Consider the following 57,671-nt stretch of genomic DNA (forward strand, 5'->3'; position numbering starts at 1 on the left):
CTGACAAATTGCGGTTTAGCAGGAACTCTAATTTCAATATAGTCAAATTCCTTCATTATCTTAATTCCACCTTTTTATCAGTTTCGATATCCATCAAATCACTAAGACCAGTAATTTCAAATAATCTTTGTAACCTATTCGATAAACCAACGAGCTTTACTTTTCCATTTTCACGTAATGCTCTTTTATAGAAGGCAACAAAAATCCCAAGCCCTGTACTATCCATGTAATTTACCTTTGATAAATCAAGTTCAATTTCTAAACCCTCTGTAATCTTTACAGCTTCTAATTCGTCTCGTAATCCTGAAGCAGTAAATGTATCAATTTCACCCTCAACAAAGCCAAATAATTTATGATCAATTTCTTTAAAATGTATCGTTACGTCCATATAGCACACCTCCACCATATTTGTTAGACTATTTTCTCTTCCCTGTTCAATTAAAACTTAAACCTATTTTTTTAAAATAACTACAGTAAAATCATCAAATAGTTTAAAATTTTGCACTCTCTCTATTTCCTTATAAAGGAGCTGACACAATTGCTGGGCAGATAAATGTCTATTTTCTTTAATTAAAGTTGTGATTATCTCTCGCGCATTTAAGTCTTCTTTCACTCTAAATTCTGTCACACCGTCGGTCATCATAATAATTAAATCATTCTCTTCTAAAACAATTTCATGAAACGTATATTTTGTTTCAGACAATACACCCAGTAGTAGACCTTTAGCCTCTAAGGTAAAGAACTGATCGTCCTTTGCACTATAATGTAAAGCTGGTTCATGGCCCGCCGAAGCATACGAAAAGATGTTTTGCTCTACATCTAAGCAGCCATAAAACATCGAAACAAACATACTGTCATCCACACCTTTTTCTATTACCCTATTTATAACTTCTAAAACATATGAGGGATCTTTATATGCATATACCAATGTTTCAAGTCCATATTTCACCATCGACATACATAAAGCAGCAGGAACTCCTTTTCCGACCACATCTGTCACAGCCACACTCAAATATTCTTCTCCATCATGAAAAAAATGTACATAATCGCCGTTCATTTTTCGAATAGGTACTGAAATCATACCTATATCAATATTTTGCATATTCGGCACATAAGTTTTCAATAATGTTTTTTGAATGTTTGTCGCTATTTTCATTTCCATTTCATATTCAGCTTGCTTTTGAAGTAAACTTTGATGCTCCCTATGGGCCATCCCATAATGCACCATTACTTCAATAAGAAAATCATAAGCAGGCTGTGATTCGTTCATTTGATTCGGAAATATTTGTTCTACAGCATTTTTATGGATGCTAATAACATCCTCAGGAGAGATATTTTTTTGAATTAACTGACGTGTGAAGTTCTGAGCGATATATAAATTTCTTTCTGTTTGGTTGACCATATAATCTGCTAATATTTTTTTATACTGAGCTTCTAATTGTTTCAGTTTTCTTCACGTCCTAACGCAACCATTTTTCCGCTCTTATTGTTGTTCCTACTCCAATGACAGATTGAATATCTAAACTGTCCATCAATCGTTTAACACCTGGCAGACCTGCACCTAGCCCCCCAGAGGTGGAATAACCATCCTCCATTACTTTACGAACATCTTTAATACCAGGCCCTTGATCTGTTGCAATAACAACTATTTTCTTTTCAGTATCTGCCTCAACCCTTTCAATTTCTATGACACCTATACTTGCATATAAATATATATTACGTGCTAATTCACTAATTGCCGTGGTGATGCGGGCTTGATCAACAGTGCCAAATCCAAGTGCTTTTGCTTCATTGCGCCCCAGTTGTCTAGCTGCAACAATATCCCACTCTGTAATAATTTCAACCGAAGACCTATATGTCACTGCTGTCCCTCCATTTCCTTTGGAGCTATACTCTTACACTTTTGTTCGACCTGCTTGCCATAATTTAAAATAAATTAATCGCCTCTATAATTGGAATATTCTATGTAAATTTTCATATACCTTTTAAGAATTTTTTCAAAAATCTATTTTTATTAAAAATCTTGAGTATATCTTAAAGCTTTTTGTAACATTTATCAATTATACGTTGGCTTAATCGCCGACACTTCTCCTTTCGTAGCAAAATCATTTGCTGCACAAAATCTATAGTAAATTCAAATTATGGTAAAGACGTTTCAAGAAAATAAGACAAAAAAAGCATCGAGATATCATAATCTCGATGCTTCTATACACATATGTATATCAAAATTTAACTAGACCTAAACTAATCATCAACGCTCCATCAACTTTTTCCATCACAGCATGGTCAAGTTGCGTAATACGATCCGTCAATCTTGACTTATCAATTGTCCGCACTTGTTCTAGCAAAATAACCGAATCACGTTCAAAACCATACTTTTCAGCATTGATTTCAACGTGTGTCGGTAACTTTGCCTTTTGAATCTGTGCAGTGATAGCTGCGATGATGACAGTCGGGCTAAATCGATTGCCAATATCATTTTGAATAATCAGCACCGGCCTAGTGCCTCCTTGTTCAGAACCTATTACCGGTGATAAGTCTGCAAAAAAAACGTCACCACGTTTTACATTCAAAGTGTCATCCCCCGCTAACGAGACGCTCCACCATATGTTGTGCTTCATACTCTGCATGCAAGCATTCGCTCGCAATCATTAAATTAATATGAGACATTTCAACATATCCTTTAATCATAGCTTCCCGTATTTGATTTGGTTGCTCCTGCATTAAATTTTTGCGCGCCAAAATACGCACAAAAGATTCACCTTCAATTACTTCCTTTGTTTGTAGAAATAGTCTGTCTTGAACAGCAATTGTAGCTTCTCTTAACTTTTTCTCGTACACAGCAAGCACCTCCAACGGAACCATACACTTTTCATTACTTCCCATTCTATCATTGAAAGATATTGTTGAAAAGACATGAAATGACAAAATATCTGACAATTTGAAGTACAAATTGTAAAAATATGTTGGTTGTCGAAGGTATATGCTGAATAATTATTATTGCAATGTGTTTCCAAATATGAGCCATTACTATGTTTTGGAAAAGAAATAAGTTCTCCAGTGCTAATTTATTTACCAATTTTAACTTGGAACATTGCTCATGGCATTACATTGAAATTTGACTAATTCTAATGAAAGACAACTAAAAGTATATTCTAGGAACTCTTGTTGTTATAATGCATGGTATTTCATAATTAATTGTTTCAAGCTTTGTTGCCCATTCATCGATCGTTATTCCATTACTTCCCTGTTGACCAATGAGTGTTACCTTCTCACCTATATCATATGCTTTTGGTAGGGCAACCATACATTGGTCCATACAAATTCGTCCGACAATCGGCATTCTTTGTCCATCAATTAAAACCTCTTGTCCACCTAACTTGCGAATCATGCCATCTGCATAGCCAATTGGAATCGTTCCAACCCACATATCTGATGGAGCAACATACGTGGCTCCATAGCCAACTGAATCACCTGCTTTTATTTGCTTCACATGCACAAGTTCACTTTCAAGTGAGAAGGCTGGTAATAAAGGAAAAGGTAAGATACTTTTCACGTATGGAGAAGGTGATAATCCATACATAGAAATTCCATATCTAACAGCATCATATTGTAAATGTGAATCTTTTACTAATGAGGCTGCTGTATTAGATGCATGAACAAGTCGCGGCTTATTAGGTATTACAGCTAAACATTTCTCAAAAAATTGTACCTGTTGATCAAAATGTAGTGTATCCTCTTCATCAGCTGTCGCGAAATGTGTAAATATTCCATCCAGCTCAACGTTTTCTGTAGACTGTATTGTTTGGTACAGCTCTAATAATTCCTGCACTGAGCGAATACCTATTCTACCCATTCCGCTATCTATTTTTATATGAAGTCGTAAAGGAAGTGCTTCATCCACTAAAAGAGAAGCAGCTTGCTGAACCCAATCATCGGCAAACGCCGTAAGTATAATACGTTGCTGCGCTGCATAGGGAGCAAATGAAACTGGAGATGCACCTAATATTAATATGTCTGGTTCTTTAAAATGTGCTCGAATATGTAATGCCTCATCGGGCGTTGCCACTGCAAGTACTGTGGCACCAGCTTCAAGAGCTGCCCGTGCAACGGCTACATCTCCATGACCATACGCATTTGCTTTTACTACAGCGATAATTTGAACATTAGGTCGTAAAAATTCTTTTAAATTTTTTACATTTTGTTGAATTGCTTGTAAGTCTATTATTGCTTTGGTTGGACGAAAAAACTGCTGTGTCTTCATAAGGATACCCTCTTTATTTTTAATTAAAACATTATGTAGGACATACATGTATGCTTAGTATATCGATGTAGCTTGTACACACAAAGTTTTAGCTTTCATATGAGCTTATACTTTATCGGTTCATTTCAATTATCAATAAGCTACAGCCTCCGTATTCCAGAAGGCTGTAGCCAGAAAAGTTACTTCATACTACTTATCGTCATAGATGTAGCAACTTCAATCATTTCTTCTCGCGTTAATTTACTTGATGCTACAAAGAATTCAACACCATCTTTTTCCCAACTAATTGATGTATCTGTAATAGCACCAATCGTAAAGCCTAAATCAACTGGATCACCAGGTGAAGATACCGGTAACATTGAATTTTCTTTCATTACTGGTTGCTGCATAACAGTAAATGCCTTTTCACCTTCGAATGTTAAGATAACTCGTTCCATTCCACTTTCCTGCACAACTTTTTCATTTGCTAATTGTGCCCAATTTACGACAGGATAATGTGTTTGGAATTCTTGATATTCTACCTCTGCACCAACTGCTTCCTTATCCTCATTATCTTCTTGCCCATCTTTGTCGGCAGGTGTAGCTTGTTCACCTTTCGTGTTATCTTTATCAGTGAATTGCTCAACGGCATACTCTTTTGCAGCATGTTGTACACCTAGTTTAATTTTCTTAAATGTGATTTTGATTTGCTCTTCTTTCACATCATTCATAATAACTACTGAGGTTGGCAATAAAGTTTTCTTATCTACTGTTATAACCTGATGTGGCATACTGTTCTTATAGCTATTTCTAGTAGCCGCTTCAAATATATATGCTTTTTCTTCTTCTTTCATGACAAGATTTTTATCTTCCGCTAAATCTTCTGCTAGCGCTCCAATTAAGTAGGCTTGACTATTTTTCTTTGGCCAATCACTTTGGAATTTATACATTTTGTTTAATGTCGGTGTTACAACAAAAACACCATCAGCATTACGTACAATCATTTGAGAAACATCTTTCCCACTTTCAACTACTTCTACTCGATAGAAATCAGGTTTTGTGTGCCATACTGTTACATCATAATTTCTTGGTTCCCCACCCGATTTTATTTCCATCGATGCATTTAATTCATAACCATTCGTCTCTGCCCATTTACCATTCACTTTCTTCAACACTTTTTCCTGTGAGGCTGCACCACATGCCGACAGAAGTAATATCGTACAAAGTAAGACGAGCCATTTAACTATACGGTTGCCCACGCTTTCACCCTTTCTTCTTTCAAATCCACTACGACAATATATGAACCGTATTTGTCAGTTATGTCATTTGAAGAAAGGGCAATATATTTAAATTTACGTGCAACCCTTTTAGACAAGTTAAGTACTATTCTAATAAGATTACTTGTGCAGCTGCATAGTGCTTAGAATGCGTAATACTAACAAATCCATTGACAAGTTCATCCTTAAAATATAAAACAGGCTTGCCGGCCTCTCCTTTTAATACTTCCATATCATGAAGCTTACATTGTTCTCCAAGCCCTGTTCCCAAAGCTTTCGAAAATGCTTCTTTAGCAGCAAATCGCCCAGCTAAAAATTCTATCTTACGAGTTTCAGAATAACCATCAAATATTTTTTTTTCATTTATCGTTAAAATGCGATCTTTAAATTTATCTGTTCGTTTCATAGCCTTTGCAATACGATCAATCTCTACAATATCGAGGCCAATTCCCTTAATCATGTGAACCTTCTCCTTTACCTATTTCCAACAAGGCATGTATAATAATTGTAAATTGAGGTGGAGCCATGTTTAGTAGAACGGAAAATTTTAAGCAATATACAAAGTATTACCCTATTGTTTCAACTTTAATAGCAATAAATCTTACTCTTTATGTATTATCTCTCATACCCGGCATAGGAACACTTTTGTGGAATTACGGAATCCAAGCAAATTTCCTGATTCAAAGTGGTGAATGGTGGCGTGTTTTCTCTGCTATGTTTTTACATGCAGGGTTTATGCATGTGTTTTTTAATATGTTTTCCTTGTATCTCTTTGGACCAGAGCTAGAAAAAATCGCAGGGAAAGCACGTTTCATTACAATTTATTTAGTATCAGGTATTGTAGGCAACATGGCAACCTATATATTCTATGATAGTAGTTATGCGAGTCTTGGTGCAAGTGGGGCTATTTTTGGAATTTTTGGTGCATTTGGGGCATTAGTTTACTATACTCGTCGTACAATGCCAATGCTTCGTAAGCTCATTTTACCAATCATCGTCATCAGTGTCATTATGACCTTTCTCCAACCAAACGTGAATGTCTTTGCTCATTTAGGCGGTTTGGTAACCGGATTTATCCTTGGACTTGTTTATTTACATCCAAAAAGAATTTTAAGTTGGCGCAAACAAAAGATGGCTGGTAGACCATAAAATTAAAAGAGGAGCTGCTCACCTATAGAGCAGCTCCTTTTTCCTTACAATGACATCCGTTATAAAACTACTGTAGCTTCATTTGACATCTTTATTTTTTTCCATTCAGCTGCTGTTAAACCATATACAACCTGATCTACGTGGTGATCATATAGCCACTCAGCATCCCTTAAACGCCCTTCTTCATGGAAGCCCAATACTTTTGGAATTGTACGACTACGAATATTACCTACTGCTACACGCACTTCGATGCGATTCAACTTTAAATAATTAAAGGCATAATCAATCAATGCTTTCATTGAATTCGTGACGAGCCCCTTGCCTACAAATTCATTCCCTAGCCAGTAGCCAATACTTGTCCATTTATGCTGCCAGTTGATTTGATGATAACCAATAACACCAGCAAGCTTTCCATCATAGTAAATCCCTGCTTGTATGCCATTGTGATCAGCATATTGTTGCATAGCATTTTTTATGAATTGCTCCGTATCCTTTACTGTTTTAACATCATCTACAAAGGGCAACCATTCACGTAATGTATCCCTTGAACGGTCAGTTAAAGCAAATAACTCATCTACATCACTTAAATCCAAAAGCTTTAAATAAGCGCTTTCATTAATGTCATATTTAAACAATGTCTCCACCCCTTTTGTTCTTTTTACTTTATTATAAACAGCATCCCTATTTATTTATAGTTAAAAAAGCTAATCCTTCCATAAAATTGAAAGGATTAGCTTTTAGTTCATTAATGTTCATACCATGTTAAGATCTTCTCGGCATCCTGTTGCTCTAAGCTAGATACACTTCCCGTTGTACCAGTTGCTCCTGACATGACGGTTGCTTTTACAGACATAACATTCTTTCTTTTTTGAAAGTACGATTGTGTACTTTCAATAGATTGAATTCGCTTTTTCTCCATAATCAATGTAATTCGACTAAATACTCGATACTGCATAGCCAGTTGCTTGCCATCTATTTGATAACCTGCTGTTTTATGCTGCCAGATACCAAGCAAAATTGTTAATGGGATTAACAGCAACGACAATAGCCCGTATGGATAAAAGAAATAACAAAAGGCACCGATAATCGGAACTAGCCAGAAAAAATCAATGCGATAAAAAAATGGCCTTGCCCTTTTTGGTGAACGAATTAATGTAGGATGCCAATTCATATCTGGGAAAAGCTGTTCTAATGTTTGCATACAATCCAGCTTCTTAATAAGTGGAAATAGCGTAATTTTTTTATCATTTCCATTTTCACCATTACCTCCAGCACTTTCAACAACCACTGTAGCAAAGCCCGTTAACTGACGTAAGGGATTTTCCACAATACGAATTGCCTGAATTCGATTCAACGGCAAAGTAATACGCTTCTTTTCTAACAGTCCCTTTGTGATAATCAATTTTTCTTCTTCAATCCGGACCGTATAATCATAATAATTAATTAGCGTGATGACCACCGATACAATCCAAGCTACAATTAAAACCACCATCACCGTTAGTGCCACTAAAAATGCGCCGATTTTCACAAAATCAGCTAACTCATGAAATACTGTTTCATAAGGAATAATATCGGAAAATTGTGAGGCAACAGCTGCAAGACCTGATAGCACGACACCAATCCCACCAGATGTAGTTGCTAATACCAGCAAATCTCGCATAGACATATGATAAATCATCGGAGTTGCTACAGCTTCCTCTTCTACCTGCGCTTGTTCTTGCTGTTGAACCGCTTCGTTTTTAGCATGACGCATTTCTAATTCAATAACATCTGCTGCTGCTTTGCGAATGGCTGTCAGCTCAACCTCAGGTTTTCCTCCCTTACTACCAGCAGTCTCTACCTGAACTTTCACTAAACCAAAAATACGATGAAAAACACCTTCATTGTAATTTAAACTTTGAATACGTTCAAAAGGAATATAACGCTTCTTTTTAACAAATAATCCATATGTTACACGCAATTCCCCATCTTCAAACCAGTAAACAAATGTCCGCCATTTTATGATTCCTCCCACGAGTGCAAGTAGTGAGGCAACTCCCCATACACCAAAAAGTAAAATGGTTTCAAAAAAATGCTCACTACGAAAATTCAAAGAAAAATTAAAGCCGTTACTTATGATAATAATGACAATTGGTAATATCATACTTTTCAATGCTTTTACACTTGTTATAATTGCAGACACTGGGTGTAAACGATTAATTTCCTTAGACATCATCTTCAGCCACCCTTGCTAAATCAGAAATACGCGCACGCAGTACGTCTGCTTCGTCCATAACAAGTGCAGGAATCGTATGTACAGTTGCAGCTGTTGAAATAGAAATATTACCTAAGTCATATTTTTTTAATATCGGCCCTTGTGTCGTATCAACATGTTGCACACGTACCATTGGAATTAATGTGCGTTTCACCACAAATAAACCATGTTGTACTTCGATTTCATGCTCACGCACCTCATAACGCCATCTTTCCCATCTTATCTTCGGGAAGATAAAAACAGATAATATCGCACTTAAAAATACAATTGCACCCGCTATGAAGTAAATAAATGTCGGCCATTCAAAATAATAAGTACCGTAACTTACCAGTCCTGCTACAACTAACAGCACCAAAGTTTGTATAACTCCATATAAACGCCACACAGTTAACCCTTTTCGGGAAATTTGATGAATAGGTTGTGCTCTCATTGTCGTTCCCCCCTCTTTCTTCATTACATGTATACGGATTCATTCACCTTTTTGTTTCAACTATAACCGAAAAAAAACCTTACAGCCACCATGGCTGTAAGGTTTACAATAAAAATTAAGTGTATTTCGGTTAAAATTACCCTTCGTGTCGTCTTGGAGAGCGTGAACGACCTTGTCCACCTTCACGACGTCCGCCTTCACGGCGTCCACCCTCGCGACGGCTACTGCTATTGCGGCGTTCTCCACTGCGAGCATTGTCACGGCGTCCGCCGCCAAAGCTACGGTTACCACGGCCTCGATCACCGCCACCACGGTTATTGCTTGAACGTTCACGACGCATTGGTAATGGACGTTCTTCCGTGATTGTTACTGGTGTATCGTCTGGCTCTCTCGTTAATGAACGTAGAGCAGCTGCTACAACATCGACTGCATCATGATTCTCTAGTAATTCTGCTGCAAGTGTGCGGTAATCACCTAAATTATTATTAGCAATAAGACCTTCAAGTGTTTCTACAGCTAAACGTTGTTGACCTTCTAATGCTTCATCCGTTGTTGGTGGACGAAGAGGTGTCATACGTTTTTTCGTAGTTTCTTCTACAATTCGTAAGTAACCCATTTCACGTGGTGTTACAAATGTTACGGCAAGACCTGATTTACCCGCACGACCTGTACGTCCAATACGGTGAACATATGATTCAGGATCTTGAGGAATATCAAAGTTATAAACGTGTGTCACACCAGAAATATCAAGTCCACGAGCGGCTACATCTGTCGCAACAAGGATATCGATTTTATTTTCTTTAAACTGACGTAACACTGAGATACGCTTCGCTTGGCTTAAATCACCATGAATACCTTCAGCTAAATAGCCACGAATAGATAGGGCCTGTGCAAGTTCATCCACACGACGTTTTGTACGACCAAAAATAATAGCTAGCTCTGGTTGGTGAACGTTTAATAAACGAGATAAAACATCGAATTTTTCACGTTCAGCAGACTTAACAAAATATTGATCAATATTATCAACTGTTAGCTCTTTTGCTTTAATTTTCACGATTTCTGGATCACGCATAAATGTTTCAGCAATTTTACGGATTGCTGGTGGCATTGTTGCTGAGAACAGTAATGTTTGGCGCTCAGAAGGTACGTTTTCTAAGATTGAATTAATATCATCGATAAAGCCCATGTTTAACATTTCATCTGCTTCATCCAATACTAATGTTTGAACATCTTCTAATTTTAACGTACGACGATTAATATGATCAATAATACGACCTGGCGTACCAACGATAATTTGAGGTCTATTTTTCAGTGCACGAATTTGACGGCCAATTTCTTGACCACCGTATACTGATAATAATTTTACGCGTTTGTCATAGCCAATTTTATATAGCTCTTCTGAAACTTGAATTGCTAACTCACGAGTTGGAGCAATGACTAATGCTTGAATATTAGGGTTTTTTGGATCGATTTTTTCAATTAGTGGAATCCCGAAAGCGGCAGTTTTACCAGTACCTGTTTGTGCTTGACCTAAAACATCGCGGCCTTCAATCGCAAAACGAATAGTACCTTCTTGGATTGGTGTTGCTTCTTCAAATCCCATACGCTTTACTGAACGTAGTGTAGATTCGCTAATATTTAATTCTGAAAAATTTGTCAAACTTCTCAATCTCCTTTTTTTCCTTTTAAGTTGACAAATGGTTACATTTTCAGATGAAGTTGTCGGCAAATTCGAGCCTGTGTAGTGGAACGTTTCCGTTACTTAAAAATTTTCTCTACATGATAGTCCATATAGAGCTCTCTTATATGAAAAGGAAAGCCCGGTCTTTACCGAGCGGTTCGATTCTGTCGTAATTTTTCACTTTAGAATAAAACCGTTGTGTTCAAAAAAAAGTACTCTTCAACCAAATATGAAGAGTCTTCGCACAAAATGTATCCATTGCTTACACTAGTCTAACATGGCTTTAAATCCTATGCAACGATAACGCATGAGTCGTAATAATCTGACTACTTTATTTGTCCTTCAAAAACATTAAAACTTGTGGAAACCATTCAGAGCAATCTTCCTCAAAACATATATGATGCTTGCCGTTATCAGAAAAATACAAATTTTTATCTTCAGAGGCTAACTCATCAAAAAGAAATTGAGCCGTATGATAAGGCACTATCCCATCTAACTTACCCTGTACAATAAATACAGGAATTTGAATATGTCGATAATATGGCGCCACCATTCTTACCAGCTTCATAAATTCTACTGTTGAGGCTAGTGGCACATTGTTAAACTTATGATGGTATCGTAGAAAGAGTTCATTATTAGTCAAATTATGGTGATAGGCTTCAGTAGCTAACATTTTAAAATCTTTGACTAGTTGCTTAGGGCTCACATATTTTGCAGCAGCACTCAGTAATACAAGCTTTTTCACTTTATAACGTTTAGCTAAATAGAGCGCTATAATTCCGCCCATTGAAAAGCCAACAACGATTACCTCGTCAACTTTTTTTGCCAATGTTCGGAAGGCTAATTCGGCATCCATCAACCAGTGCTTCGCCTTAAAACCACTCATATGTAATTCTTCCCCATGCCCAGATAATGTTGGCTCTTCAATTATCCAATTTGTATGTGAACGTAAGTAAGTTGTGAATGGCTCCACCTCGTATGGTCCACCTGAAAATCCATGAATACATAGTACACCTACTGACAACGTTCTCACCTCATTCAACAAAGATAAACTTACATGAATAAATCGGTGGGCGTTTATCCCACCGATTCAATGCCACTATGACGTAAATGCCTTTAATATCGTCTCTAATTTCATACCACGTGAGCCTTTAAGTAAAACAATAGATGATTCATTCGCTTGTTTTAGCTTTTCAATAATAGCCATATAATCATCTTCTACATACAATAAACGTTCCGCCTCAAAACGCTCTTTTAATACTTTGTAAAGATATAACATTCGAGGGCCAAACAAACAGACATAATCAATTTCATCCTCATTAATATGCTCAGCTAGACCCTCATGGAAACTTTGCTCATCTGGGCCAAGCTCCAGCATATCTCCTAACACTAGCCATTTTTCAGGTCGAATAGTTGATGTAGCCATGAATTGAATGGCAGCTTTTACGGAGGTTGGTGCTGCATTATAGGCATCATTGATAAATAGAGCGCCATTCGTTCCTAGCACCTGTTGCATTCTCATATCTGTTAATACTACATGCTCTAAGGATGTACGTATTTGTTCATTGCTTAAACCTAGCTTATGAGAAATTAACATTGCCACAAGTGTATTTTTTACTTGATGCTTGCCAAGCACTGAAATAAAGAAATCTCCCTCTATCATACCGTGTGTAGTGAAGTGGCTGCCATCAGCGTTAGCATGAATATTGTCTGCGTATAAAAGATTGTCGGATTCTAATCCAAACGGCACTGACTGTAAGTGCTGTTCTTTTGCCACTAATTCCTGGAGCAAGGGTTCATCACCGTCATAGAATAATAGACCATCTGCTTGCATTCCTTGAATAATTTCAAACTTCGCTTTTGCAATACCAGCACGCGACCCCAAATCCTGCATATGGGCCTCACCAATATTGGTGATAACCGTCATATGAGGACGAGCAAGCTTAGTTAGAAACTCAATTTCACCGAATCCACTCATGCCCATCTCAAGGACGGCTACATCTGTATCTTCATCAAGCTGTAAGATAGTAATTGGCAAACCTAATTGATTATTAAAATTCCCGATTGTTTTTTGTACTTTAAAGAATGGAGCAAGTGTCCCCGCTAAAATATCCTTTGTTGATGTCTTACCATTTGAACCTGTAATGCCAATAAATTTTGCCTTATGTTCATTACGATATGCTCTAGCCATTTCTTGCAAAGCTAATTCTGGATCATCAACAAACAACAAAGGATAACCTTCTGGTGGATTCGGCTCATCCTTTTGCCAAAGAGAAGCTCCGGCACCTTTCTCAAATGCCTGCATTACAAACTTGTGCCCATTTGCATGCTCACCACGAAATGGAACAAATAGGTCTCCTTGTTGAATTGTTCTTGTATCAATAGAAATTCCTGACACAACCGTGTCATCAAAAGCCGCCATATCCTCATTTAACCATGCAGCCAATTGTTTTAAAGTTTTTTTCACGATAATCCCACTCAGTCTTTTTTATAGTGAAGCTGTTGTTTTTCTTCATAGCGCTCTATTGCTAGGGTAATTAAACGGTCGATCAGCTCTGGATAACTCACATCTGTATGCTGCCATAATAATGGATACATACTTACAGGCGTGAAGCCTGGCATTGTGTTTACTTCATTAATGTACACGTTATTTTCAGCTGTTACAAAAAAGTCCGCACGAACTAATCCGCTACCATCAATAGCCTTAAATGCACGCTTTGCCAGTTCTTTTAAGCTTGCCACTGTTTCTACTGGAAGCTCAGCTGGAATAATAAGTGCTGTAGAACCGTCCTTATATTTAGAATCATAATCATAGAAATCAGTAACTGGTTTAATTTCTCCTGGTACTGAAACTTCTGGATAGTCATTACCTAACACTGCTAATTCAACTTCACGAGCTACAATTCCTTGCTCAACAACGATTTTACGATCATATTGCAAAGCAACCTCAATTGCTTTTTCTAATTCCTCGCGATTTGTTGCCTTGCTAATTCCAACACTTGATCCTAAGTTTGCAGGCTTTACAAACATTGGCCAATTTAAGTTATTTTCACAGCGCTCAATGATTGCCTGTTGCTCATTCTTCCACTCACTACGAATAAAATACGTATAGGGCACTTGAGGTAATCCTGCAATTTCAAATAATTGCTTCATTACCACTTTATCCATTCCAGCAGAGGATGCTAATACACCATTTCCTACATACGGTAAATTCAGAACCTCAAGTAAACCTTGCACTGTTCCATCCTCACCATTCGTCCCATGTAACAATGGGAAAATGACATCAAACTTTACCTCATTGCCATTTTTATCAAGCAAAAAATCAGTGATATTATTTTCTAAAATTGTAGTATTATCACCAAATTGTAGTTCTTCTATTGCACTTACGGGTTTTTCTAAACGCTCTCCACGACGCCATTCCCCGTCAGTTGTAATGAAAATCGGATATACTTCATACTCCTCGAAATTCAAAGCTCCTGTGACTGCACGTGCTGTCGATAACGACACTTCGTGCTCCGCTGACTTTCCGCCGTATAATAAACCGATTCTTTTTTTCATTTTTGTGCCCTCCACATACTTCTTGAGTACTATTAGTTTATCATGAAACGTCTTGACAAATGACATAAAAATCTCACCGTATTTTTAACGGTGAGATTTTGCGTGTATATTTCTTCGATTATGCCCCAGCATCAATACTTCCTGCTATTAAATTGTACAGGAATAATGCAACATAAATATTGTCTACCAACATCTTAGTTCTTTGATTGCGTCACCATGAAGTTTAAATAATATAGATTAATTCATCATGCTCTGTTTTTAAAATCGTATTTAAGTCATCCCAAACTTCGTCAGGAAAAGAATATTCAGACAGATTGCGAACTTCTATTCCATACGCTACTTTTGGTTTTTCAATCCGATACAAGGAAAGTAATGCCCCATCTTTTGCAAAGGATCGGTAAGAACGTAAAAAATCTGGTGATACAGCGGGAATACTTGCTTTTACTTTTCGACGCCAAAAACCAGTGCTACGTTCCTTTTCACGAATTAAACTATTAAAAACATTGGCAACCAATAAATCCGAATCACTTAAATGACGAAAATAAATTTTTGTCATTTTCTCTAAATCTGAAGAATAATAGACGAATCTATTTTGTAATTTATTAAAAAATGCTGACGTAATCGGTTCTTTCTTATGACTTATGTAAAGCAATTCTCCTTGTTCCATCGGTGTTAAATGATCTAGCCTCTTCTCGTCCATAAAATCAACCCAACATAATTCTTTTGATTCAGCAGATTTTTTCACAAAACGAGGAACATCTTCTTCCAATACATATTCAAATTGTGTATGCATATTAAAAGAACCGTCTTCATAGGAATGTTTTAATAACAGTAAGTGATGCAGTGGTTCAAGTGCAGCCACAAATTGCGAGAATTTTAACCCGCTAAATATGACAAATTTATCGACATCATTCATATGAACATAAATATGATACATAAAATCATCAGCTGACTTTAATTTTTTAGCCACAACCATCACCCCATTCTTCACTACATTATAAGACTAAACATGATTTTTTTGAAACATTTTATGTTAATTGTCGTCACTACTATATACGCAGGCATAAAAGTATTTTTTGCGTTATAATTAGGAATGTTAAACATGCATTTGCATATATAGTTTAGATTACTCAATAAGTTCAAGTATTTGCTTAAAATTCCATTGACAATATTCAAAGCAAATTGCAAGCTTATCAATAGATATGAGCTATTCTTACAGCACTGCTGGCTATTATTTTGCTTTCTTCTTTGACCAATTATAAACGAAATAGGGAGAATCGCATCACATTTACTCATATTGAGATACTATTTTAATTTAGGTGGCTTTTATGGAAAATAAACGAAATTTCGCAAATCGTTTTGACTGGACACTTGCTTTTATTCTCTTCACTTTTCTAGTCATTAGTTTGTTAGCTATTGCATCTGCCCAAACATCAGGTCAATATGGCATTAACTATGTACCAAAACAAATGCAATGGTATGTCATTGGTGCAGTAATTATTGGTATAGTCATGTTTTTTGAGCCAGATCAATATAAAAAAATGTCATGGTATATGTATGGAGCAGGGATTGCCTTACTGGTACTGCTTATTTTTATGCCTGAAGGAGAAGGTCAAATCGGTGCACCCGTTAATGGTGCTAAAAGCTGGTATCATACGCCGATAGGAAATATTCAGCCTTCTGAGTTTATGAAAACTTTTTACATTTTAGCACTAGCTCGATTAATTAGTAAGCACCATGAAATTTATTCATTACGATCAATTAAAACAGACTTTTTGCTATTAGGTAAAATCGCTATTACCTTAATCGTACCATTGGCTATTATTTTAAAGCAGCCTGACCTAGGCTCAGCGCTTGTATTCTTTGCCATTACTGCAGCTCTTATCATTGTAGCAGGTATTTCTTGGAAAATCATTTTACCAACATTTTTAGGTGGCATGGTAGCAGGTGGTACACTACTGTGGATGGCACTTTATATGCAGGACTTTCTAGAAAAAACATTTGGTTTTAAGGCATATCAGTTTGCTCGTATTTATTCTTGGCTAGATCCCTATTCCTATTCATCAAGTGATGGCTATCACTTGATTACCTCTTTAAATGCTATTGGATCAGGTGAAATTTTTGGTAAGGGATTTAGAAATCGAGAGGTATATGTAGCTGAAAACCATACCGATTTCATTTTTACAGTTATCGGTGAAGAATGGGGCTTTATTGGTGCTAGTATTGTTATTTGTATTTTCTTCTTATTAATTTATCATTTAACAAAGACAACCCTTTTATTGAAAGATCCCTTCTCGACATATGTATGTGCTGGGATTATTGCTATGATTACTTTCCACGTTTTCGAAAATATTGGTATGACTATTCAATTATTACCTATCACAGGTATTCCGCTTCCGTTCATAAGCTACGGAGGAAGTTCGCTTATGGGGAATGCTTTAGCGATTGGGCTAGTCTTTAGTATGCGATTCCATTATCGAACATATATGTTTACCACACATGATGAAGATGAATAAATATAGAAAAAGGGAAGTCTCGCGTATTGAGACCTCCCTTTTTCTATTGGAAACGAGTTAAGCTTGAACTTGCGGAGTTTGCGTTGGTGGTGTTAGCACTTTTAAAAGTTCTAGTCGAGACTTTGTTACAGTGGCTGTTACACCCAACTTAGATAAATTCGAAACAATCTTTTTCAAATCTACTTCTTTTGTCATACATTCCACCTCAATCTTTCCTCGATTTTATATAACGTTTTATTTACGAAAAAGTTTCATTTTTTTACGAGTATGATGTCTGACAAATTTATCATACCATTTAACTTAGCTATAAAATTTTTCAATTTTGTTACATTGTAAATTTTTCACACTCATCAAACTTTTCCATGAAACATATTTAAATTACCCAAAACCGCTACATTCTATTCAAAAATCAGAACATAGATTTAAAAAATATCAAAGAGCTTCATTTCTTCCTTTACTGAATAGTTCCACTTCATCCAAGCTTCCCCTCCCCTATTGTTGTAATCGCAAGAACAAGAGGGGTAGAATATACATATTGAAATATCGTATGAAAGCAGGGAACTGTATGAAAAAGGCTATTTTATTATTGATGTCTGTTCAATTCCTCGTTTACCTAGGGTTCGGCATTATTATTCCCGTCTTACCAGAGGTAATTGTGCAGCAAAATTGGCATGAACTCCACGTAGGTGGTTTATTGACTGTCTATTCACTTGCAAGTTTTTTCACAGCACCATTTTGGGGTATGCTATCAGATAAGGTAGGGCGAAAACAACTGATCCTTACAGGTCTAATTGGCTTTAGCCTTAGTTTTGTTATTTTTTCACTATTTATAGATAACCTAGTTATATTGTATGCTTCACGTATTATTGGTGGTTTATTTTCAGGTGCATTATATACAGCAGTAACAGGATTTATCGCCGATATGTCCAGTGAAGAGGATCGCAATAAATATATGGGATTTATGGGCATGTCCATTGGTCTTGGGTTTATTTTTGGTCCAGCAATCGGGGGAATGCTAGGTAATTATAGCTTACAGTTGCCGTTTACTGCATCAGCATTATTAATTGCACTATTATTTATTTATGCAAGTTTCGTCCTAAAAGAACCTAAAAAACGAAAAGATTCAAATAAACGTGCTATAGTGCCAAAAGGTGCTGCAACAATGCTACAATACCGTGTGCGCTATCTATTTATGTTTTCATTTTTAGTAACTTTTATGCTAGCGGGCGTTGAGGCAACATTCCAGCTATTTCAAATCGAAAAAATTCACATTACTCCATTACAAATTGGTTACTTGTTCATGTTTAGTGGCTTTGTCGATGCAGCTATTCAAGGCGGGGTCGTTCGACGTATAAAAAACGGCAGTGAAACGACATGGTTAATCGGTGCACAAATTGTAACAGCTATCGGCATGCTTTTATTTACATTGACAGCTAATCTTTTTATCGCTGGGCTTGCCCTTTGTGTCTTTACAGCAGGTAATGCACTTGCAAGAACTTGTGTTGTATCACTCTCCTCTAAAGAATCTGGAGGACAATACGGAACTGCTGCTGGGCTTTCCTATTCAATGGATAACTTAGGACGTATTCTTGGTCCATTATTTTTCACATGGTTATTTACCGTACAAGCAAGTCTTGGTTATTATATTTCGGCAGCAATAGCCATACTTTCTATAAGCCTGATTTATATATATAAGGCATCCAGTAAATCATTGCGTCATCCATAACATATAGTAAAGTGCCCATTATGGATGCCAAAAGTCAGGTTAAGTCAGAAATCAAAGAAACGCCCCAGTTATTAGAAAGTAAAATTCCTAGTGAACGCGATCTCCTCTTATCAGATGTCTTTACTAGCTCAATTTTTTAAGGAATTTTTCCTTAACCTAAAAAACTTTCTATTAGAGAATTACTAAATAAACCATGCGGATTATCTCTGATATGTCTAAGGGATAATCCTTTTCCATGCTATCTAGCCAATTCATATCTTCTTTCCGCATTTGAAGTAGGCTATACTAAGTATGTTATTAACAAAAGTAAAGGCAGGTGTAGGAATGAGCATTTTTACAGATATAGAATATTTAGTTCCTTTAACTTTGTTTTTTAATATTTTATTAGCCATGACCATCATTTTCTTAGAACGTAAAGATGCCACCTCTACATGGGCATGGATTCTCGTATTATTTTTCCTGCCATTAGCTGGATTTATATTGTACTTATTATTAGGAAGACAATTACGAAGAAAGCATCTATTCCGTTGGGAAGGACGCAAGGATATTGGGATTGATAATTTGATTAGCTATCAGATGGAAGCGATTCGTGATGAAACGTTTGAGTTTCGTATTGCTAATGCAGAAAATTATCAAGAGATGATTTATATGCACCTCAGAACAAACAATGCGGTATTAACACAGGACAACCATCTGGATATTTTTGACGATGGCGCCGATAAGTTTGAACAGCTTCTTAAAGACATTGAAGCAGCTAAAGATCACATCCATATCCAGTATTATATTTTTAGACTTGATGACTTAGGTACTCGTATCGTCAATGCACTGATAAAAAAAGCAAAGCAAGGCGTTAAGGTACGTCTTCTCTATGATGAAATGGGATCACGTAATGTTAAAAGACGCCATTTTAAAGAATTGCTGCATGCTGGTGGTGAAGTAGAAGTTTTCTTCCCATCCATTTTGCCACTTCTTAATCCTCGTTTAAATTTTAGAAATCACCGAAAGATCGTTGTCATTGATGGTCGAATTGGCTATATTGGCGGTTTTAACGTCGGTGATGAATATTTAGGCTTACAAAAAAAGTTCGGTTATTGGCGAGATACACACTTACGTATAGAAGGTAGTGCCGTACATCCCTTACAAACACGATTTTTACTCGACTGGAACCAAGCTAGTGCTCAACAAAAAATGGGGTACTCTGATCGCTATTTCCCTGCTATCCCCAAAAAGGGTGATGTGGGTTTACAGATTGTTTCAAGTGGACCAGACTCAGACTGGGAGCAAATAAAGATTGGTTACTTAAAGCTTATTAATATGGCTCAAAAATATATTTACATTCAAACACCCTATTTCATCCCAGATGTTAGTTTCTTAGACGCCATTAAAATTGCAACCTTGTCAGGCATTGATGTACGTATAATGATTCCTAATAAGCCTGATCACATGTTTGTTTATTGGGCTACCTATTCTTATGTGGGTCAATTATTACGTGCCGGAGCCAAAGTCTACATTTATGAAAAGGGCTTTATCCATGCTAAGGCTATTATTATTGATGATGAGGCATCCTCTGTCGGAACAGCAAATATTGATGTACGAAGTTTTAGTCTGAATTTTGAAGTCAATGCCTTCATATATGATGCCAATATATCGCACCAATTAGCCGAGCTGTTTGAGAAGGATATTTTTGATTGTACGTAAGCCCGTAATCAAATAACGCATATAAACACATTGGCATCTCCGATACCATAGACATATCAATTCAAGGAGGTGCCAATTTTATGCCAACCACAAAATTAACGATTGTCCCTGTGACATTAGATCCTATTATTAACAACCTCTCATCTGTAACATCACAACCACAAGCCCATGTTCCAAGCTGCATAATTAAATCAACTGATGTTGAAATTTCCTTCTTCAATGGTGTAGATGAGCACATTATCCAAGTCATCATGAGGGAGTTGAGCAGTCGATGAAACATAATTTTACAAGTGTAAAAAACATATATATCATCTGTGGCAAAACGGATATGCGGAAAGGAATTGATGGTCTAGCAACCCTCATTCAAGATTCATTTGAATTGGATCCGTATAGTGATTCCATCTTTCTGTTTTCAGGATGGAGCAAGGATCGTTATAAATGCCTGTACTTTGATGGCGATGGCTTCGCCATGCTTTATAAACGATTAGATAACGGCAAGCTGCAATGGCCGAAAAATGAAAATGAGGTACGTAACCTTTCGCAACAGGAGCTTCGTTGGCTATTAGAAGGGTTATCAATTCAACAGCCAAAGGCGATTTCAAAATCTGCAAAAGGTGTCTTTTAAATTAATTCATCTAAATGATATAATCATCCATAACTTATATTGAACGAAATGTGGTGAATGATTTGGATAACGCTTCAACAACAGAAAAAGTGATTCGATTACTTGAAGAACAATTAGCCTATATGAAAAAACAAAATGAAGAGCTTTCGATTAAGCTGGATCAATCGTTATCCCAAAATCAGGTGCTAGCTGAACAAATTCGCCAATTAACAAAGGCTTTATACGGTTCTAAATCAGAAAAATCTAAGTATCAAGCGCCCGATGGACAAGGTTCATTATTTGAAGATGATCCGTCTTTTAGCGATTCTGAGCACACAGAAGAACAAAGCACGCCAACTGTTACTTATACAGTTGTTCGGAAACTACATAAGAAAAAACGGAATGATGCTTTTTTAGATGGGATTGAAGTGGAAGAAGTCCACCATCATCCTGACAATACGCAGTGTGACTGTTGCCATGGTGAGATGATTGAAATTGGTACAACAATTGCACGTGAAGAAGCGAAATTCGTTCCAGCTACAATGAAGCGTGTTCAGCATATCGAACATGCTTATGAGTGTAGGCATTGTAAAAAGGATACCTCACAAAAAGCACAAATCAAAAGAGGGAAAGCACCGCAAGCTGTCATTCAGCGAAGCATTGCAGGACCGACTGTTTTAGCAAAGCTTATCTACGATAAGTTTATTCAATATTTACCCCTTTACCGTCAGGTAAAAGAATGGGAAAGATATGGTTTACTTACTAATGATAAGAATTTATCGAATTGGGTCATTCGTGTAGCTAAAGATTGGCTTCTACCGGTTTATGAACAGATGAAAAAGATATTAATAGCAAAATCTGTTCTCCATGTGGACGAAACCTATGCACAAATTATTAAACGATCAGACGGGAAATGCGGTCAATCAAACGCCTATAATTGGGTATTCCGAAGTGTTCCAAGCCAAGGGCCAATCATTATTCTTTTCCAGAGCGCTTTATCTAGAAGTCGTACCGTACTGGAAGAGTTTACGGCTGGCTTTAAAGGAACTCTCATTTGTGATGGTTATTCTGCATACGGTAATCTACCTAATGTCATCTTCGCTAACTGTTGGGCGCACGTTCGACGTTATTGGCTGAAAGCCGATAGTAAAAACGGGCAAATTGGCGTTAATTATTGTGATCAACTCTATCACTTAGAACGCCAATTTAAGCAGCTTTCACCAAGTGAACGCCGAAAAGCAAGGCAAAAATATTCCAAGCCAATTGTAGAGAAATTCTTGAAATGGGTAGATGAATCACCTTTCTTCGGGAAAAGCGCACTCGCAAAAGCAGCGGAATACACTTTAAATCGTGTACATGGGTTAAAGGCGTTTCTGTTTGATGGTCGGATTGAAATTGATAATAATCCAGCTGAAAATGCGATTCGTCCAAATGTAATTGGTCGCAAAAACTGGCTCTTCTCTGTTAGTGAAGCTGGTGCTAAAGCAAATGCCATCTGTTTAAGTTTGGCAGAAACGGCAAAAGTGAACGGTATCGATTTCTATCAGTACCTCGTGAAGCTGATGACCGAGTTGCCGAATTTGCCAATTAATCAACAGCCAGAACTTTTAAATGATTACATGCCTTGGTCGAAAAATATCCAAGCCAATTGTGCAAAATAGCCAGCTATCCGAAAAAAATTTCAGATAGCTGGCCATTCGTCGTGCGTACCGAAAAGGTGCGCTATTTTTTATATTTCGGGCTTACGATTGTACGGAATTAACATGGGAAATGTATAAAAATCGTTCAACACTAATTAAATTTAAAGAATCTATTTCCCGTTTATTAACACCCATTTTATAAACTAAAAAGGAAGAGAGCCTGTTCAACAGAACCGCTTCTCTTCCTTTTATTATTTCACGCCTAAATATTCTTCCAACGTAATATTTTTCTTTGTTATCTCTTTTGCAACCTCTTTGCCCACATAACGATAATGCCAAGACTCATACATATAACCTGTTATCTCTTCTTTGTTTTGAGGGAAACGCAAAATAAAGCCATACTCTTGTGCGTGTGCAAATAGCCATTGCCCTGCTGGAGTTTCCCCAAACTCTTCTGTCAGCCACACATCTTCTTTTCCTCGCTCACCTATATCAAACGCTAAGCCTGTTTGATGTTCTGAGTAGCCTGGACGAGCACTATATCGATCTGCTGCCGCCTGTCCATCACGTTTAACATAATTATCATAAAGTGTTGTTTGATATTCAAAAGAACGGTAGCCACTAAAAGCAACTAAATCAAATCCTTGCTGCTTAGCAGCGGCTAACATTTGATTTAACGCTTCTCGTGCTTCTGGATTTTCTTCAGGTGCAAAGGTAGACGGAAGCGGATAAATTTTATTGGCTAGCAGAATACCATCGATATAAGTTGGTTCGGTAGGTAATGTTTGATTTGGAAGATAGCCATTTTCGTCTGGTTGTTGCTCAGGCTTTGCGGGTGTTTCAGTATTGTCTGGCTTCTCTGTTGCAGTAGAATCTTGTTCAGTTGTTTTGTTTGTTTCTGTTGTTTTTGGCTGCTCATCAGTTGCACTATTTACTTGATTATTTTTATAGTTATAGACTACAAAAATTGCTACGATTAACGCGATAGATATGAAAGCACCAACGATAAGCGGAAGACGATTGTTTTTCACTCTTTATACCCCTCTTAAAATATCAGGTATCTATAAGGATGATGTTTTTATAGCTTTTCACCTTGAAAATACCTATTTTATTGTATTACTAGTTATATTCTTATTTTAGCACTGTTCACATTTTCGGGTGTAAATTTCCTACATAAATATTCAATTAATCTGTTAGGACAATGACAAATACTACTATAGATGCAATTGCGAAAAAAATTGCCATATACTGCATCCACTTCGCTTCTTTTACATAACCTTGCTCTTTAAAGCTTTTCGCTCTAAACCCATTTGATAAGGCGAACATAATCGTCATTGCAAGTACGGCAAAATTAAATTTCCCTATAATAATAAATACAAGTGCTGCAATACTAAAAATTGCAACGAGAATAGATGATAGCCATTTTTTGTTCATCCTGCTGTCCTCCTAAAAAAATCGAGGCAACAGAGGCGCCTCGACATCAATCAATTTATTTTTTTGCTTTCTCGGGATGTTCCGAATAATATTTACGTCCAATATATGTTTGAATAATCAACAATGCACCACTGACAGACCAATACAAAGGTAGTGCTGCCATAGAAGACATGGAGATAAAGACAATCATAATTGGTGAAATATAAATAAACATTTTCATCTGAGCTTTTTGTTGCTCAGGTACAGTCCATAAAGATACACGAGCCTGGATTAGGTAAACAACCCCTGCAACAATGGTCATCACGATATCTGGTGAACCCAAGCTAAACCATAAAAACTCATGGGATTTCACATCGGCAGAATACAAGATTGAGAAATACAGACCCATAATAATTGGCATTTGAATTAACATCGGTAAACAACCCATATTAAGTGGATTAATGCCATGCTTTTGATATAGAGCCATCATTTCTTGTTGATATTGCGTTTGCTCTTCTTTTGTCTTAGCTTCCTTCATTTTTTTCTGAACGGCTTCCATTTCAGGTTTAAAAGCATCCATCTTCGTTTTCATTAATTGTTGCTGACGATAGTTTTTTAACATAATCGGCATTAAGATTAAACGAATTAGAACCGTAATCGCGATGATTGCTAAACCATAGCTCCCTGAAAAGATATCATTCCCGAAAAACTCCAATAAAAATTCCATAGGTTTTACAAAGATACTATAGAAAAAACCTTCTTTGTTTTGCACAGCTTGACAGCCACTAAGAACAAAAACGGCAAGACCAAGCATTGAAAATAGCTTCAAATTTTTCATTTTTCCACCTACTATTATTTATCAACTACAGTGAAGTATACCTTATAGGGTCTCTCTTTATCAAATAGCAAGTGCTACTCATTCCTTAAGCTGGTTCTCCAGATGATTCATTAAAAAAGATGCGAGCTTTAGCAACGCTAATATGTTCGCACCTTCTCATTCTCTATGCTCAAAATCTAGACATTTTGTAATTCAGTCTCTGCCATTTCAAAACGATAAAATTCATGATGAAGCTCGTCTCTAAAATGTTTTGGCGTAACTCCCGTATATTTTTTGAAAATACGAGTAAAATAACTTTGATTACAGAAATGGAATTGATCTGAGATAGAAGTAATACTTTTGTTTGTATGTCGTAAGTAGTATTGTGATTCTTCTACACGTCTAACATTTAAATACTCAACCAATGTAATGCCCACATGTTCTCTAAAAATACGTGATAAGTGACTAGTACTTATATGAAAGTTATTAGCAATACTTTCGACAGTTAAATCATTTTCAAGCTCGTCATTTATATACATTATCACTTTGTTAACTGTTTGATGTCGGAAAGTCGGTTGTTTGCGATCTGCAATAAAGTAAACAAAGAAATCAATTAAATCATCAGCAAATTGTAAAAATTCTGCGTCTTTCATCTGATTTTCTATCATATCGTTACACGCAATATTGAAAGCAAATGCTTTTTTCGAAGGTACTTGATTGTCCAGCAATTTACGAGCCACAATTGATGACAAAACAGAAAAATAGCTTCGAACGATTTTAATGACCTGTTTGCCAAAACGAATTGAGAGAATATCAATTAACTCATGCAAAGATTTTTTCGCTTTTGCAGATTCTAAATGGTAAATTTCAAAAATTAGTTTCGACTCAATATTAAAAAATTCTTCGACACCGATATATTGATTAATATTATCGATTTCTTGGAAGTATCTTTTGGATATCGTTTCTGACATAGAATGTTGATGTAGTTGCATAATCTTCCCCATCTTTCCTCAGAGTGCACGAATTGCATGACAATATTTGACACCAATCCCGACGAATTAAAAATAAGAAAATAGTATTTACTTATTCAATATAAGAACTGAGTCCTATTTCACAAATTTTATTAACAAATAAATCAAAAATAACCCTACTAATACACCAGATATAAAAAAAATAGACTATACAGTGAATTTTACCATATTCTGCGATTTCCTTTCAACCACATTTTAATTGCTACTCTAGTTCTAATTTATCACATACGCATAGTAGAAACCTCGTAAACTTAATCTTAACAATTAAATTTTACCATATACATATCAAAATAAATTAGTCATTTTATAAATTTATTTACAAATTATACAAAACTACTTACATTATTCTAATGGAACATTCGACATTTTTCTATTTTATTCCTAAATCTTCTCTATATAATTTATATGAATATGTAGTAAAATAGATGATAATACTATTTTTAAAAGTTTAGACGAGGTGTTTAAAGTGGATCCAAAACAAATAGAAGAGATCATGGAGATAATTAAGGAGTTCTTCCCTGAAAATACGTCCATCGCTATCTCAGATACAAATGAATATTTGTATTACCAACCAAGCAAGAAAGTTGATTTAAAAATTAAACCAGGTGACCCTATCAAAGAAGGTTCAGCCGCACACAAAGCATTAAGCTATGGTCAAAAAATCAGCTCCTATATTGAACCTGATGTCTTCGGTGTCGCATATTATGGCATGAGTATTCCTTTAATGGAGGAAGGCGAAACAAAAGGAGCTATTACTGCTATCTTCCCGCAAAAACCATCAGCATTCTTAACAAACTACATTACAATCAAAATTGATGATTGCTGGTACCCAATCAAACATGATCAAGTGATTTATTTAGAAACACAACTCCGTAAAACATTTGTTAAAACAATGACTCGTGAAGGTTATCACCGTTTAAACTTAAGTGATCTAGAGCTATTTTTAGCACCTGACTCATTTATTCGTTGTCACCGCTCTTATATCGTTAACATTGACTACATCGATGAAATTCAACCAGATTCACACTCAACGTTTTTATTAATTATGAAAGATGGTACGCGCATTCCTGTTAGCCAACGTTATGCAAGCTATTTCCGTCGTTCTTTAGGTTTCTAATTATGTAAGAACAGCAAGCAATTAATAATTGCTCGCTGTTCTTTTTTGTGCTCAAATCAGCCTCATTTTCTTCCCTATTTAACTATTTTTGCACTATTTTTAATGTAGAAAACAACTAAATTTATACAGCTCTACAATAAAACGTTTTCTCTGTCGAAAAAGCATCTTAATGCTCGATTTTCCTTTTTTTACTCAATTTAATGCTAATTCTAAAGTTTTTGTGACAATTTGGTGATAGTATTATTCAAATGGTTGGAGTCATACTACAACTGAATAAACAGAAAATTCTTAAATGTTTTTTCTAGTTTTGTAATCGGTTTCCATCAAAATTATTTAGGGGAGGATTTTTTTATGGATGCAAATGTTCAAAAACGCCTTGGTTTAAAAGAACTTGAGAGTAAAATTGTAACTGCTGAAGAAGCAGCAGCACTTATTTCTAATGGTGATGTAGTTGGGATGAGTGGTTTTACTCGTGCTGGGGATGCAAAAGTTGTTCCAATGGCATTAGTTGAGCGCGCAAAAATTGAAGAATTCAAAATTGATGTATATACAGGTGCATCATTAGGACCAGAAGTAGATAAGTACTTAGCAGAAGCTGGTGCAATTCGTAAACGCGGACCATTCCAAAGTGATGCGGGTATTCGTAATTTAATTAATTCTGGGGATATCTTATATGTAGATGCTCATCTTTCTCATAATGCTGAGCTAGTGCGCCAAGGAATTATCGGACCAATCAAGTATTTAATTCTTGAAGCGGTTGCTATTACTGAAGATGGCTTAATCATTCCAACAAACTCTGTAGGTAACTCACCTATCTTTGCAGAATATGCAGAAAATATTATTATCGAGTTAAATATTTCTCATCCAGAAGCTTTAATTGGTATTCATGATATTTATGTACCTGGAGAGCAAGGTAAACGTGAAGCTATTCCAATGACAGATGCTATGCAACGCCTTGGTGATATTGGTATCAAAGTGGATCCAGCTAAAATTAAAGCAATTGTTATTTCTGAAGAGCCAGATGCTCCTTCATTAATCGTACCTCCAGATGAAGAAACACAAACAATGGCAAACATTTTATTAGACTTCTTCCGTGATGAAATTAAAGCGGGTCGTTTAACAAAACAATTAATGCCATTGCAATCTGGTGTAGGTTCTGTAGCAAACGCTGTACTTGATGGCTTTGCAGATTCAGAATTTGAAGATTTAATTGTTGCATCTGAAGTACTTCAAGATGCTGTATTTAACTTAATCGATGCTGGGAAAGTTAAATTCGCAGCTGCAACTTCAATCACACTTACTGAAGAATTACAGCAAAAAGTTTATGGTAATTTAGAAAAGTATGCTGATAAAATTTGCTTACGTCCACAAGAAATTTCTAACCACCCTGAGCTTATCCGTCGTTTGGGTCTAATCTCAATCAACACAGCTCTTGAGTTAGATATCTATGGTAACGTAAACTCAACGCATGTTTCTGGTACTCGTATGATGAACGGTATCGGTGGTTCAGGTGATTTCGCACGAAACGCACGCCTTGGTATTTTCGTTACAAAATCATACGCAAAGGGTGGAGCAATTTCTTCTATCGTGCCAATGGTATCTCACGTTGACCATACTGAGCATGACGTTGATGTTATCGTAACGGAACAAGGTATTGCTGACTTACGTGGTCTTGCACCAAAAGAACGTGTACCTTTAATTATTGAAAACTGTGCACACCCAGATTACAAAGAGCAATTATGGGATTACTACAACCGTGCAGTGGAAGCAACTGGCAACCACCAAACTCCTCATCTTTTAGAGGAAGCACTTTCTTGGCATGTAAATCTTGCTAAAAACAAAACAATGAAAAAAGAAGTTGCAAAAGCTTAATTACTAAATGCTCGAACGTCTAATAAGTTGATACTTATTAGACGTTTTTTCTGCGTGAAAGCAAAAAATAAGTGAGAAGTATTATCGATTGGAAAATGCTATAATAGGACTATATCAATCTTATTGACTATAATTGTTCTATTTCATCGGAGGAACTATGAAGAAATTTATCTATGCTATTATTTTCTTTTCGTTTTTCGACCTTTTTACCCAGCTCCCTGTTATGAGTACATATGCTGAGTCTTTAGGTGCATCGGCATTCCTCACTGGTCTTGCAGTGGGTATGTATTCGCTTTCCAATACATTCGGTAATATCATTTCTGGCTTCTTAACGGATCGCAAAGGCCCTTTCATCATACTCATAATAGGTCTTCTAACAACAGGTCTATCATTAACATTTTATAATTTAGTAGAAGAGCCCATTGCTCTATTAATTGTACGTTTTATCCATGGCCTTGTTGCAGGCTTCATTGTTCCTGCTGCCTTTACATTTCTAGCGAACGCTACAGAGCAGGAAAAAAGAGGTAAAGGCAGTGCTATTTCTGGCGCCTTTGTTGGTATTGCAGCCATTATAGGCCCTGCATTTAGTGGCATTTTAGCTAGCCGGACAAGTGTACCATTTGTTTTCAATATCACAGCAAGCTTTATGCTTCTGCTAGGTATCCTTGCGTTCTTTATATTGAAAGCAAATCAAGTAAAAAAAGAGAAGGCTAAACCAAGTAATTATATTCCGATCAGTGTCTTTTTTAATAACACAGGAACATTAAAAGCCTTTTTAGGAGCCTTTTTCTTAATGTTTTCTCAAGGGGTTATTGCGTATCTACTCCCTCTTAAAGTACATTCCTTAGGCTTCGACTCTCGTTTAAGCGGCACTTTAATGAGTACATTTGGTATTATTGCAGTTCTTGTTTTCCTATTACCAACTAATCGTATTTTTGATAAGGTTAATCCACTCAAAACATTGTCTTTTGGTATAGGTTTAATGGGAATAAGCCAGCTATTAATTAGCCAAGCAAATTCTAGCTCTTTACTCTATACAGCAATGGCTTGCTATGGGATCGGATTCGGTTTCCTATTCCCTTCGGTAAATTCGCTGCTAATTGACTCTACAACTGCTGAAGTACGAGGAAAAGCATATGGCTATTTCTATGCGTTTTTCTCTCTAGGTGTAGTAATAGGCTCATCTTTACTAGGTTGGCTATCACTTGGTACTGTCAGTGGCTTTGTATTTACTGGCTTCGTTTTATTACTCTTTGCAGGCGCTATCCTTATCCCACACAAAAGACCTTCTCATGCTTAAATGAGAAGGTTTTTTGTTTACTTTTCCTTTTCTTGAATTTCTTCATTATAGAAATGGACACCAGTATGTCCTCCACCCTCAGCTACCATTTCATTCGAGGCAATTTTAGTTGGTGAGGTACCTGCCTCTGTTGCTACCTCTGTAGCTACACGTTCTGCAATATTGTCGTGCATATCAGGACCTGTTGTAAGATACGACTCTAATTTTGCTTTCATACTATTAAACATTGTTAGTGCTTTATCACGATTCTCTTTTTTACTGAAATAAGATGCTGCTAGTCCTGCTAATCCTGCAACAACAACACCTGTACCTTTACGTTTTGCCATAGTTTATTACCTCCTAAAAATATAGAAACTAGCTCTGTAGTATAGTTTTTCCCTATTCTTAAAAGAATAAACATTATTTTTTTATACCTTCTAGCATATATATTAATGTAAGGCTAAAACTTGCTCTTTTATCTAGTAATAATTCTGCCAATTCAATGCAGTTCGTCTCGTTTTAATGCAGACAAAATCTCCTATTAACATCCAGCTATCACACCTTTATTTTTAGCATTCGTCAAAATTTTGTAACTATTTATGATTATAAAGGGCAAGTAAAGGGAATTAATGAAATAACACTAAAATAGGAGAGTGGTTAGGATGAAAGATTTTGATTTAGCATATGATTGGATAGATATGGCTTCATTAATTGGTGGGGCTGGCTTCTTAACAGTACTAATTTATAGTGTCATTCTATTATAAGGAGCTACTTACATGATTTGCTCTAGCAATTAAAAGGCAATCCGCTTAATTAAATGAACTGCTCCCTGTCAAGTAGACAGTGGAAATAATAAAAAATGTATTAAGCGGCTTGAGCCCTGAATTCTAAAGGACTCAAGCCGTTTAATCGTTTCTGATAACGATAGTAATTATAAAAATGAATATAATCATCAATCGCTAGTTTTAACTCTTCATATGAATCGAACTTATGCAAATAATACTTCTCACACTTCAATGTGCCCCAAAATGATTCAATTGGTCCGTTATCAATACATCGACCAACACGGGACATACTTTGTGTCATATTGGCTGTTTCCACAATTCGTTTAAATCCCTTCGATGTATATTGAAAACCTCGATCACTATGTATTAATGGCTGCTCGCCTGATTGTAATGATTGAATAGCTGATTTTATTGTTTTGAAAACAAGGGAATTATTATTCGAATGACCGAACACATAACTTACAATTGAACCATCATATAAATCGATAATTGCACTTAAATAAGCTTTTTTCCCGTTTCCATACTTAAACTCTGTGACATCTGTACACCATTTTTCATTTGGCTTTTCCGAGGTAAATGCCCGATTTAATACGTTCTCCGCCACATGATGTGCTGGGGATTTACGATAAGGCTTTCTCTTTCGCCTAATAACGGACTTCAATCCACTCACCTGCATTAAACGATAAATACGCTTTTCGTTAACCGTCGCTTGATTATTTTCTTTTCGTTGACGATTGATTGTCAACGTCATACGACGATAGCCGTAAATGCCATCTACTTGGTGGTAAAGGAGATCAATATCCTTTGAAATGGCTTCATTTTCAACTTCTCTGTTAGATGGCTTGCGACTTAGCCACTTATAGTAAGCAGCGCGCGAAACACCCGCGATTTCACATAATAAAAGAATCGCAAGTTTCTCCTCTTGGTGTAATTCTTGAATTGCTAAATAGCGTTGTTGTAAGCGAATTTGGCTTAGTGACTCCTCCTTTCGATTTCCTCTAACTTTTTTAAAAATAGATTTTCAGCACGTAAATGTTCATTTTCACGCTCGATTCGTTTGATTTCTAACCTTAATTTTTCTTCGGCTGTTAATTCAACTTCATTTTTTGTTCGACCGCGATGATCACGTAATCCCTCTTCACCAGTCGCTTCAAATTTCTTCACCCAATGGTATACCTGTTGATACGAAACATCATAGGCTTGTGCTGCTAATTGATAATTTTTCTGGCTCTTTAAACAGTAGTTGACAATTTGAATACGTTCCTCAAACGTTGTCTTTCTTCCTTTAGTCATAGTTTGGCTCATTCCTTTACCCGAATCTTTTATTTCACTATGACTAGTATACTTTTTCACCCAGCTTTTTAAAACAGAGATACTGCTAATCTTATATTGAGCGAGAATCTCCAGTAAAGTTAACCTTTCTTTAAGATAATCTTCTACCGCTTCTAGTTTTAATTCTTTGGAATACTTCGTCCAAGAGGTTGCTTCGATAAGTCCCTCTACTCCGTGTACTTCATATTTAATCTTCCAAATTTGAATAGTTTGCTTAGTTACTAAGAATTTTTCACATAATTCGTTGATAGAATAATAGCCTTCATTTAATAAATGAAGAACGTTTAATTTCACTTCAATTGTATGCTTACTTCGAGCCATGAAAAAACTCCCCTTAGATAAACAGATTTTATTTTTTAATCTGTCTACCTAATGGGGAGCATATCAAAAAGCAGATTGCCTTATTTTTATTGTTTTACATCATTGTATGCATCTGACTTTTCAAATGCTGCCACAACATAGGAACAAACGGCCTCCATTTTATAGCCATTTTCGCGTGCATACGCTGCCGCTTGATCGAGTAATTGTTTGGCCACACCTTGACCACGGAGCTTATCTGATACATATGTGTGATCCATTACCATTACTGAGCCATTTTGCTGCCAAGTAATTTCCGCTAGTTTTTCTCCTGCTTGCTCATTTAAAAATGCAAACTTATTTTCTGCTAATTGTTGTAATTGGAATTCCATTTCTCACCACTCCTTTTATTCATAGTACCATAGCTTTTTGTATTTTCACAAAATTTGTGTACCCTCCTTTTATCTAATTAGCGTAGCTATGTCCAGATAATCGGTTAGCCTTCTGTGTTGGAAGCAGCTCACTTCAATTATTTACTTGCTGAATCAAAAAAAGAATCTGTACACCTTCTCTAGCAAAGCGAGAGGGTATAACAGATTCCTTTCTATCAACTTTAAATTTAGTTAAACCATGAAGAAATAGTATCTTTTAAATTAGCAAAAAAGCTTTTCACACTTTCCCAGAAACCTTTATCTTCCATAAGTGAGCCAAATTTTTCTTGGATCGTGTTACTAATATCATTTAATTGATCTGACCATTTACTAAAATCAATGTCCAGCTTGCTTATTTTATCCATTAAATCTACTAGCAATTGACGGTCCTTTTCACTTAAATTAATTTCAAGCTTAGTTAATTGCTCTTGTACAATTTTTTCTACATCTTCACGTGTTGCTGGCTTTAATTCTGCAATTTGCTTTTTAATTTCAGTCAGTAATTCTGCTACTTTTGCATCGTCTACTCCTGCAGATTCTGCAATGGATGTTGCTACTGATAATTCTTCATTTGCTACATCAGTACGATCAATATCCAGTGTTTCACCTGTAGTGACCTCATATGCCTTGTAAATACCTACTAACGCTGAATGCCCTGTAACAGCTTTCGGAGCAGCTACCTGTACGGATGCATCCTGAATTCCTGCTGTTAACATCGCATTTGCGTACATTTCTGAAGTTACCTGCGTTATATTCGATGGTGTGACAATTTGTATTACCAGACCCTCTCCTGCATCTCTGCGTGTAATCTTTGCAGAAGAATACATACGGGAGCTTGAATTACTATCTTTAATGTATTTTACTAGATCCTCACCAGACACAGTAATTTCTTCGATTTCAGGTTCTTCACTTACTTTTAATGATTTTTTTACAGACTCTTTTTCAGCCTCAGATAAATTTGCTCCATACACGACGATCGGTACGCCAAGTTTTTCATCTATTGCTTTCGGAGGCGTATTGTCAGATGCAAATCCTGTTGCTGGTGCCATCACTCCAAATACCAACATTGTAGCAGTTAGTATTTTTATCCATGTTTTTTTCAAATCGTGTGACCCCTTTCGCTAAAACTTCATAATTAGCAAGTATAATGCATGCCATTATACAATAATTAGTACGAAAAAAAGACGAGAAGGTTTCAAGGATGTCTCTCGTCATTTTTCCTGTTGTAAATGTCTTGCTGGCAATTCAAACTATATCCCTAAACTTCTTCAGTCCAACCATCCTGTTGTTTTACTTTACCAGCTTTCATTAATGTTCCTAAGGCACGTTTAAATGCCCCTTTACTCATATTAAACATTTCTTGAATCTCCTCAGGAGACGATTTATCACCAAATGGCATTTTACCGCCCACATCCTGTATATAATTCAATATTTGTTGCGCATCATTTGAAAGACGCTCATGTTTTCTCGGTAAAAGAGAGCCATTCATGGAACCATCGTCTTTCACATCGATAATACGTACAACTACATCTTGTCCTAATCGAGGCTCTGTACTTCGCTCAGATTCATGCACGAAAATACGGTAAGGAACTTCTACACCTAGTAAGAATGTCCCGATCGGTAACAAACGATATGGGCGTGCTTGGATATTTTTATTGTGCATATCTTCAAATGCACCTTCATATAGCTCTGAGATTTTTTCCTCTGTGGCTAATCGACCAAATAAATCACCATTACGATCTGTGCGTAGTGTCATAAATAAATGATCGCCTGGTTCTGGCCATACCTCTTTTAATGCAGGTAAATCCTCTGCTTTTACTAATACTTCGCGAGATGTACCAATATCCACAAAAGCACCTTCATGTTCCACTACTTTCAAGACGCGTGCCCAGCCGTACTCACCTTGTGTAAAAGCTGGAATTGCAGTTGTAGCAGCCAAATCTCCACGACGGTCTGCAAATAAAAATACTTCAAGGCGATCACCTACTGTTAGTGGCTCTGTTACCTCTGAAGCATTTAAAGGTAGTTCTTCAACTCCATTTGTTAAAATCCATTTCGATGCTTGTTGCTCTAATACCGTTAATGTAACGACTTCACCTGATTTTAATGCGTTCATATTGTCTCCCTTTCCTTCACACCATCATTTTAAAGATTGTGCTGTGTCTTAGATGCCTCTAATTTTTTCACGATGTCTGGATTTTCTTCCATTACTTGCACAAGATCTGCAATACGATCGATTGAATTCCAACTTAAATGATGTTCAATTCCCTCCACATCATCATAAATACGTTCTTCATCCACACCAATCATTCGTAAAAACTGCTCGAGCAATTCATGACGCTGCACAAGACGCTTTCCGAGCTTATCCCCTTTAGGCGTCAATGTCAGTCCACGGTACTTTTCATAAACTAAATAACCATCTTTATCTAATTTTTGAACCATTTTTGTAACAGAAGAAGGAAGAACAGATAATGCTTCAGCAATGTCAGACACTCGCGCATATCCCTTGTTGGCAATTAATAAATATATTTGTTCGATATGGTCCTCCATACTAGGTGTTGGCATATCCTTTTCCCTCTCTTTCCTTTTCTTACTCTCTAGTTTACTACAAGCTTGGCTTAAAAGTTAACTGAAAATACATAGCCTAGAGAAACACTTCCTTTACAACTTAAATAGAGCCTCTTCTATTAAGAAGTAGGCTCTACTTTGTGTCGAGGATACTTATTTACCACATGTAACGCATGAATAATCTCTTTATTAATGCGCTCAATGTTTCCAGGAGTATTCATTTCTTTAAATGCCTCATCTCTAGCTTCCATAGATGTAACATACTTACTTGGCAATGCATTTAGTGTAAGTGCCACCGTGTCGAATTCACAGATTTCGCATTTACAAAATGTTTGATATTCTGGTCCTCGTAGTAAAAAGCTTACTAAACCACGCACAATTTCTTCTGTAACATTTACTAAAATAGGATCTGACATATTCAAACTTTCGCCTCATTTATATTTAATTGTTACATTACTCCTGAAACTATAATAGCCTTAAAAAAAGTCTTTTTCAAGAATCGCAAGTAGCATCTATCCGTATAAAATCCCTCATGTCAAAGCAAGATTAATTTCCTACCTTTTCAGATCGTTCTACACCTTACTTACTACTTTTTTGCTCTAATTAGTCTTAATGAATTAAACACAACTAATAGTGTTGCACCCATATCCGCAAAAATTGCTATCCATAATGTTAACCACCCTGGTATGACAAGCAGCAATGCAATTAATTTTAAAACTAGGGCAAATATAATATTCTCTTTAATGATACGTAATGTTTTTCTGCTCAAGCCAATAGTGTAAGGAAGCTTTGTTAGATCATCACCCATTAATGCAATATCTGCTGTCTCAAGAGCTGCATCCGTTCCTGCTCCACCCATGGCGATTCCTACGTTTGCAGTGGCCAATGCTGGTGCATCGTTTACACCATCTCCAACCATTGCTACAGCACCAAATTGTGTACGTAAATCCTTAATCGCCATTAATTTTTCTTCTGGTAATAACCCAGCACGCACATCTGTCATCTTTAATGAAGTAGCGATGGCTTGCGCAGTAGGCTCTGCATCCCCTGTTAACATCACCATATGCTTTACTTTTAAGGCATTTAATTTGTTCAATACGTCCTTGCTTTCACGACGTAATTGGTCAGCAATTGCAATCAGTCCAATAAGTTGATTATTCGAAACAGCTGCTACTACTGTTTTACCCTGTTCTTGCAGATTCTTAACCTGACTTTCTATATTTTGATCTACAGAAGTTAATGAAGTAGCCCATTTCATGCTACCTACATAAATAATCTGATTATCAACGGTAGCATAGGCACCTTTTCCTGTTACTGATTGGAAATCTGTTGGGATGAGCTCAGATAATTTTTTATCGTGTAGTCTATTTAAAATTGCTTTAGCTAAAGGGTGCTGTGACTGTTTTTCTACCGCTGCTACTAGTTGTAGCACATAGTCTTCTGACCAATTTTCAGTCGTTACAATATCTGTTACTGCAGGCTGCCCTTTCGTTAATGTACCTGTTTTATCAAAGGCAACAGCTTCAATATGTCCTAGTTGCTCTAAATGAACACCACCTTTAATCAGTACACCTTGCCTTGCTGCATTACCAATGGCTGTAACAATGGCAACGGGAGTAGAGACGACCAGCGCACAAGGACATCCTACCACTAAAACAGCTAGACCTTGGTAAATCCAATGCTGCCAATCACCTACTAATAAAGGTGGAATCACAGCTACTAAAAAAGCAATAATCATAATCGCTGGTGTATAATACTTTGCAAAGCGATCTACAAATTGCTGAGAAGGTGCCTTTTCTGCTTGTGCTTCTTCCACAAGATGAATTATTTTAGCGATAGTAGTATCTTCTACTCGCTTAGTCACACGTACTTCAAGGGCACCCTCTTCATTTAACGTCCCAGCAAATACTTCATCATTTATTGTTTTATTTACGGGAATCGATTCACCTGTAATAGCCGCCTGGTTGACTGCAGACAATCCACTAATGACAATGCCATCCATCGCAATCTTTTGGCCAGGCTTTACAATCAATATATCTCCTATTTCTATGTCTTCAGTAGGTAACTCAAGCTCATGGAAGTGTTCACCGTGGGCTCTTTTAATAATCGCTGTGGGCGGAGCAATATCCATTAATTGACGAATAGATTGACGTGCTTTATCCATTGAATACGCTTCAAGTGCCTCACTTACAGCAAATAAGAATACGACAACTGCTGCTTCTTCCCACTCACCGATAATAGCAGCTCCGATGATGGCGATTGTCATAAGCGTCTTCATATCAAATTCAAAGCGAACTAAATTGCGGAAGCCTATTTTAAAAATACCCACTCCACCCACAAGGATAGCTATAATGAACATGGCAATCGGGAGTGGGTTTGATTCCCCATTTATACCCACAAACAGATAACCTAGAATGACAAAAAGCAATGATATTCCTGCTAAAACGTTTTCCTTTTTACGATAAAAGGGTGTAGTATTTTCAAGTGCTTTTGCTGCCGATTGTGTAACCTTAATGCCATCAAAAGCACCAGCTTCTTCAATTTGGTCTACACTAATAGCGCCGATTACTGTAATTTTAGAAGCACCAAAATTTACTTGTGCATCCTGTACTTCTGGAATAGCCTTTACGTTTTTTTCAAACTTTGCTGCACAACTAGCGCAGGATAAATTTTGTAGCCTGTATTCTTGTTTAATTGGCGTTGCTGCCATTCGCAATCCCCTCTTTCGCATGTTCGTAGGCAATTGTTACAATTTGGTATACATGCTCATCCGCTAAAGAGTAATACATTTGCTTACCTTTACGGTGTGATCTCGCTAAATTATTATCTTTCAAATATCGTAAATGATGTGATGCTGTGGCAACTGAAGAACCAATAATAGTTGCTACATCACAAACACATAGTTCATCTTCCACCGTTAAAGCATAGGCAATTTTAAGTCTAGTTTCATCAGATAACGCTTTTAAAAATTTGGCTACACCTGATAAATCGGGCATTTGTTGTTGCACCTTTGTGACCGCTTCTTCATGTACATGCGTCACCTCACATATTTCCTTTGGCATTTTCTCACCTCATTCAAATATTCATTTGATTGTATTCAATGTAGCATATTATTCCATCTTATTCAAATGAATGTTTGAATGTTAGGATGTATATCCTTAAATAAAAGAGGGTGGGACAAAACCCACCTTTGAGCTGAAAAAGCCGTTGAAATTTTACGATGAGTAAAATTTCAACGGCTTTCAATAATTATTGAATAAAAATAAGGACCACTTCTGATAAAATAAAGTTACCACACAAAATTTTACAGGAAAGAAGGATCCTTATGTTCAAAAATTATAACATGAATCAATTAGTTTTGCCTCTAGATTTAGAAGTTCCATTACAAGAAAATGATATTGCTTTTGCCATCCATCATTTAGTCGAAAGTATTCCTGAGAGAACCTTCGACTCCTTTCAACGCCAAACAGGTTGCCCATCTTATCACCCACGCATGATGCTTAAAATTATTTTATGTGGCTACACGCAATCGGTTTTCTCTGGCCGTAAAATAGAAGACCTAACCAAAGACAGTATACGGATGATGTGGCTGGCCCAAGGGTATGAACCAAGCTACCGTACGATCAATCGTTTCCGTGTTCATCCCGATATGAAAGAGCTCATTCGCCAGTGTTTTGTGCAGTTCCGTGTCCAGCTTGTCCAAGAAAAAATCATCGATCAAGAGGCCATTTTTATTGATGGTACGAAGATTGAAGCAAATGCCAATAAATTCACGTTCGTTTGGAAGAAAGCAGTGGAAAAACATCATCACAATCTCGTTGAAAAATCGAATCAATTGTATAATGAGCTACTTGAAAAACAAATTATACCAGCATTGCAACGTGAAGATGAGGAGCAGCTTTCTATGGAAGAACTCACGCAAATCGCTGAAAAGTTAGAGGAAGTGGTCGAGGACTATACACAAAAAATCGATAGTACGGATGATGTCGGGATGCGGAAACAGCTGCGTAGTGAACGAAAAACGCCAAAGCAACTGTTAAAACAAGTACATGACTGGCTGATTCGTAAGCAGAGGTACGAAAAAGATTTTGAGATTTTTGACACACGCAACAGCTATTCAAAAACGGACAAAGATGCGACGTTTATGCGAATGAAAGACGATTACATGCAGAATGGACAACTAAAACCAGGCTATAACGTACAAATCGCAACAGAAGGTCAGTATGCGCTTGCCTACAGCATTTTTCCGAACCCAACGGATACACGTACGTTCATTCCATTTCTAAATGAAATCGAGCAGCATTATTTCGAGTTACCGCAATACATTGTCGCAGATGCAGGTTATGGTAGTGAACAAAACTATGAGGAGATCCTTTCGAACAGAAAACGAGAAGCACTGATTCCCTATACCATGTATGAGAAGGAGCAAAAGAAAAAGTACAAACAAAACCAATTTAACACCGATAACTGGCCATATGATAAAGAAACAGACACCTATACATGCCCGAATCAGAAACGTCTCGAATGGAAAAATCAAACTGTACGGAATGATCGGACAGGCTTCCAACATACGTTCAACATCTACGAATGCGAGGACTGTTCAGGATGTCCATTCCGTTCATCATGTACAAAAGCAAAAGAAGGCACCAATCGAAAAATGATGGTGAATGAAAAATGGGAACAACAAAAAGAATATATAAGAACAAAGCTTTCAGAAGAAAAAACGCGTACCATTTATCGTCAACGCAAAATTGACGTGGAGCCAGTTTTTGGATTCTTGAAGGCTAATTTGCGTTTCACTCGATTTTCTGTACGAGGAAAATCGAAGGTAGAAAACGAAATGGGGCTCGCATTACTGGCCGTGAATTTACGAAAATACACGGCCAACAAACAAGAACATATAAAATTAAATAGTAAAAAATGGAGAAAGGAGAATTTGAGCGAACTCAAATTCTCCTTTCTCCTTATTCGAAGCTAGTTCTGTCCCAGCCTCTTTCTTACGATTAGTCAACCTTATCTAGAGAATAATTTCTATTTTTATGAGTGTGAAGTAGTGAAGGATATCTCTCACCACTTCACACTCATTTTTTAGATACGCCAAAAAGACCTGACGATTTTTATTTTTTTCGAAAGGTCATTATGATATAGTTCTATATAGGTGATTACGATTTCTGAGCTGGTAGTGCGGACTCATAATCGTAAAGAATGCCACGCGTCAGTAACTGAAATGTCACTTTCAGAAACTTGTTGATGCAGGCGATGATCGCAACCTTATGAGGCTTCCTCTGAGGTTGCTTTTTTAATTTATAGTAATAGTCCACAAAATGATTTGGTTTTCCTTTTGCCATAAGCATGGCGCATACCATAAAAAATAAAATCTTCCGTAAATGTTTGTTTCCTCGTTTATTAATCCTGTCTCGATATTGCGTATTCCCAGACTGGTACCGCATAATATCAATGCCTGCGTAAGCGTTCAGTTGTTTCGCGTTTTGAAAGCGGCGGATGTCACCAATCTCTCCAATTAATCGGCACGCCGTTGAATCGCCAATCCCAGGAATCGAACGCAATACTAGATATTCTTTTCGTCCTTCTGACAATTCCACCATCTGTTTCACAAGCGTTGCTTTCTTCTCTAGTAAATCCGCAATGCGAGCTGCGTAATCTCGTGCTTGATCACAACGAATATCTGTGGATTTAATCGCTGGGTAACTATTTTCAGCTGCTTCTAATAATGTAATAGCTTTAGCCTCCGCACGCATTAGCGATAGGTTTTTTCGCGTATTGACCTTTAAACGATTTTTAATAATCGTTTTTGAATGGGCCTGTAAAAGTGCGGGGTGCGGATATAGTTGTACAATATTTAAAAATAGTGCTGAATTCGGTGTAATCAACTTTTCTAATTCTGGAAAACTCAGCTGTAAAATGGCATGCATTCTACTTTTGAGTAAAATGATTTCTTCGTCAATTTCATCGTAATAACGAGTCAATGCACGCATCTGTTCATAATAATCGTCTTGTATGTACGTTATTTCGCGTTCCATTTTGAAATGTGTTCTTGCGAGTTCATGGGCATCACTGATATCGGTTTTATTGCGACGCATCGTTGCCATCTGTAAATTCGCTTCAAGTGGATTCATGCGACAGTATGCATAGCCGTAATCTTTGAAAAAAGCTTCGACAGGTTTTGAATAGATGCCTGTTGCTTCAAATACGATATCTGGCGCTTGTCCATCTTGCTTTGTCATCTCTTCCATTCGTTCGTGTAACCTCTCAAAATCATCCCGTGTATGATGTAGCACACCTTCAAACTCGCATTGGCGATGACTATTATAAATCGTAACGGTACTTTTTCCTTTACTGACATCTAACGCAATGACATGTTTCATCTCATTCTTCTCCTTTTGACCAATCATAGAAGCCTTCACAGTACCTTATCGATTCCACTTTCTTATACACGATCTCTTAGGACCCAACATACTAAGCTGATTCATATAAGGGCATGAAGGTAGCCGGTTTTATATACGGACTCACAAATGGTCCCAGAGGCTGGTCGGCTTTTCTTCACTTCTACTATAAAAAAATAGTAGCACAAACCATGGCCTTGGTTTGTACTACTAATGTTAGTATGTTTTATTACTTCGCTTTTAATTGTAATGTTTTCCCTCTTATCTCTTCCTGTTTGATAAATGTTTGATGGTATTTACCATTAGCCCAATCAAGTACCTGATCTTGATACCAATCAGATTTTACATGCCCACTTTGACCAGGACCAACAATATGATAGGCTGAGCTTAAATCACCTACATCCACCACAAAACGCCAAGATGCGCCGTGATCTACATTACCAGCTAAATCATTATCTGCTGCTTGTACGGTAACTTTCGAGCCACCAATAGGAACCCTTTTAGCATTAAAATAGGCTGCAAGAATAGGTGATGCACTTCCTAATGTATGATCAAAAGTAAGTTGATGGTAATCACCCCATTGCCATTTAGAAGCATTCTTGCCGAATTGATCTTCTAATTGTGCAATTGTTCGCTCAAATGCCTTGTATACTGTTTCATCAATACCACCCTGCTCCTCAATCCAAATACTTTTCTCTCCTGCATAGGCTGTACGTAAAAGCTGGTCTGTAATATTAAACTTCCCATACATAATGCCATACATATCTTCAGGCATTTGATCTTTAAACAAAACTTCCTGTAACTTAATCATTAAAGTATGAAATACAAGTGGTGCACCTGATTCCTTTGCGTCCACCATATCCCAATTCTCTAGCATGGCAATAATCTCGTCGTACTTCCCATCCTGATCTTTCTCTTTTAGCGATGTTAATAAATCAGGCAAAAATTCTCTGGCATAGAGATTATGCTGATCCATTTGCAAAGCCATCATATCTTCTACTGTAATAGCATCATTTGCCTCTAACACTTCTTTAATTCTCTCGAAACGATAAGGTTGCGCCCAGAAATCAGTTATATGATAAGGGTAGTCCTCCCCTATTACTTGGTTATTTGCTGTTGCAATAAAACCTTCTTTCGGATTTACTAAAGTCGGTAATTCATCCCAAGGAATAAAGCCTTCCCAGCCATAATCACTCGAATCGCCTGGAACTGGTAATTGACCTTCACCTTGCTTACGAATAGGTATTTGACCATTAGCTTTATAGGCAATCGTACCGTCCTGTGATGCAAAAACAAAATTTTGAGCTGGCGCTTTAAAATCTTCTAATGCTTTTTCGAAATCATCCCAAGTTTTCGCCTTATTAAAACCAAGCACTGCCCTCAGTTCAGCTGTCGGTTGTAGTGCCGTCCACTGCATCGAAAATTGTGCAGTTGGCTCTGTATCTTTGAAAGCTAAATCTGTCATTATAGGGCCATGACGTGTAACAATGACCTCAAAATCTACAGTTTCTCCGTCTTTTACCTTAATCGACTCATCGCGTACCTCTGCTTGCTCCCACTTTCCATCGTATCGGAATTGTGTTGGATTATCTGGATTTGGTATTTCAATATATAAATCCTGTACATCTGGACCCACATTAGTCACACCCCAAGCAATATCGTCATTATGACCTAAAATAATACCTGGAATCCCTGCAAAGATAACGCCACTAACGTTTTGTTGTGGGGATTGTAGATGCATTTGATACCATATGGAAGGGGTGCTTAACCCTAAGTGTGGATCATCTGCTAAAATAGGCATTCCTGATTTTGTTTTATCCCCAGAAACTACCCAGTTATTACTTCCATTAAATTCGTTTGGTAGCATTTCCGCACTGAATTGCCCAGCCACTGCTACAGGATTTTGGATATTGGCCTCGATAATAGACGAAGCGTTTTCTGGATATTTAATAAATAATTCTTTAGCCTTTTCTTCATCAAAATTCTGTAATGCCCAATGACGAAAAGCTAATGTATTCCAATTCCCTCCCAAATCATAGGCCATGTATTTACCAATTGTTAAGGAATCAACAACTGTCCACTCCTCTGGCTCATAGCCTAACAAAGCGAATTCATAGCTTAGTGTATTGCTTTCCTTTGCCTGTGCAATAAAAGCATTTACTCCTTCAGCATACCATTCAAGTACTTGTTTGCTTTCGTCATCATAGGCAGCTAATGATTTCTCTGCAGCATCTCGCAAGCTAAATGTGCGGAAATGTTTGTCGGTATTAATCGTCGCTTCTCCAATAATTTCAGATAATCGACCACTTGCCTGCCTCCGTGCTAAGTCCATTTGAAATAGTCTATCCTGTGCTTGAACATAACCTTGCGCACGATACAAATCAGCATCTGTTTTGGCAAAAATATGCGGAACCCCTTTTTCATCTCTCGTTACGGTCACATCCTGATCCAGAATAGTAACAGCTAACTCACCATCAATCACTGGCTTAGATTTATTCATAAAAAATGTAAATCCAATAAAGGCCACTAGAGCCAAAGCAGCTATTGTCCCAGCTATGACAATGAGCCACTTTTTCCAATTAAACTTTCTCTTCCCCACTGAATAACCCCCTTTTTGCACTATATTCCCGTACTCCCTTCCCAAACCCGCTTTGAAACGCAAATTTTTTAGCGAAATTTACTATTTTATGTATATAAAATTGTCTCTAAATACAAAATTTTATATTTATTCGCTATTAGAATAGTATAAACAATAGGAATTATGAAGGCTACTGAGTAATGTTAAAAATTTGTATGTTCATAGAGTGATTGGAGCGACTCTTCCTCATTTGGGAGCGGTTTCTCTCCTTTGTTGAGCGCCTTTCTCTTTCTTTGGAGCAGCTGCCCACTCTCGCTTTACTTTCTAGCAATTTTTCACGTAAAATGAGCTCTTAGACATCTATTCAATAGGGATTCCTCTCACATGGAGCTACCCATCCTGGCGTTGCAAAAACTCTTATTTTCAATAGTGCCGCTCTTATTAAAATACAAAAAATCGTATTTCCATATAGAAAATACGATTTCAGTATTAGCATTGTAATTGCAATTCAATTGGACAATGATCACTGCCCATAATGTGTGGGTGAATTGTAGCGCATTCAATTTGATCTTTCAATTGATTTGATACGACAAAATAATCAATACGCCAACCAATATTACGTTCACGCACTTTATTCATATAGGACCACCATGTGTAGTGGTCGGTTTCCTCGGGATGCTTGTATCTAAAAGAATCTACAAAACCGCTTTCCAATAACGCTGTGAATTTTGCCCTCTCTTCATATGTAAAACCCGAATTTCCAATATTAGATTTTGCATTTTTCAAGTCAATTTCCGTATGTGCAACATTTAGATCACCACAATAAACCACAGGCTTCTGGCTATTTAGTTCTTGTAAATAGCTAGCTAAGCGATCCTCCCATTGTAAACGTAGTGGTAATCTCGCTAAATCGCGCTGTGCATTTGGTGTATAAACATTTACTAAATAGAAATTCTCATATTCTAAGGTTATGATTCTGCCTTCATCCTGAGAATCATCCTCGCCCACTCCATACTTAACAGATAATGGTGTGTGCTTCGTGAAGATTGCTGTTCCAGAATACCCTTTTTTCTGGGCGTAATTCCAATACTGCTCATAACCTTCGATAGAGAGCTCTACTTGTCCAGCTTGACATTTTGTTTCTTGGATACAAAAGAAATCAGCATCTATTTGATGAAAGAACTCTAAAAAACCTTTACCTAGACATGCTCGTATTCCATTGACATTCCATGATATAAATTTCATTTTATCCACACTCCTAAAAAAATGCCCTTCGGCTTATACGAAGGGCATCCTATTATAGATCGTCACCAACAATTTTGACTTCCGTCTCTAGTTCAACGCCAAATTTTTCTTTCACTACACGTTGAACCATTTGGATTGTTTCAATATAGTCTGAAGCAGTAGCATTTCCTTTGTTGACAATAAACCCTGCATGCTTGGTAGAGACTTCCGCATCACCAACACCTTTACCTTGTAGGCCACTATCTTGAATAAGTTTTCCAGCAAAATGACCAGGTGGGCGTTTAAATACACTCCCAGCAGATGGATATTCTAATGGCTGTTTTGATTCACGTTGGAAGGTTAAATCAGCAATCTTCGCATTAATTTCCTCCTGTATGCCTACTCTTAATAGAAATTCAGAGGACAATACATAATAACCTTTTTTGGCAATAATGCTTTGACGGTATCCTAGCTCAAGCTCTTCTTTACCTAATATTAAAATGTCGCCTTCTTTTGTTAACACCTTTGAAGAAACAATAATATCTTTAATCTCACCGCCATAAGCACCTGCGTTCATAGCCATTGCTCCGCCAATTGATCCAGGAATACCACATGCAAATTCAAAACCTGTTAAGGAGGCTTGTGCTGATAACTTTGATACCTCTTTAATCAGTGCACCGCTTTGTGCATAAACATGCTCACCATTAATACGAATCTCATCTAAGCGTGAAAATGTTACAACGATTCCTCTATGACCGCCATCTCGAACAACCATATTAGAGCCGTTACCTAACATCAATAAAGGAATATTATTTATATATGCATAGCGAATAACGGATGCTGCCTCTTCTTCTGTTTCAGGAAGAACAAAAACATCTGCTTTGCCACCTAATTTTGTCATTGTGTATTGCTGTAATGATTCATCTAACTTAATATTGGCAGGATTAATACTTTTTGCTAAATCCGTCGCCCATTGTTCTTTTGTCATGAGAGCTAATTCCTTTCTAACGTCCTTCTTACTCTACACCAGTATGGATTTAGAACCCCAATTTGACAAGTAAAATGAAGGGTATTTTTATCTCATATTTTAAGACAGGTCAGACCTGTGCAGAGATGATGAATATTATAAAGAAAATTGACAGTCATTCCAAGTGTTGTTTTTAGCACATTATTTCATTTATTATCTACTGAAATAATCTATTCAGCTCAGAGCCAACTACTTGCCCATGTTTCAATATTGCGGATAGCACCTTCAAGCGCCTGACCCTTATCTGTTAATGAATACTCAACACGTACTGGTACTTCTGAATATACTTTACGTTCAACAAGCCCCTCTTTTTCAAGCTCCTTTAAACGTTCTGATAATAAACGTCCACTAACAGGTAGTGCAGATTCGATTTCATTAAAGCGCTGTGGTCCATCTAGTAATTGATATAATATTAACCCCGTCCATCGTTTTCCGATTAAATCCATTGCTTTAGCTAAACGAGGACACAAAGTTGTCTCATTCATAATTTTTCACCTCTATGTAACTATTGTAACGATTATTGCAGTAAATGTAAATTTGAAGTAACTTATTTACGTAAAATAATCTATTAACTTTTATATATTTAATTACAAATAGTAACTTTAAATTTCAATGATCATAATGTCTGAGACTAAACGCTATCCTAATAAAATGCACGTATTTCCAATAATATGCCTATTCGATTTTAAATATGTTTTGTTTCCTGTTCACAGATTACACTTTTATAGAGGGAAATACTTCCACATTTATTAAAAACTCATTGAATATGCGATTTATTTACTTTATCATTCGTTGTAGAATGCTGTTTTAGGAGGTTTTCAAATGAAAAAATATGCTATTGATTTCAGTCATTCAACGATCGGCTTTTCTGTAAAACATATGATGATTTCTCGTATTCATGGTACGTTTGAATCGTACAGCGGTGAAATAGTTTCATCCAATATCGAGCAAATGCAGGATGCAAACATTTCTATTACCATTACAGTGGCTAGTGTATCAACTAAGAATCATGATCGTGATGTCCACCTTGTGTCTCCTGACTTTTTTGATGCAGACGTCTATCCAAAAATCGTATTTACCTCTACATATATTGATAACCTTGATGATAAAACTTTTGCTATTCACGGTGATTTAACCATCAAAAACATAACAAAACCTATCGTATTTACAACAGTATATACAGGAAAAGGTGTAAATCCATGGGCACAAGAAGTTTTTGGCTTCCAAGCTAAAGCCCAAATTGATCGCCGTGATTTTAATTTAGTCTATAATACGTTTTTGGAAACAGGTGGTGTATTGATTAGCGATGAAATTGACGTGATAGTAGATCTTGAATTAAATCCTCTTTAAGTATTATTTCTACTTCAAAGAAAGGGAGGAATCTATTTGTTTTGGTTTGATGATCAATTTTTATTTGGCTCTGCTTTTATTACCATCATCTTCTTTATTGTTTTTGGGAGCATAGCCTTTATGATTGTAAACGGTATTATCACTTGGTCTAAAAACAACCGTTCACCAATATTAACGGTACCCGCTAAGGTTGTGACAAAGCGTACGAATATACGTGGGGGATCTAACAATACTGGGGCATCTACGTCCTACTACGTTACGTTTGAAGAGCAAAACGGAGAACGGCATGAACTAAAGATGAATGGCTACGATTATGGTCTGCTTGTAGAAGGTGATCTTGGCATTTTAACCTATCAAGGTACACGGTATCATTCATTCAACAGACATAAAAAAGGAGAGTAGCGATTTAAAATGTACCCTATAAGATAGACACTTTCAAAAAGGTCATCTTATAGGGTATTTTTATTTATAATGAAGAAAAAACGAGCGGTGGTAGATTGTATGACTAAAAAATTTTTTTCGGAACAACAACAGGCACAATTAAAATTAAATCCATACGTCAAAACAGTAAGCGCGAAAGCCATTACTTATACAGATGAATTTAAAGAATTTTTTATTGATGAATACGATAAAGGAAAATATCCAAGTGAAATCTTTTTTGAGGCGGGTTTTGACATTGAAGCCCTTGGTCCAGCTCGTATTCGGAGAGCTTCGAATCGTTGGCGTACAGCTTATAAAGAGCATGGGCTTACAGGCTTAGAAGATGCCAGAAAACATGCTTCAGGTCGCCCTTTAGAACGCGAATTAAGTATAGAAGAAAAATACGCCCGCTTAGAGGCGAAGATGAAATTGTTAGAAGCAGAAAACGAATTTTTAAAAAAGCTAGATCAACTCGAAAGGCAGCTGATAAGGAAGCAATCAAAATAAGTACTACACAAAAATTTGAGTTAATCCATCAAATTATTGAAAAATATCAATTAAAACGGATGGTACGATATCTTTGTGAAATGGCAAAGGTTTCACGCTCAGGCTACTATCGCTATTTTAGAGAAGAAGCTGTCTTAACTCGTCAAAAACAGAATGAAGAAGATGAAGTGGTGAAAGAAGTCATTTTAAAGGCCTTTCATTTCCGAGGACGAAAGAAAGGCGCACGTCAAATAAAAATGACACTAGAAAACCAATATGAAATTACGTACAACCTTAAGCGTATCCGTCGCATTATGAAAAAGTTTAATATTATCTGTCCCATTCGAAAAGCCAATCCAGCGCGTCGTATGGCAAAAGCAACGAAGGAACACCGTATATGCCCTAACAATTTACAGCGCAACTTCAAGCAAGGTGTGGCAGGAAAAGTATTACTAACCGACATCACATATTTAACATATGGAGGCGGTAAACGTGCTTATTTATCAACGATAAAAGACGCCGAAACAAATGAAATTTTAGCGTATGAAGTATCCTCTACATTGGGTATAGAAATTGCGCTCAATACGTTACATAAATTAAAGAAACATCGGCATTTAAGGGAGGATGCCTTTATCCATTCGGATCAAGGTTTCCACTATACGAATCCAAAATTCCGAGCCTTAGTGAAGAAAATTGGCTTAGGACAGTCCATGTCACGTCGAGGAAACTGTTGGGATAATGCGCCACAAGAATCGTTCTTTGGGCATTTTAAAGATGAAACAACTATTAGAGCATGTGAAACGTTAGAAGAAGTAAAGAAAGAAATTAAGAGTTATATGATTTACTACAATCATTATCGAGGGCAATGGAATTTAAAAAAGCTGCCGCCTGCAAAATACAGACAGCAGCTTCAAGAAGTTGCCTAACCTTTTTCAAAATGTCCTTTACAAAGGGTACATTTTAATTATCGTTACTCTCCTTTTCCTATTCTTTTATTTAATTAAATATTTAGCAAATCCAGCTTCTGTATCTTCTAAATATTCAATACCACTACCTGCTGGAATGAACTTTTGTGCATCTTTTGCAGATAGGTAGATAACCTTTGTATTGGCTGGGAACGGTACAAATGACCAGTTATTATCCGCAGCTGGGTTAATTGTTTTATTTGCCATAATATAATCTACAACAGCTTGGCGATTTTCATATGCATAGTTTGTTATGTTAGAGCCGTCAGCATTTTTAAATGTCGTCCCATATGATCCACCAACACGGTAATTGTTTGTGATGATGATGAATTCTTGTTTTAAATCGATTGGTTTACCATTATATTGTACATTCTTAATACGATTTGCCTTTTCATCAGTAAGATTACCGCGGCGGTCATATTTTGCTGGCGATGTGACATCAATTTGATATGTTAAGCCATCTAACACATCAAAGTTATAAGAACGTGCTTCTGCATCGATAATATTTTGCTCTTCTGATTTAGTTGGATCAATTGTTGCAAAAATACCAGCAGCCATCTCTAACCACTCGATTGCTTGTGCGCCTGTCACTTTAATCGTAGCAACAGTATTGTCATAATGATAAATGTCGGCCATATTTTTAATAGCAAGTGGCCCTACAGGAATATTTGTATAATCTAATGGATTATTACGAGAGCCTGCTTTGAAAGGTGCTCCAGCTGAAAGAATTGGTGTCTTTTCATCAGCCGTACCCTTTAGCTCTTGTTCGATAAACCATTTTTGAGCTTGCGTGACAATTTGAATGGATGGATCATCTTGCACCATTGAAAAATAACTATGGATTGGTGCAGTTGTTTCTCCAACAGGCTGACGGATATATGATAATGTGCCATCATGTGCCTCTTTAATAGCCTCTAAAACCGTTGTGGATGGTTGTAAACCTTCTTGCTTGATCGATTGCAATGAACCTTTACCATCTACCACTACCCACTCTGATCCTTGTTGTTCTAGTTTTAAATCAATTACACCAAGATGACTACCATAGCTACCTGCCATAACAGTAGGAACACCGTGAATTGTACCCTTCTCTTGGTCAACATCTTTCAAATCCTTATAGTCACCAGGGAATGTTAAATGAGAGTGCCCTGTAATTAAAGCATCAATACCATCAATTTCTGCTAATTGGTAACCAACATTTTCAGCACCCTTCACATAAGTATCTTCACCGATGCCTGAATGTGACAGAACGACAATCACGTCTGCTCCAGCCTTTTGCATTTCTGGTACTACCTCTTTCACAGCTTCTACTGGCTCTTGCATTTCCACTTTACCTGCTAAATGAATGGCATCCCATTCAACAATTTTCGTTGGAACAATCCCTGTTACACCAACTTTAAGTGTATGCTTTTTGCCTGAACTATCTACCACTTCTTTATCAAGAATGACATAAGGTGTAAACATACGCTCTTTTGTTTTTGCATCATAAGTATTAGCATTTACGACTGGATACTTTGCATCGTTTAATACTTCATCTAAAAAGTCTAGACCATAGTTAAATTCATGATTCCCTAAAGTTCCACCATCGTATTTTAATGCATTAAGTGCAGCAATAGCTGGATGAACTTCACCTGGCTTTAATACGCTTTCTAATGCTTTATATGAGCCAAGTGGTGTCCCTTGAATTAAATCACCATTATCAAAAAGTAATGTGTTTGGATTTTTAGCTCTTGCTTGCTCAATTAATGTCGCTGTATTAGCCAAACCAAGCTCTGATGATGGAGCATCTAAATAGTAATTGTAGTTAGCTAAATTGGTATGAATATCTGTTGTGCCTAAAATTTGAAGATTTACTGATACGCCAGTTGAAGGTGCTTTGTATTCTGCTACAAAGCGTTCTACAATACTCTCCATCTGTTCCTTTGTCACATAGTCACGAGGGCGAATAGTGTTATCCTCAAATGCTTGTAAAATGTTTGCTGCAACAGCATTTGCTAAATCTTGTTTATATGCCGCTGCAATTTGATCTGCATCCTTAAATTGCTCTAAAACTGTTAGGGAAGCGTTTTCACTAACTAGTCCACGAGCAGAGATAACAAATGCTTGTTGACGTGTTAATTTGTCATCTGGACCAAATGTCGTTGCTGTTTTACCTTTAATTAGTTTTAATTGAACAGCTTTTTCTACATAAGGTGCTAAATCCTTGGAAACATCTTTAAAGGCTAGAGAAGATCCATCGCCTATCTCTACATCTAAGCTTTCTACCAATTCCTTTACATAATCTGCACGTGTTACATCATTGGAAGCAGCATCAGCAGAAACTCCAAATGGTATAAACGCGAAAAGGACTAGTAACATCACTAAGAAATTAGTTATTAATTTCTTATTCATACAACAACCTCCCTGATAATCTATTATTTTCCTACAAATCCTATTATATTAAAACCATATTAATTTTTACTGAATAAATAGTCCTAATTATATGTATTTTTAAAAGAATGGTTAATTACTTTCCCTCAAAATCACAGATTGCTATCATTTTTCATTTTTCTATCTAATAGGATGTTAGTAAATGTAAATTCTAATTAATAAGTTAATGTCAATATGTCCGACCTCCATACCACACCATACATCTGTTCATAAAATAAAAAAGTCCTCTCAAAAATGAGAGAACTTTTATTAAAAAATATTTTTTATGCATTCACAGTTTGTAGTGATTGAGCAACTTTTTTCACTTCTTCTAGGCCATTTGCAATAATTTCTTGAGCTTTATCAGGTGAAGCATTATGACCTTCAATAATTACTTCTTCGATAATTTCCATACCGAATACGCCGCCTACTACGTTTTTAATGTAGTTTACTGACATTTCCATTGGTTGAGCTTCTGGTGCTGAATAGTAGCCACCACGAGCATTTAAAATAATTGCTTTTTTGTCAGTCATTAAGCTAATTAATTGACCGTCTTCTCCATATTTGAACGTGAAGCCTGCTTGATATACATAGTCAATAAATGTTTGTAAAGGTGCTGGAATTGTTAGGTTCCATAACGGGAATGCAAATACAACTAAATCAGCTGCAGTTAATGCATCCATTGCTTTTTGTTTTGCAGCTAATAGACGTGATTCGATGTCCGTTAACTCTCCACCATTTTGTACTTTACCGAAAGCATTGAAAAGGTCTTGTCCAAAATAAGGCATATCTTCTGCAAATACGTCAAAAGTTGTCACATTGGCACCTTGTACATTTTCCATGAAAGTATCATACATTTTTGTTGAAATACCGTCTGGACGGTTGTTAGCTTTTACTACTAAAACGTTCATTATATAAAATCTCCCTTAAATAACAGAATCTAATATCTCGAATTCAAGATATATATTTATCTTAAAAAATTTCATTTAAATTGTCAATGTTACTTGCCTCAGACTTTTGACTGAAATATTATATCTTCCAGCTATCCTAACAAGAGGAGTTTAAAGCTTTACTCCTCTCTCTAGTAAACTAAAATTTACAGTTATCGTCTGTGCATATACCCCCATCACCTGTGCCAGCCATCTTTAGCGTTGGTTGTAAGCCCTCTTCCTCAGCAACTTTACGCAATGTATCCTCAAATACCTCCTGCGGTTGTGCACCTGAAATACCATACTTACGGTTTAGCACAAAGAACGGTACCCCACGAACTCCAAGCTGTAGACCTTCTTGAATATCTGCTTCTACTTCATTTTTATAAACATCATCGGCAAGAACCTTTGCAACTTCTTCACGCTGTAGCCCTACTTTCTCGGCTATCTCTAATAAAACATCGTCTTGGCCGATACGCTTGCCTTCAATAAAATGACTGTGTAAAAGTGACTCCACAAGTGCTGTAACATCTCCCTGTTGTTCAGCCCATTTTACGAGCCGATGTGCTTTTAGCGTATTCTCTTCCATCAAATTGCTAAAATCATAGTTTAAGCCGACTTCTTTCGCACGCTCCGTTACGCCGACAGTCATTTCTTTTGCCTTCTCTAATGACATTCCATATTTCTTTGCCAATGATTCATAGACAGTGCTATGCGAATCTACTGGAGTAGTTGGATCTAGTTGGTAGCTTTTATAGACAAGCTCCACCTGCCCAGCATAGCCAGTATCCTCAATCGCTTTCTCTAATTGTTTTTTACCAATATAACAAAATGGGCATACATAGTCAGACCAAATTTCAATTTTCATTTCTTGTTCACTCCTTTTGCTACATTGTAGCGATAGTTGAAATCACAAGGCAATTTTAATGCCTCACTGCATAAATTTTCAATTTCTTCTACATACTGAATACAAAAACGATGTGAGGTTTCTATATGACACAATCTCTTTGGCTTGCTACAACTGAGTCAGTCTCGTTATCTTCCCTTTCTTCCTCAACAACATGTGATGTATGTATAATCGGTGGTGGCTTAACTGGTTTATATACCGCCTATACTTTAGCAAAAGCAGGTGTGGATGTAGTTCTTCTTGAAGGAAATACCCATTTTGGTCACGGTACGACAGGGCATTCAACAGGAAAACTAACAGCCCAGCATAGCATTGTCTATGCAAATCTTTTAGAAAAACTATCTTTAGAAGAGGCACAGCTTTATTATCAACTTAATCAACAAGCGATTGACAAAGCTAGACAGTTACTCCCACCAGACAGCGTTCGTTCGGTTGATTCACTGTTATACTGTCAAACCAAAGAAGGCTATGCACAATTATTAAAAGAATGGAATGCCTATAAGGTTTTAAATATTAAGTCAAACCTTACCTCTGACACGGAGCTACCATTCCCTATTACAAAAGCGCTAAGCATGTCACAACAAGCACAAATAAATCCTGTTGAAGTAAGTAATTTTCTTGTTAAAGAGGCACAGAAGATGGGAGCAAAACTTTATGCGAATACCCGTGTTCAGCAATTAAACATACCACAAAATAACTTACATACCGAAAAAAATATGTCGGTTCAATATAATAAGCTTATTTTGTGTTCACACTATCCCATTGAAGCTTTTAAAGGACTCAAACTTTTTAAATTATCCAATAGTCGTTCCTATATGGTTGCAAGCAAAACCTCTGAGACCATGCAAGGTCAATATTTATCAGTTGATTTTCCTTCTCGTTCGATACGGACTGCCACGATTAATCAGGAAAATTATTTAGTATTAGGAGGGGCGAATCACATTGCTGGTGAGACTGTTCATACCGAGCCTTATTATGAGGCCATTTCCAATGAAATGAAGGAGCATTTTGAACAACAGCCACTTTATCGCTGGTCAGCCCAGGATATAGAAACACCAGATATTGTCCCTTATGTTGGAAGAATTACAAATTCCTTACCTAACGTACTAATTGCCACTGGCTATCGTAAATGGGGAATCTCCAATTCCTTTGTCGCAGGTGATATCCTATCCTCTCTTTTAACAGGCGCAAAGATCGAGGATGGTGCTATCGCTCTTTATTCACCATCACGTACAAAATTCGGTGCCCAATTCATGCAAATGCTAAAAGTAGGAGGCTTTGTTGCCAAGGAATATATAGCTGGATATATGAAGAATGCCACTGCTCCAACCTGTACTCATTTAGGCTGCAAAACGAAATGGAATGAAGCTGATGAAACATGGGATTGTCCTTGCCATGGTTCCCGTTTTAACGCTAAGGGTGAGGTGCTTGAAGGCCCTGCTGTACAGCCATTAAAACTCGATTAAAAAAAAGAGGCTGTCTAAATAGACTGAACTGAACCCCGAATAGTGGACACTTAAAAAAAGTGGACCTATTCGGGGTTTTTCTATTTTCATCACCGAAAAATCCCGTTATACTGACCATACGATTGAAGAACAGGAGAACATCATGAGTAAAATTATTTTTAATGACCATCAACGTAGACAAATTGAAGAGAATCCAAACGTGGCGTCTGTTTCGGATCGCTCTATTCAATATACAGCGGACTTTAAATTAAAGGCTGTTCAAGAAAATCTAGCTGGAAAAGGTCCTGTCCAAATTTTTCAGGAGGCGGGTTTTGATTTAGAAATGATCGGAATTAAAAAAGCTCAAAGTTCATTGGGGCGTTGGAAGGCTACCTATAAAACACAAGGTGAACAAGGATTTCTAGAAGAGCGTCGAGGGAAAGGCAGCACAGGTCGCCCTCGTGCCGAAAAATTAGCAGCGGACAAAAAATTAGAGAAAGCCGAAGCACGTATTCGACTACTAGAAGCAGAATTAACGCTCCTAAAAAAGCTCGACGAAATGGAAAGGCAGGCGAAGAAGAAACGTTTCTAAAACCTCGAGAAAAATACCAAGCAATCAACGAAACGATTCGTATGTATCAACTCAAAAACATGACACGCTATTTATGTCAAGTAGCGAATGTCAGCCCAAGTGGTTACTATAAATGGCTTCAAAATACGCAAAAGGATGCACTACGTGAAGAATCGGATTATCAAGATTACTTACTATTAAAATCGATTTATGATCAAGCGAAAGGAAAGATTGGCTATCGTGGATTTTATATGGCGTTAGTGGATATATTAGACCAACCAATAAATCACAAAAAGATTCTTCGTCTGATGCGTAAATTCAATTTATACGCTAAAATTCGCCGTGCGAACCCATATCGCCACTTAGAAAAAGCAACAGAGGCACACCGCCGTATTCCGAATCATTTAAACCGTGAGTTCAACCAAGATGAGCCAGGAAAAGTATTCTTAACCGATATTACGTACTTACAATATAGAGGTGGTCAAACGGCCTATTTATCCTGTGTAAAAGATGTCGCGACACGAGAAATCGTTGCCTATGTGTTATCAACAACCCTTAAGATGTCCATTGTTTATGAGACGCTTGAACAATTAAACATTCATTTAGATGGAAACCTCCATCCAGAAGCCATCATTCATTCAGATCAAGGTTTCCATTATACACATCCGGAATTTCAGCAACTTGTGAAAGAAATGGGGCTGAAACAGTCGATGTCACGTCGTGGGAACTGCCTCGATAATGCGCCAATGGAATCGTTCTTTGGGCATTTTAAGGATGAGGTAGATTACAAGGAGGCAGAAAGTTTTGCGGAATTACATACACTTGTCGTAGACTATATGAATCATTACAACCATACAAGAAAGCAATGGACATTAAATCAGAACCACCAGTATAACTGGTGGTTTGCTCTGCGCGTGAAACGCTGGGGTACTGGCCCATGTCTAAAGACATTCTGAATGGTCCGCCAACCGCACTCCGTTTTCACACAAACCGCTAAAGCGGCTTACTTATTTTTTCTTTCTCTTGATTTCTTCTCCTGTGAATGGGTCAATGAATTCTTTCATCGTCATTTGATCTTGCAGGATATCTTCTTGTAATTGATTTTTTATATACTCCTGTATCTTTTTCTTATTTCGGCCGACTGTGTCCACATAGTATCCTCGACACCAGAATTGACGATTACCGTATTTATACTTTAAATTTGCATGTCGGTCGAAAATCATTAGACTACTCTTCCCTTT

At 36.9% G+C, this 57,671-nt stretch carries 57 protein-coding genes and 1 pseudogene (2 of these 58 cut by a window edge); 18 read left to right on the forward strand and 40 right to left on the reverse strand.

The genetic code is table 11. From position 1 onward, the window contains the following. From rsbW to acpS, 9 genes are all read right to left on the reverse strand, one after another. A protein-coding gene (gene rsbW / locus MHB39_RS20550; protein ID WP_016993413.1) for an anti-sigma B factor RsbW crosses the window boundary here: on the reverse strand, positions 1 to 56 show its start. The gene continues 415 nt to the left of window position 1, outside the view; 56 of the gene's 471 nt are visible here — the first part of the coding sequence; the start codon lies at positions 54 to 56; its stop codon lies beyond the left edge, outside the window. Then, the gene (locus tag MHB39_RS20555; RefSeq protein WP_016993414.1) at positions 56 to 388 is read right to left on the reverse strand and encodes an STAS domain-containing protein; all 333 of its coding nucleotides are present in this window, start codon (positions 386 to 388) and stop codon (positions 56 to 58) included. The genes rsbW and MHB39_RS20555 overlap by 1 nt, the downstream gene beginning before the upstream one ends. A 63-nt stretch (positions 389 to 451) precedes the next feature. Beyond that, a complete protein-coding gene (locus MHB39_RS20560) occupies positions 452 to 1,402 on the reverse strand; it encodes a PP2C family protein-serine/threonine phosphatase (protein ID WP_052125399.1) in 951 nt (316 codons plus the stop codon). 58 nt (positions 1,403 to 1,460) lie between these two features. Then, entirely contained in the window at positions 1,461 to 1,862 is a 402-nt protein-coding gene (locus MHB39_RS20565) for an anti-sigma regulatory factor (protein ID WP_342545177.1), read from the reverse strand. Positions 1,863 to 2,222: 360 nt separating this feature from the next. Then, positions 2,223 to 2,573 (reverse strand): type II toxin-antitoxin system PemK/MazF family toxin, encoded by a 351-nt coding sequence (locus MHB39_RS20570; RefSeq protein ID WP_004232054.1) that lies wholly within the window; start codon positions 2,571 to 2,573, stop codon positions 2,223 to 2,225. A 4-nt stretch (positions 2,574 to 2,577) separates the two neighbouring features. Continuing rightward, on the reverse strand, positions 2,578 to 2,841 hold the full coding sequence (locus MHB39_RS20575) for a hypothetical protein (protein WP_004232053.1): 264 nt from the start codon (positions 2,839 to 2,841) through the stop codon (positions 2,578 to 2,580). A 301-nt stretch (positions 2,842 to 3,142) separates the two neighbouring features. Beyond that, positions 3,143 to 4,264 carry an alanine racemase gene (alr, locus tag MHB39_RS20580; RefSeq protein ID WP_312127253.1) on the reverse strand — a complete coding sequence of 374 codons (1,122 nt, stop codon included), beginning with the start codon at positions 4,262 to 4,264 and terminating at the stop codon, positions 3,143 to 3,145. Between the two features lie 179 nt (positions 4,265 to 4,443). Beyond that, positions 4,444 to 5,502 carry an outer membrane lipoprotein carrier protein LolA gene (locus MHB39_RS20585; RefSeq protein WP_016995331.1) on the reverse strand — a complete coding sequence of 353 codons (1,059 nt, stop codon included), beginning with the start codon at positions 5,500 to 5,502 and terminating at the stop codon, positions 4,444 to 4,446. 124 nt (positions 5,503 to 5,626) lie between these two features. After that, a complete protein-coding gene (acpS, locus tag MHB39_RS20590; RefSeq protein ID WP_258860284.1) occupies positions 5,627 to 5,980 on the reverse strand; it encodes a holo-ACP synthase in 354 nt (117 codons plus the stop codon). Between the two features lie 65 nt (positions 5,981 to 6,045). Here acpS and MHB39_RS20595 point away from each other — a divergent pair, with 65 nt between their 5' ends. Next, positions 6,046 to 6,669 (forward strand): rhomboid family intramembrane serine protease, encoded by a 624-nt coding sequence (locus tag MHB39_RS20595; RefSeq protein WP_036079389.1) that lies wholly within the window; start codon positions 6,046 to 6,048, stop codon positions 6,667 to 6,669. 59 nt (positions 6,670 to 6,728) lie between these two features. On the opposite strand, the gene MHB39_RS20600 is transcribed toward MHB39_RS20595, so the two are convergent. From MHB39_RS20600 to MHB39_RS20635, 8 genes are all read right to left on the reverse strand, one after another. After that, the gene (locus tag MHB39_RS20600) at positions 6,729 to 7,304 is read right to left on the reverse strand and encodes a GNAT family protein (RefSeq protein ID WP_342545181.1); all 576 of its coding nucleotides are present in this window, start codon (positions 7,302 to 7,304) and stop codon (positions 6,729 to 6,731) included. A gap of 110 nt (positions 7,305 to 7,414) precedes the next feature. Then, complete coding sequence (locus MHB39_RS20605; RefSeq protein ID WP_342546943.1) at positions 7,415 to 8,881, reverse strand: PH domain-containing protein; 1,467 nt, start codon at positions 8,879 to 8,881, stop codon at positions 7,415 to 7,417. Continuing rightward, positions 8,874 to 9,353, reverse strand: coding sequence for a PH domain-containing protein (locus MHB39_RS20610; RefSeq protein ID WP_036079393.1), 480 nt, complete (start codon positions 9,351 to 9,353; stop codon positions 8,874 to 8,876). Before MHB39_RS20610 ends, MHB39_RS20605 begins: the two co-directional genes overlap by 8 nt. A 136-nt stretch (positions 9,354 to 9,489) precedes the next feature. Then, positions 9,490 to 11,013: a DEAD/DEAH box helicase gene (locus MHB39_RS20615; RefSeq protein WP_016995015.1), complete on the reverse strand. Its 1,524-nt coding sequence runs from the start codon at positions 11,011 to 11,013 to the stop codon at positions 9,490 to 9,492. A 352-nt stretch (positions 11,014 to 11,365) separates the two neighbouring features. After that, positions 11,366 to 12,058, reverse strand: coding sequence for an alpha/beta fold hydrolase (locus MHB39_RS20620; protein ID WP_036079397.1), 693 nt, complete (start codon positions 12,056 to 12,058; stop codon positions 11,366 to 11,368). Positions 12,059 to 12,133: 75 nt separating this feature from the next. Beyond that, a complete protein-coding gene (gene murF / locus MHB39_RS20625) occupies positions 12,134 to 13,501 on the reverse strand; it encodes a UDP-N-acetylmuramoyl-tripeptide--D-alanyl-D-alanine ligase (RefSeq protein WP_312126248.1) in 1,368 nt (455 codons plus the stop codon). 11 nt (positions 13,502 to 13,512) lie between these two features. Next, positions 13,513 to 14,592, reverse strand: a complete 1,080-nt coding sequence (locus MHB39_RS20630; protein WP_312126246.1) for a D-alanine--D-alanine ligase — start codon at positions 14,590 to 14,592, stop codon at positions 13,513 to 13,515. Positions 14,593 to 14,815: 223 nt separating this feature from the next. After that, a complete protein-coding gene (locus tag MHB39_RS20635; protein WP_036079402.1) occupies positions 14,816 to 15,568 on the reverse strand; it encodes a hypothetical protein in 753 nt (250 codons plus the stop codon). A 352-nt stretch (positions 15,569 to 15,920) separates the two neighbouring features. Here MHB39_RS20635 and MHB39_RS20640 point away from each other — a divergent pair, with 352 nt between their 5' ends. After that, on the forward strand, positions 15,921 to 17,108 hold the full coding sequence (locus MHB39_RS20640) for an FtsW/RodA/SpoVE family cell cycle protein (protein WP_036079404.1): 1,188 nt from the start codon (positions 15,921 to 15,923) through the stop codon (positions 17,106 to 17,108). Positions 17,109 to 17,165: 57 nt separating this feature from the next. Here the strand turns inward: MHB39_RS20640 and MHB39_RS20645 are convergent, their stop codons facing one another. After that, entirely contained in the window at positions 17,166 to 17,303 is a 138-nt protein-coding gene (locus MHB39_RS20645) for an Lmo0850 family protein (RefSeq protein ID WP_004232019.1), read from the reverse strand. A 370-nt stretch (positions 17,304 to 17,673) separates the two neighbouring features. On the opposite strand from MHB39_RS20645, the gene MHB39_RS20650 reads away from it, so the two are divergent. The 5 genes from MHB39_RS20650 (at position 17,674) to MHB39_RS20670 (ending at position 22,797) form a co-directional block, all read left to right on the forward strand. Beyond that, positions 17,674 to 18,834, forward strand: a complete 1,161-nt coding sequence (locus tag MHB39_RS20650) for an MFS transporter (RefSeq protein WP_342545186.1) — start codon at positions 17,674 to 17,676, stop codon at positions 18,832 to 18,834. 324 nt (positions 18,835 to 19,158) lie between these two features. After that, entirely contained in the window at positions 19,159 to 20,532 is a 1,374-nt protein-coding gene (cls, locus tag MHB39_RS20655; protein WP_342546944.1) for a cardiolipin synthase, read from the forward strand. 80 nt (positions 20,533 to 20,612) lie between these two features. Further along, complete coding sequence (locus MHB39_RS20660) at positions 20,613 to 20,807, forward strand: hypothetical protein (protein ID WP_307476185.1); 195 nt, start codon at positions 20,613 to 20,615, stop codon at positions 20,805 to 20,807. Next, the gene (tnpB, locus tag MHB39_RS20665) at positions 20,804 to 21,157 is read left to right on the forward strand and encodes an IS66 family insertion sequence element accessory protein TnpB (protein ID WP_307476187.1); all 354 of its coding nucleotides are present in this window, start codon (positions 20,804 to 20,806) and stop codon (positions 21,155 to 21,157) included. The genes MHB39_RS20660 and tnpB overlap by 4 nt, the downstream gene beginning before the upstream one ends. Positions 21,158 to 21,210: 53 nt before the next feature. Continuing rightward, entirely contained in the window at positions 21,211 to 22,797 is a 1,587-nt protein-coding gene (locus MHB39_RS20670; protein ID WP_307476189.1) for an IS66 family transposase, read from the forward strand. A 230-nt stretch (positions 22,798 to 23,027) separates the two neighbouring features. Here the strand turns inward: MHB39_RS20670 and MHB39_RS20675 are convergent, their stop codons facing one another. The 4 genes from MHB39_RS20675 to MHB39_RS20690 form a co-directional block, all read right to left on the reverse strand. Next, on the reverse strand, positions 23,028 to 23,807 hold the full coding sequence (locus tag MHB39_RS20675) for a M15 family metallopeptidase (protein WP_339280389.1): 780 nt from the start codon (positions 23,805 to 23,807) through the stop codon (positions 23,028 to 23,030). 154 nt (positions 23,808 to 23,961) lie between these two features. Continuing rightward, on the reverse strand, positions 23,962 to 24,210 hold the full coding sequence (locus MHB39_RS20680; RefSeq protein ID WP_036079405.1) for a hypothetical protein: 249 nt from the start codon (positions 24,208 to 24,210) through the stop codon (positions 23,962 to 23,964). A gap of 55 nt (positions 24,211 to 24,265) precedes the next feature. After that, the gene (gene yidC / locus MHB39_RS20685; RefSeq protein WP_016992710.1) at positions 24,266 to 25,027 is read right to left on the reverse strand and encodes a membrane protein insertase YidC; all 762 of its coding nucleotides are present in this window, start codon (positions 25,025 to 25,027) and stop codon (positions 24,266 to 24,268) included. Between the two features lie 176 nt (positions 25,028 to 25,203). Beyond that, on the reverse strand, positions 25,204 to 25,998 hold the full coding sequence (locus tag MHB39_RS20690; protein WP_004232009.1) for a helix-turn-helix transcriptional regulator: 795 nt from the start codon (positions 25,996 to 25,998) through the stop codon (positions 25,204 to 25,206). A gap of 505 nt (positions 25,999 to 26,503) precedes the next feature. On the opposite strand from MHB39_RS20690, the gene MHB39_RS20695 reads away from it, so the two are divergent. The 3 genes from MHB39_RS20695 to MHB39_RS20705 all read left to right on the forward strand — a co-directional run bounded on the left by MHB39_RS20695 (position 26,504) and on the right by MHB39_RS20705 (position 30,326). Further along, on the forward strand, positions 26,504 to 27,154 hold the full coding sequence (locus tag MHB39_RS20695; protein WP_004232004.1) for a LytTR family DNA-binding domain-containing protein: 651 nt from the start codon (positions 26,504 to 26,506) through the stop codon (positions 27,152 to 27,154). Positions 27,155 to 27,505: 351 nt separating this feature from the next. Then, a complete protein-coding gene (locus MHB39_RS20700; protein ID WP_342545195.1) occupies positions 27,506 to 29,026 on the forward strand; it encodes a succinate CoA transferase in 1,521 nt (506 codons plus the stop codon). Between the two features lie 157 nt (positions 29,027 to 29,183). After that, positions 29,184 to 30,326 carry an MFS transporter gene (locus tag MHB39_RS20705; RefSeq protein ID WP_342545196.1) on the forward strand — a complete coding sequence of 381 codons (1,143 nt, stop codon included), beginning with the start codon at positions 29,184 to 29,186 and terminating at the stop codon, positions 30,324 to 30,326. Positions 30,327 to 30,343: 17 nt separating this feature from the next. Here the strand turns inward: MHB39_RS20705 and MHB39_RS20710 are convergent, their stop codons facing one another. The 9 genes from MHB39_RS20710 to MHB39_RS20750 all read right to left on the reverse strand — a co-directional run bounded on the left by MHB39_RS20710 (position 30,344) and on the right by MHB39_RS20750 (position 38,780). Then, positions 30,344 to 30,652: a hypothetical protein gene (locus MHB39_RS20710; RefSeq protein ID WP_004232000.1), complete on the reverse strand. Its 309-nt coding sequence runs from the start codon at positions 30,650 to 30,652 to the stop codon at positions 30,344 to 30,346. Positions 30,653 to 31,169: 517 nt separating this feature from the next. Further along, a protein-coding gene (locus tag MHB39_RS20715) for an IS3 family transposase (protein WP_342544302.1) occupies positions 31,170 to 32,743 on the reverse strand; the annotation gives its coding sequence in 2 pieces (ribosomal slippage) (positions 31,170 to 32,101 and positions 32,101 to 32,743; 1,575 coding nt in all). A gap of 86 nt (positions 32,744 to 32,829) precedes the next feature. After that, the gene (locus tag MHB39_RS20720) at positions 32,830 to 33,111 is read right to left on the reverse strand and encodes a GNAT family N-acetyltransferase (RefSeq protein WP_016992714.1); all 282 of its coding nucleotides are present in this window, start codon (positions 33,109 to 33,111) and stop codon (positions 32,830 to 32,832) included. Positions 33,112 to 33,338: 227 nt separating this feature from the next. After that, on the reverse strand, positions 33,339 to 34,253 hold the full coding sequence (locus MHB39_RS20725) for a DUF1002 domain-containing protein (protein ID WP_016992715.1): 915 nt from the start codon (positions 34,251 to 34,253) through the stop codon (positions 33,339 to 33,341). 155 nt (positions 34,254 to 34,408) lie between these two features. Next, entirely contained in the window at positions 34,409 to 35,266 is an 858-nt protein-coding gene (locus MHB39_RS20730) for a S1-like domain-containing RNA-binding protein (protein WP_016992716.1), read from the reverse strand. Positions 35,267 to 35,295: 29 nt separating this feature from the next. Then, positions 35,296 to 35,715 (reverse strand): transcriptional regulator MntR, encoded by a 420-nt coding sequence (gene mntR / locus MHB39_RS20735; RefSeq protein WP_004231993.1) that lies wholly within the window; start codon positions 35,713 to 35,715, stop codon positions 35,296 to 35,298. 122 nt (positions 35,716 to 35,837) lie between these two features. Next, the gene (locus MHB39_RS20740; protein WP_016992717.1) at positions 35,838 to 36,140 is read right to left on the reverse strand and encodes a late competence development ComFB family protein; all 303 of its coding nucleotides are present in this window, start codon (positions 36,138 to 36,140) and stop codon (positions 35,838 to 35,840) included. 164 nt (positions 36,141 to 36,304) lie between these two features. Next, entirely contained in the window at positions 36,305 to 38,428 is a 2,124-nt protein-coding gene (locus tag MHB39_RS20745; protein WP_342545199.1) for a heavy metal translocating P-type ATPase, read from the reverse strand. Further along, positions 38,409 to 38,780 (reverse strand): metalloregulator ArsR/SmtB family transcription factor, encoded by a 372-nt coding sequence (locus MHB39_RS20750; protein ID WP_016992719.1) that lies wholly within the window; start codon positions 38,778 to 38,780, stop codon positions 38,409 to 38,411. The genes MHB39_RS20745 and MHB39_RS20750 overlap by 20 nt, the downstream gene beginning before the upstream one ends. Positions 38,781 to 39,043: 263 nt before the next feature. Here MHB39_RS20750 and MHB39_RS20755 point away from each other — a divergent pair. After that, positions 39,044 to 40,725: pseudogene (locus MHB39_RS20755) on the forward strand (IS1182 family transposase). 155 nt (positions 40,726 to 40,880) lie between these two features. Here MHB39_RS20755 and MHB39_RS20760 read toward each other — a convergent pair. From MHB39_RS20760 to MHB39_RS20780, 5 genes are all read right to left on the reverse strand, one after another. After that, positions 40,881 to 42,104, reverse strand: coding sequence for an IS110 family transposase (locus MHB39_RS20760; protein ID WP_258860335.1), 1,224 nt, complete (start codon positions 42,102 to 42,104; stop codon positions 40,881 to 40,883). 247 nt (positions 42,105 to 42,351) lie between these two features. Beyond that, positions 42,352 to 44,721, reverse strand: a complete 2,370-nt coding sequence (locus MHB39_RS20765) for a penicillin acylase family protein (protein WP_342545201.1) — start codon at positions 44,719 to 44,721, stop codon at positions 42,352 to 42,354. Positions 44,722 to 45,189: 468 nt separating this feature from the next. Further along, complete coding sequence (locus MHB39_RS20770) at positions 45,190 to 45,945, reverse strand: exodeoxyribonuclease III (RefSeq protein WP_016992720.1); 756 nt, start codon at positions 45,943 to 45,945, stop codon at positions 45,190 to 45,192. A gap of 52 nt (positions 45,946 to 45,997) precedes the next feature. After that, positions 45,998 to 46,912 carry a UDP-N-acetylmuramate dehydrogenase gene (murB, locus tag MHB39_RS20775; RefSeq protein WP_016992721.1) on the reverse strand — a complete coding sequence of 305 codons (915 nt, stop codon included), beginning with the start codon at positions 46,910 to 46,912 and terminating at the stop codon, positions 45,998 to 46,000. Positions 46,913 to 47,130: 218 nt separating this feature from the next. Beyond that, entirely contained in the window at positions 47,131 to 47,436 is a 306-nt protein-coding gene (locus tag MHB39_RS20780) for a helix-turn-helix domain-containing protein (RefSeq protein ID WP_004231981.1), read from the reverse strand. Between the two features lie 337 nt (positions 47,437 to 47,773). Here MHB39_RS20780 and MHB39_RS20785 point away from each other — a divergent pair, with 337 nt between their 5' ends. The 4 genes from MHB39_RS20785 (at position 47,774) to MHB39_RS20800 (ending at position 50,133) form a co-directional block, all read left to right on the forward strand. Next, positions 47,774 to 48,301, forward strand: coding sequence for a YceI family protein (locus tag MHB39_RS20785; protein ID WP_258860761.1), 528 nt, complete (start codon positions 47,774 to 47,776; stop codon positions 48,299 to 48,301). A 36-nt stretch (positions 48,302 to 48,337) separates the two neighbouring features. Further along, a complete protein-coding gene (locus tag MHB39_RS20790; RefSeq protein WP_036079415.1) occupies positions 48,338 to 48,703 on the forward strand; it encodes a DUF2500 domain-containing protein in 366 nt (121 codons plus the stop codon). Positions 48,704 to 48,802: 99 nt separating this feature from the next. Then, on the forward strand, positions 48,803 to 49,228 hold the full coding sequence (locus MHB39_RS20795; protein WP_058844812.1) for an HTH domain-containing protein: 426 nt from the start codon (positions 48,803 to 48,805) through the stop codon (positions 49,226 to 49,228). After that, a complete protein-coding gene (locus MHB39_RS20800; protein ID WP_231745103.1) occupies positions 49,171 to 50,133 on the forward strand; it encodes an IS3 family transposase in 963 nt (320 codons plus the stop codon). The genes MHB39_RS20795 and MHB39_RS20800 overlap by 58 nt, the downstream gene beginning before the upstream one ends. 66 nt (positions 50,134 to 50,199) lie before the next feature. Here the strand turns inward: MHB39_RS20800 and MHB39_RS20805 are convergent, their stop codons facing one another. The 3 genes from MHB39_RS20805 to MHB39_RS20815 all read right to left on the reverse strand — a co-directional run bounded on the left by MHB39_RS20805 (position 50,200) and on the right by MHB39_RS20815 (position 54,375). Continuing rightward, complete coding sequence (locus tag MHB39_RS20805; protein ID WP_342545207.1) at positions 50,200 to 52,560, reverse strand: bifunctional 2',3'-cyclic-nucleotide 2'-phosphodiesterase/3'-nucleotidase; 2,361 nt, start codon at positions 52,558 to 52,560, stop codon at positions 50,200 to 50,202. A 302-nt stretch (positions 52,561 to 52,862) separates the two neighbouring features. Next, a complete protein-coding gene (locus tag MHB39_RS20810; RefSeq protein WP_016992725.1) occupies positions 52,863 to 53,489 on the reverse strand; it encodes an FMN-dependent NADH-azoreductase in 627 nt (208 codons plus the stop codon). Positions 53,490 to 53,667: 178 nt separating this feature from the next. Next, positions 53,668 to 54,375: a DsbA family oxidoreductase gene (locus MHB39_RS20815; protein WP_016992726.1), complete on the reverse strand. Its 708-nt coding sequence runs from the start codon at positions 54,373 to 54,375 to the stop codon at positions 53,668 to 53,670. A 125-nt stretch (positions 54,376 to 54,500) separates the two neighbouring features. Here MHB39_RS20815 and MHB39_RS20820 point away from each other — a divergent pair, with 125 nt between their 5' ends. From MHB39_RS20820 to MHB39_RS20830, 3 genes are all read left to right on the forward strand, one after another. Beyond that, the gene (locus MHB39_RS20820) at positions 54,501 to 55,880 is read left to right on the forward strand and encodes an FAD-dependent oxidoreductase (protein WP_016992727.1); all 1,380 of its coding nucleotides are present in this window, start codon (positions 54,501 to 54,503) and stop codon (positions 55,878 to 55,880) included. A gap of 142 nt (positions 55,881 to 56,022) precedes the next feature. Further along, positions 56,023 to 56,451 carry a hypothetical protein gene (locus tag MHB39_RS20825; protein WP_333007006.1) on the forward strand — a complete coding sequence of 143 codons (429 nt, stop codon included), beginning with the start codon at positions 56,023 to 56,025 and terminating at the stop codon, positions 56,449 to 56,451. Further along, positions 56,391 to 57,386, forward strand: coding sequence for an IS3 family transposase (locus MHB39_RS20830; protein ID WP_342546945.1), 996 nt, complete (start codon positions 56,391 to 56,393; stop codon positions 57,384 to 57,386). Before MHB39_RS20825 ends, MHB39_RS20830 begins: the two co-directional genes overlap by 61 nt. A 51-nt stretch (positions 57,387 to 57,437) precedes the next feature. Here the strand turns inward: MHB39_RS20830 and tnpA are convergent, their stop codons facing one another. Continuing rightward, positions 57,438 to 57,671 carry the end of an IS200/IS605 family transposase gene (gene tnpA / locus MHB39_RS20835; RefSeq protein WP_036129052.1) on the reverse strand. 240 nt of this gene lie beyond the right edge of the window, so the window shows 234 of its 474 coding nt (coding positions 241-474); the start codon falls outside the window, past its right edge; it ends in the stop codon at positions 57,438 to 57,440.

The sequence above is a fragment of the Lysinibacillus sp. FSL K6-4013 genome, from assembly GCF_038630435.1.
GTDB classification, from domain to species: Bacteria; Bacillota; Bacilli; order Bacillales_A; family Planococcaceae; genus Lysinibacillus; species Lysinibacillus boronitolerans.

Coding starts and splice junctions, on each gene's coding strand:
- MHB39_RS20700 (WP_342545195.1), top strand. CDS start 27,506: ATGGATGCAAATGTTCAAAAACGCCTTGGTTTAAAAGAACTTGAGAGT.
- MHB39_RS20785 (WP_258860761.1), top strand. CDS start 47,774: ATGAAAAAATATGCTATTGATTTCAGTCATTCAACGATCGGCTTTTCT.
- MHB39_RS20650 (WP_342545186.1), top strand. CDS start 17,674: ATGAAAAAGGCTATTTTATTATTGATGTCTGTTCAATTCCTCGTTTAC.
- MHB39_RS20805 (WP_342545207.1), bottom strand. CDS start 52,560: ATGAATAAGAAATTAATAACTAATTTCTTAGTGATGTTACTAGTCCTT.
- cls (WP_342546944.1), top strand. CDS start 19,159: ATGAGCATTTTTACAGATATAGAATATTTAGTTCCTTTAACTTTGTTT.
- MHB39_RS20660 (WP_307476185.1), top strand. CDS start 20,613: ATGCCAACCACAAAATTAACGATTGTCCCTGTGACATTAGATCCTATT.
- MHB39_RS20820 (WP_016992727.1), top strand. CDS start 54,501: ATGACACAATCTCTTTGGCTTGCTACAACTGAGTCAGTCTCGTTATCT.
- mntR (WP_004231993.1), bottom strand. CDS start 35,715: ATGCCAACACCTAGTATGGAGGACCATATCGAACAAATATATTTATTA.
- MHB39_RS20730 (WP_016992716.1), bottom strand. CDS start 35,266: ATGAACGCATTAAAATCAGGTGAAGTCGTTACATTAACGGTATTAGAG.
- MHB39_RS20595 (WP_036079389.1), top strand. CDS start 6,046: ATGTTTAGTAGAACGGAAAATTTTAAGCAATATACAAAGTATTACCCT.
- MHB39_RS20810 (WP_016992725.1), bottom strand. CDS start 53,489: ATGAACGTTTTAGTAGTAAAAGCTAACAACCGTCCAGACGGTATTTCA.
- MHB39_RS20795 (WP_058844812.1), top strand. CDS start 48,803: ATGACTAAAAAATTTTTTTCGGAACAACAACAGGCACAATTAAAATTA.
- MHB39_RS20720 (WP_016992714.1), bottom strand. CDS start 33,111: ATGGAATTCCAATTACAACAATTAGCAGAAAATAAGTTTGCATTTTTA.
- MHB39_RS20690 (WP_004232009.1), bottom strand. CDS start 25,998: ATGCAACTACATCAACATTCTATGTCAGAAACGATATCCAAAAGATAC.
- MHB39_RS20645 (WP_004232019.1), bottom strand. CDS start 17,303: ATGACAAAAGAAGTAGATTTGAAAAAGATTGTTTCGAATTTATCTAAG.
- MHB39_RS20760 (WP_258860335.1), bottom strand. CDS start 42,104: ATGAAACATGTCATTGCGTTAGATGTCAGTAAAGGAAAAAGTACCGTT.
- MHB39_RS20770 (WP_016992720.1), bottom strand. CDS start 45,945: ATGAAATTTATATCATGGAATGTCAATGGAATACGAGCATGTCTAGGT.
- MHB39_RS20640 (WP_036079404.1), top strand. CDS start 15,921: ATGGAAAATAAACGAAATTTCGCAAATCGTTTTGACTGGACACTTGCT.
- MHB39_RS20555 (WP_016993414.1), bottom strand. CDS start 388: ATGGACGTAACGATACATTTTAAAGAAATTGATCATAAATTATTTGGC.
- MHB39_RS20610 (WP_036079393.1), bottom strand. CDS start 9,353: ATGAGAGCACAACCTATTCATCAAATTTCCCGAAAAGGGTTAACTGTG.
- MHB39_RS20635 (WP_036079402.1), bottom strand. CDS start 15,568: ATGGTTGTGGCTAAAAAATTAAAGTCAGCTGATGATTTTATGTATCAT.
- MHB39_RS20680 (WP_036079405.1), bottom strand. CDS start 24,210: ATGAACAAAAAATGGCTATCATCTATTCTCGTTGCAATTTTTAGTATT.
- MHB39_RS20630 (WP_312126246.1), bottom strand. CDS start 14,592: ATGAAAAAAAGAATCGGTTTATTATACGGCGGAAAGTCAGCGGAGCAC.
- MHB39_RS20710 (WP_004232000.1), bottom strand. CDS start 30,652: ATGGCAAAACGTAAAGGTACAGGTGTTGTTGTTGCAGGATTAGCAGGA.
- murB (WP_016992721.1), bottom strand. CDS start 46,912: ATGACAAAAGAACAATGGGCGACGGATTTAGCAAAAAGTATTAATCCT.
- MHB39_RS20780 (WP_004231981.1), bottom strand. CDS start 47,436: ATGAATGAGACAACTTTGTGTCCTCGTTTAGCTAAAGCAATGGATTTA.
- tnpB (WP_307476187.1), top strand. CDS start 20,804: ATGAAACATAATTTTACAAGTGTAAAAAACATATATATCATCTGTGGC.
- MHB39_RS20825 (WP_333007006.1), top strand. CDS start 56,023: ATGAGTAAAATTATTTTTAATGACCATCAACGTAGACAAATTGAAGAG.
- MHB39_RS20705 (WP_342545196.1), top strand. CDS start 29,184: ATGAAGAAATTTATCTATGCTATTATTTTCTTTTCGTTTTTCGACCTT.
- alr (WP_312127253.1), bottom strand. CDS start 4,264: ATGAAGACACAGCAGTTTTTTCGTCCAACCAAAGCAATAATAGACTTA.
- acpS (WP_258860284.1), bottom strand. CDS start 5,980: ATGATTAAGGGAATTGGCCTCGATATTGTAGAGATTGATCGTATTGCA.
- yidC (WP_016992710.1), bottom strand. CDS start 25,027: ATGAAAAATTTGAAGCTATTTTCAATGCTTGGTCTTGCCGTTTTTGTT.
- MHB39_RS20815 (WP_016992726.1), bottom strand. CDS start 54,375: ATGAAAATTGAAATTTGGTCTGACTATGTATGCCCATTTTGTTATATT.
- MHB39_RS20605 (WP_342546943.1), bottom strand. CDS start 8,881: ATGTCTAAGGAAATTAATCGTTTACACCCAGTGTCTGCAATTATAACA.
- MHB39_RS20745 (WP_342545199.1), bottom strand. CDS start 38,428: ATGGCAGCAACGCCAATTAAACAAGAATACAGGCTACAAAATTTATCC.
- MHB39_RS20560 (WP_052125399.1), bottom strand. CDS start 1,402: ATGGTCAACCAAACAGAAAGAAATTTATATATCGCTCAGAACTTCACA.
- MHB39_RS20750 (WP_016992719.1), bottom strand. CDS start 38,780: ATGCCAAAGGAAATATGTGAGGTGACGCATGTACATGAAGAAGCGGTC.